Here is a 56,013-nt window from a genome sequence, read left to right as displayed (position 1 = left end):
TCTACAACGTCGCCGACCATAAAGACGCCTATGTCGAAACCGACAGCCAGGGCATTTCCTATACCGCTGGCGTACCGCCGGTCGCGGCGGCGCTGCTGGTGGCGTGTGGTGATTGGGATGTGTCGCGCATGGCCAACGTTGAAGAGTTGCCGGCCGAGCCGTTCCTCAAGCTGCTGGACGTGATGGGCCTGCCGACCCGGATCAAGGACGCCAACGGTGACCGTCCCTGGGATCAAGCCCTCTGATTGGCTGCGCGTCGGCGATACGGCGTTAAAAAACGGCGGGAAATGCTCATGTACAAAAGTACACTCCGCTTTCCCGCCGTTTTTTGCCTTGTCTCGCTCTAGCTCGCTCAATCAGACCGTAGGATGGGGTGAGCGAAGCGATACCCATCAGCGGTAAAGGCTCTATCCAAACAAAACGCCCGCCATCTCTGCGGGCGTTTTGCTTTCTGGCCCGTGGGTGTGGCTTTAGCTGCGGCGCGATGCAGGTACGCGCCGCGCTTCCCGCCCGTGGCATTTCACGCGACAATCAACCCTTATCGACACGCGCCCCAATGTCGGGTGTGTGCTACGGCGACTCCGTGAGGACACCAGCATGAGCAGCAACGACCGCGTCATTATTTTCGATACCACCCTGCGTGACGGCGAGCAGAGCCCCGGCGCGTCGATGACCGGTGAAGAAAAGCTGCGCATCGCCAAGGCTCTGGAGCGTTTGCGCGTCGACGTGATCGAGGCCGGCTTTGCCATCGCCAGCCCAGGCGACTTCGCTGCGGTCAAGGCGATTGCCGATACCATCAAGGACAGCACTGTGTGCAGTCTGTCGCGAGCGCTGGATGCTGATATCGACCGCGCCGCCGAAGCGCTGAAAGGTGCCAACTCCGGGCGTATCCACACCTTTATCGCCACCAGCCCGATCCATATGCAGCACAAGTTGCGCATGCAGCCCGATCAGGTGGTTGAGCAGGCGGTGCACGCGGTCAAGCGCGCGCGCAATCTGTGCAGCGATGTCGAGTTTTCCTGCGAGGACGCCGGGCGTTCCGAAATCGATTTCCTTTGCCGCATCATCGAAGCGGCAATTGATGCTGGCGCGCGCACCATCAATATCCCCGATACGGTCGGCTACGCGATTCCGCACCAGTACGCAGAGACCATCCGCCAACTACTGAACCGCGTGCCTAATGCCGACAAGGCAGTGTTCTCCGTGCATTGCCATAACGACCTGGGCCTGGCGGTTGCCAATTCCCTGGCCGCTGTGGTCGCTGGGGCGCGTCAGGTCGAATGCACGATCAACGGCCTTGGCGAGCGCGCCGGTAATGCCGCGCTGGAGGAGATCGTCATGGCGATCAAGACCCGCGAAGACCTGCTCGGCGTGCGTACCCGCATTGACACCCCGCACATTCTCAGCACCTCGCGCATGGTTTCCGGGATCACCGGTTTCCCGGTGCAGCCGAACAAGGCGATCGTCGGCGCCAATGCTTTCGCCCATGAGTCCGGCATCCACCAGGACGGCGTGCTCAAGCACCGCGAAACCTACGAAATCATGTCCGCCCAGTCAGTGGGCTGGCACACCAACAAGCTGTCGCTGGGCAAACTGTCCGGGCGCAACGCCTTCCGTTCGCGCCTGGAAGAATTGGGCATCCAGTTGGCCGGTGAGAGCGAGCTGAACGCCGCCTTCGCCCGCTTCAAGGACCTAGCCGACAAGAAGCACGAAATTTTCGACGAGGACCTGCAAGCGCTGGTCTCCGATACGTTGGCGGAAAAAGCCCCGGAACACTTCAAGCTGGTGACCCTGGAGGTGGCGAGCAAGACCGGCGAAGTGCCTGAGGCCAAGCTGGTGATTAGCGTCGACGGTAACGAGCAGGCCGCTAGCGCCCAAGGCTCCGGCCCTGTGGATGCGACCTTCAAGGCCATCGAGTCGATTGCCGTATCCGAGGCCACGCTGCAGCTGTACTCGGTTAACGCCATTACCAAGGGCACCGACTCCCAAGGCGAGGTTACGGTACGCCTGGAGAAGGGCGGCCGCATCGTCAACGGCAACGGCGCCGACACCGATATCCTGGTGGCCTCGGCCAAGGCTTACATCAATGCCCTCAACCTGATGCAGGCCGGGCAGAAAGCTCATCCACAGGTAGCTGACGTTTGATCGAAGAGCTGCGCCGCCGTGCTTATCTGAGTGCCATGCAGGTAGCCAGCTGGCTGCCGCGTGTGGAGCTGCCCTTTGCTGCGCCATCGCGGCCTGAGCTGCTGCAACCGCTGGTCGATTCAGAGCCCGAGGTTGTGGCTAACCAGCCACAGGCCGTGGCTGAAGCGGCGCCTGCCTATGAACCACCGCTTGCGGAAACGCCCGTTGTCGTGCCCGCCTCTCGGCCCAAGATCGAAGTTCCACGGCCAGCGCCTCAGGGGCGCATGGCCAAGGTTGAACCGGTTAGTGTCGACGCCGAAGCGCAGGTTACGTCCCAGCCAACGCCTGCCGCGCCGCCACGCTTTGCCCTGCAATTGCTGCGTGCCGGTGCCTGTGCGGTGCTGGTTGAATTGCCTACCGGCGAGCCGCTCCAAGGCCGCGACCCGGCCTATCTGCTGCTCAAGGACCTGCTGCGCGCCGCCGGCTTGCCGGACAGTCCGCAATTGATCGGTGAGCCGGTGCGCTGGCCGCTGCTGGTGCGTGGGCAGATCGATCAGGGCCCGCAAGCGGCGCTGGAATATGTGCAGAGCTTTGTTGGCGCGCGGCTGGAAGAGCAGGAACCCTGCAGCTGCCTGTGGTTGGTGGGTTTGCCCGCCATTCGCTTTGCCGGAGAGGCCACGGCCGATGCCTATAACCGTGAGCTGCAAGTTGAGGGGCTGGGCGCTGCCTGGGCGCTGCCGGGCCTGGAGTTGCTGATGGATGAGCCCGAACGCAAGCGCGAACTGTGGCAGGCCATGCGCCGCGTACGTCAGCGCTGGTTGACCGACAATTGAACACATTTTTCCCGGCCACTTGGTCGTGGTTTCTACTGCTTGCTGAGTCAACCTGAATGAGTGATGCAATCAGCTTCCGTCCGATGACTGCGACGGATATCGATGCGGTGCTGAAAATCGAATACGCCGCATTCAGCCATCCCTGGACGCGCGGCATCTTTACCGACAGCCTGACCTCCTACAACTGCTGGGTGATGTTCGAGGGCGAGCAGCAGGTCGGCCACGGTGTTATCCAGATCATCATGGATGAGGCGCACCTGCTCAATATCACCGTCAAAGCGGAAAGCCAGGGCCGAGGCCTGGGCCTCAAGCTGCTCGAGCACCTGATGCAGCAGGCCCAGCAGCAGGGCGCCAATGACTGTTTTCTGGAAGTGCGTGCGAGCAACCAGGTGGCATACCGCTTGTACGAGCGCTACGGCTTTAACGAAGTCGGCAGGCGCCGCGACTACTACCCGGCCGTCGGCGGCCGCGAAGATGCTCTGGTGATGGTCTGCCCGCTGTTTGACTAGACCCTTGTTTGGCCGCGCACTGACCCGATTGGCTACCGCGTGCGGCGCTATTCGCCGCTGACCTGACGCAGGGCTTGTCGCATACTGGCGCGCGCTGCCTCAGCTGCAGCGGTATTCGGCCCATTGCCCTAAGGATTTGTCATGCGCCTGTCTGCTTCGTTGCTCGCGGTGTTTTGCCTATTCACCGCCGCTCAGGCCTTCAGTGCCGAACGCAGCTTTACCATCCTGCACACCAACGACTGGCAATCACGCCTGCTCGGCTTTGGTCCGAACAACGAATATTCCCCCGCCACCACCGGCGATGACGACACCGTCGGCGGAGTCGCACGTCTGGCTACCTTGCTTGAACAGCGCCGCGCCGCTGCCGGTGAGCAACCAGTGCTGCTGCTCGATGGTGGCGACTTCAGCATGGGTACGCTGTTCCATACCGTGACCCGCGAAACCGGCGGCGAACTGCGCCTGATGACCGAGTTGGGTTACGACGCCGCGACTCTGGGCAACCACGAATTTGATTTTCGTCCGGCCGGCTTGGCCGCGATGATCAGCTCGGCGCACAAGATCAAGGGCGATGCGCTGATGCCGCTGCTGTCGAGCAATCTTGGCTTCGATCCCGAGCGTAAGGAAGACGACAGCCTGCAGGCGCACTACGAGGCCGGGCGCATTGCGCCATACAAGCTGATCGACAAGGGCGGTATCCGCTTTGGTCTGTTCGGCCTGCTCGGCAACAACGCTGTGGCAGTCAGTCCGATGATCAAGCCGGCAGTGTTTGCCGACCCGGTCGCGACCGCCCAAGCCATGGTCACCAAGTTGCGCGATGAGGGTGCTGAGGTAGTGATTCTGCTTTCGCATATGGGCGTTGTGCAGCAGGAGGATGGTAGCTGGCGCGGTGAGGAGGTCGAGCTGGTTGAGCAGGTGCCGGGTATCGATATCGTCGTCGGCGGCCACTCGCACACCGCGCTGGCGCAACCACTACTGGTGGGCGGTCGCACGCCAGTGGTGCAGGCCGGCTCGGAGATTCAGCACCTGGGCGAACTGCGTATGCGTCTACCTGCGGACGGCAAGCCGCAGGTTGTCGATTACCAGCTGCACCCGATCAACGATCAGATTGCCGGCAGTGCCGCGATCACTGCCCAGGTCGAGGACTTCAAGCAGGTGGTCAGTGCGCAGATGCTGGCGCCCAAGGGCTATACCTTCGATCAGCCGCTGGCCAAGGTCGACAAGACCCTGAGCCGCGCCCATGACGACCCCATTCTTGGCAATCTAGTTACCGACGCCCTGCGCCAGGCCACAGGCAGCGATGTGTCGTTTACCGGTAATGGCACCATTCGCGACAACATGATCATGGGCCGCTATGGCGTGCAGACGGTGTCCGACTTGTTTCGCATCGCCCCGCTGGGGGTTGGTGAGCTGGATGATGCGCCGGGTTACCCGCTGATCAAGGTGTATGTCAGTGGGCAGGAGCTTAAGAACCTGCTCGAAGTCCTGCTGCTGGCGTATCAGGTGCGTGAAAGCAAAAGCTATTACCCGCGCGTGTCGGGCCTGCGTTTCAGCTACAACCCCTGGCGCGTGCCGTTCGATCGGGTTAGTCAGATTGAGCTGGGCGATCCGATTAAGGGCTACACGCCGCTCGACCTGGCCGATCAGCGGCTCTACAGCATCGGCGCCACCAGTTATGTCGGTAGCTTTACCTGGCTGGTCAGCGACCTGACCAAGGGCCTGCTCAGCGTGCAGCCCAAGGATGCGCAGGGCCGGCCGCTGGCGGCGATCAAGGACGCGATCGTCGATGTCGATCCGCAGCAGCCTGGCGTGCAGGAATATAAAGAGTGGCAGGGCCTGCTCGACCATATTCGCAGCTTGCCGGACCTGGACGGCGACGGCCTGGCCGATATCCCGACCCAGGGCGCGGCTGCCGAGCAGCGTATGCTGCGTGCGCCCAGCCTGCAGCCGGCCGAGCTGTACCGCTATGCGGGGCCGTTGCAGTGGGGTGTAAGCCTGGTGCTGTTGGCGGGCCTGCTGCTGATTCTCTGGTTGTTGCGTCGCCGCCGCGCTTGAACTGACTGCTGTTATTGCGTGCCGCGTGTGCTTGTCAAAAGTTCGTGGCGCTCCTATGGTGCGCATCGACGAATCTAGGAGCGACGCATGAGCGATCTACAACATCTCTTCGACAACAACGCGCGTTGGGCCGAAGCGATCAAGGAAGAAGATCCCGAGTTCTTCGCCAAACTGGCCAAGCAGCAGGTGCCCGAATACCTGTGGATCGGTTGCTCCGATGCACGCGTGCCGGCCAACGAGATTGTCGGCCTGCTGCCGGGCGATCTGTTCGTGCATCGTAATGTCGCCAACGTGGTGCTGCACACTGACCTCAACTGCCTTTCGGTGATCCAGTACGCGGTCGATGTGCTCAAGGTCAAACATATCTTGGTCACCGGCCACTATGGCTGCGGCGGTGTGCGCGCATCCATGCAGGACACCCAGTTCGGCCTGATTGACGGCTGGCTTCGCAGCATTCGCGACCTGTACTACGAGCACCGCGAACACCTGGCGCAGTTGCCCAGCGAGGAAGAGCAGGTTGACCGCCTCTGCGAACTCAACGTGATCCAGCAGGTGGCCAACGTCAGCCACACCACCATCGTGCAGAACGCCTGGCATCGCGGTCAGCCGCTGGCGGTGCATGGCTGCATCTATGGCATCAAGGACGGCCGCTGGAAGAATCTCAACGTCACCGTCAGCGGCATGGAGCAACTGCCGCCGCAATACCGCCTGCGTCCGCTCGGGCAGAGCTAGGCATGCAATCTTCGGTGCGTGTCGCATTGGCCGGTCTACTGCTGGCGACGCTGTGCTGGTCGGGCAATGCACTGGTGGCCAGGGCGTTCGCTGGCGAGATCCCGCCGTTCGCCCTGTCATTCTGGCGCTGGAGTTTGGCCCTAGTTCTGCTGTTGCCTTTTGTGGTCAAACCACTGTGGCAACACCGCGCGGCATTGCGTGTGGCTGGCTGGCGCTTGCTGGTGCTCGCGGGCCTCGGCATCGCCGGCTACAACAGCCTGCTCTACGCCGCCGCGCAAACCACGGCCGCGATTAACATCACCCTGGTCAACACCTGCCTGCCGCTGATGACCTTTATCGGTGCCGGCCTGCTGCTTGGCGAATGGCCGCAGCGCCGCGCCTGGTGTGGCATGGCAGTGGCCGCAGGCGGACTGCTGGTGCTGATCAGCAAAGGCAGTTGGGCCAGCCTCAGCGGCCTGGCATTCAATCAGGGCGACCTGATTATGCTGCTGGCGGTGGCCGACTGGGCGCTCTACTCATTGCTGCTAAGACGCTGGGCCAGTTACTTGCTGCCGATACCACCGCTGGCGTTGCTCGGCGTGCTGATGCTGCTGGGCGTACCGCTGATTCTGCCGTTCTATCTTTACGAGTTGGCCCAGGGCGCACACTTCAACCTGACGGCAGAGAATTTGGCCGCCATCAGCTACACCGCGATCTTTGCCTCATTGCTCGCCTATCTGGCGTGGAACCATGCCATCCGCGTACTTGGTGCCGCCAAGGCGGCGCTCTCCAATTACCTGATGCCGGTGTTTACCGCTGTATTAGGTTGGCTGCTATTGGGGGAGGGTTTGCAGAGTTACCACTGGCTCGGTGCAGCGCTGATCTTTACGGGCTTGCTGCTGAGTACGCAGGGTGCGCGAAGCCGTTGAATAGCGAAGAAGGGCATATGCAGACGCGTGAGAGCCACGCTTTCTGTTGTTATCACTGTGGGGTGGCTTGTATTACATCGAGTGAGTTCATATTCAGTACAACAGCTGAGCATTCGTCCAAAACCTAAGCAAACAAAAAAGGGCTTACCTTTCGGTAAACCCTTGTTTTGTTTGGTGGCTACGCAGGGACTTGAACCCCGGACCCCAGCATTATGAATGCTATGCTCTAACCAGCTGAGCTACGTAGCCGAGTGGCGCGCATTATTCGCGTCTTGTGGTTGGGTGTCAACCCTGTTGGGCGAAAATTTATGCGCGCGATCAATCGCTTACACGTTAAAGCGGAAATGCATGACGTCGCCGTCTTTAACGATGTAGTCCTTGCCTTCCAGGCGCCATTTACCGGCTTCCTTGGTCCCAGCTTCACCCTTGTATTGGATGAAGTCGTTGTAGGCGATGACTTCGGCGCGGATAAAGCCTTTTTCGAAGTCGGTATGAATCACGCCGGCGGCCTGTGGGGCAGTGGCGCCAACTTTGACGGTCCAGGCGCGGACTTCTTCGACGCCGGCGGTAAAGTAGGTTTGCAGGTTGAGTAGTTCGTAGCCTGCACGTATTACGCGGTTAAGGCCGGGTTCTTCAAGACCCAGGGCTTCAAGGAACATGTCCTTTTCTTCGCCGTCATCCAGCTCGGCGATTTCTGCTTCGATTTTGTTGCATACCGGTACGACAGGAGCGCCTTCCTCGTCGGCAATGGCCTGGACGATGTCGAGCAGTGGATTGTTCTCAAAGCCGTCTTCGGCGACATTGGCGATGTACATCACCGGCTTGCTGGTGAGCAGGTGGAAGCCACGTACCAGTTGCTTCTCGTCGTCACCCAGGGTTTTCATCAGGGTGCGCGCTGGCTTGCCTTCGCTGAAGTGGGGGATGAGCTTTTCCAGCAGGGCTTTCTGCGCAACGGCTTCTTTGTCGCCGCCCTTGGCGTTGCGGGTGGTCTTCTGCAGTTGCTTTTCGCAGCTGTCGAGGTCGGCGAAGATCAGTTCGAGGTCGATGATCTCGATATCGCGCTTGGGGTCGACGCTGTTGGCAACGTGAATCACGTTGTCGTCTTCGAAGCAGCGCACCACGTGGGCGATCGCGTCTGTTTCGCGAATGTTGGCGAGGAACTTGTTGCCTAGACCTTCACCTTTTGATGCGCCTTCTACCAGGCCGGCGATGTCGACGAATTCCATGGTGGTCGGCAGGATGCGTTTGGGGTTAACGATGGCTGCCAGCGCCGCGAGGCGTGGATCGGGCATTGGCACGATGCCGCTGTTTGGCTCAATGGTGCAGAACGGAAAATTCTCAGCCGCAATACCGGATTTGGTGAGGGCGTTGAACAGGGTGGACTTGCCGACGTTGGGCAGGCCGACGATGCCGCAGTTGAATCCCATGGTGTTGTCCCTCGCACGAATGGCGGTAAAGAGTTAGGAGGTGGCTTTCTGGCTGTGCAGTTTGTGCATGGCCTTGCTCCAGTCGCCTGCGAGTATTTCCGGCAGGGTGCCTAGGGCAAAGTCGATGCTGGTATCCAGCAGTTCCTGTTCGCTGCGTGGGGCGCGGCCGAGGACGAAGTTGGAGACCATGCTGCTGTGCCCGGGATGGCCGATGCCAAGCCGCAGGCGGTAAAAGTTATTCTGATTACCGAGCTGGGCGATGATGTCGCGCAGTCCGTTATGCCCGCCGTGCCCGCCACCCTGTTTGAGTTTGGCGACGCCGGGGGGCATGTCGAGTTCGTCGTGGGCCACCAGAATAGCTTCCGCGGGTATGCGGAAGAAATTCGCCAAAGCCGCTACGGCCTGGCCGCTACGGTTCATAAAAGTGGTGGGGATCAGCAGGCGAACATCGCGGCCTTGATGGCTGAGTTTGCCAACCAGGCCAAAATATTTTTTGTCGAGGCTCAGATTGATGCGCTGGCTGTCTGCCAGGCGCTCAACGAAAAGGGCCCCTGCATTATGCCGGGTCTGGTCGTATTCAGGGCCGGGGTTACCCAGGCCAACGATCAGTTGTACGGCAGTCATGTCAGGAGCCCTTTTGTGGAAATAGCTCGGCAGAATCGCATGCCGAGCTGGTTTCCGACGCTGCGAGGTTTACTCAGCAGCGCCTTCTTCTGCGTCTTTAGCAACGCGGGAGGCGTGGATGTTAGCCACGGCCAGGTCGTTACCGTGAGCCAATGCAACCAGCTCAACACCTTTAGGCAGTTTCAGGTCAGCCAAGTGAACGATCTGACCAACTTCAACGGCAGCCATGTCGACTTCGATGAATTCCGGCAGGTCTTTCGGCAGGCAGGAAACTTCTACTTCCGACAGGACGTGGGAGACTTCGCCGCCTTGCTGCTTAACGCCAACCGAGGTTTCCTGGTTGATGAAGTGCAGGGGAACGATAGCGGTCAGTTTCTGACCAGCGACTACGCGAATGAAGTCAGCATGCAGCACAAAGCCCTTGGCTGGGTGACGCTGCAGGGCTTTGATGATCACGCTTTCGTTGCTGCCGGCTACGTTCAGGCTCAGCACGTGGCTGTAGGCTGCTTCGTTTTCCAGCAGTTTGGCCAGTTCTTTGGCCAGCAGGCTGATCGATTGTGGAGCTTTTTCGCCACCGTAAATTACGGCAGGAACCATGGCAACGTTACGACGCAGGCGGCGGCTCGCACCTTTCCCCAGGTCGGAACGCACTTCGGCATTCAGGGCAAATTCAGTCATTTCACTTCTCCAAAATAACCAAACCGTCCGTTACGCTTGCGACCAGCGACGGGACGGTTGGTTGAAAAGCCTTGCCGTCAGGGCAGGGCGTTTGCGCTCAGGGCGTATTCCGAATTAACGGAACATCGCGCTGATCGATTCTTCATTGCTGATGCGGCGTACCGCTTCAGCGACTACCGGGGCGATGTCCAGTTGGCGAATACGCGAACAGGATTGCGCGGCGGCGGACAGCGGGATGGTGTTAGTCACCACCAGCTCGTCGAGTACAGACTTTTCAATGTTTTCGATGGCGCGGCCAGACAGTACGGCGTGTGTGGCGTAGGCGAAAACTTTCGAGGCGCCATGTTCTTTCAGCGCTTTGGCGGCGTGGCACAGGGTGCCCGCGGTATCCACCATGTCGTCGACCAGGATGCAGGTACGGCCTTCAACATCACCGATGATGTGCATCACTTCGGAGTGGTTGGCTTTCTCGCGGCGCTTGTCGATGATCGCCAGGTCAACACCCAGGGACTTGGCCACGGCGCGTGCACGCACTACGCCGCCAATGTCTGGGGAGACGATCATCAGGTTTTCAAAGCGCTGGTCTTCGATATCGTCCACCAGTACTGGCGAACCGTAGATGTTATCTACCGGTATATCGAAGAAGCCCTGGATCTGATCCGCGTGCAGGTCGACGGTCAAAACCCGGTCGATACCTACAACGGTGAGCATGTCAGCCACAACCTTGGCGCTGATTGCTACGCGAGCGGAGCGCGGGCGGCGATCCTGGCGGGCATAGCCAAAGTAGGGGATAACTGCAGTAATTCGGGTCGCTGAGGAGCGGCGGAAGGCATCGGCCATCACTACCAGTTCCATCAGGTTGTCGTTGGTTGGCGCGCACGTCGGTTGAATCAGGAAGACGTCTTTACCGCGGACGTTTTCGTTGATTTCAATCATGATCTCGCCGTCGGAAAACTTACCGACAGAAGCATCACCGAGGGGAATGTGCAGCTGACGTACGATACGTCGCGCCAGATCGGGGTTAGCGTTCCCCGTAAAAACCATCATCTTGGACACGCGCAGTACCTGCCGGCTGGGGGTATACCTGGATGAGTACAGAAATGGCAGGGGCGGCTGGATTCGAACCAACGCATGCCAGGATCAAAACCTGGTGCCTTACCGCTTGGCGACGCCCCTACTACCGTACAACTCTGTGTGCTTATTGCTAAGCACTTGCATTCACTTCCTGACCAAGGTTTCGAGCTTGCGGTGCAACATCGAAATGTTACGGCCTTGGGCAATAAAACTTGGCAAAGTGGCTGGAAGTTGGCGGGCGACTTTATCAGCATCGTCCTGGTTTGGGAAGCTCCCAAACACACAAGCTCCAGTGCCGGTTAATCGAGCTGAAACAAATTTGTTCAACAAGATCAAAGCGTTACGAACTTCTGGATAACGCTTCGTGACCACCGGCTGGCAGTCATTACGACCACCCCCCTCAAGAAGGCTGCGAACTTTAATGGGCGGCGTATCCCGTGTCAACTCGGGGTCGGAGAAAATTTCCGCTGTGCTGACAAGTACTTGCGGGATCGCGACAAGAAACCAGGGTTCGCTCAGGGTCACCGGTTGCAGCTTTTCCCCCACACCTTCGGCGAAGGCCGCGTGGCCGCGTACGAATACCGGCACGTCTGCTCCGAGGCTCAGGCCCAGAGTAGCCAGTTGATCTTCGCTGTAATTCAGCTGCCACAGATGGTTGAGGCCGAGCAGGGTGGTCGCGGCATCCGAGCTGCCGCCGCCTATGCCGCCGCCCATGGGCAGGCGCTTATCCAGCCAGATGTCTGCACCCAGGGTGCAGTTTGCGTGCTGTTGCAGCAGGCGCGCGGCACGTACGATCAGATTGCTATCGTGGGGTACGCCGTCGATGGGCGTATGCAGATGAATTTCACCGTCGGAGCGCAAGGCAAAGCCCAGCTCATCGCCGAAGTCGAGAAACTGAAACAGGGTCTGCAGCTCGTGGTAGCCGTCGGCGCGTCGGCCGAGGATATGCAACATAAGGTTGAGCTTGGCCGGTGCCGGCAGAATTAGTTCGGCACCGGCGGGTATTGCCGGGGCGCTCATTGACCGAGCTGGCGCGGTTGCCAGTCCTTGATCACCAGGGTGACTTGCAGATCGAAGCCGCTGAGCTTGATGCGCTCGGGCAGCCAGAAACCATTTTGCTCGGCATAACTCAGGTATTCGACGTGCCAGCCGTCCTGGCTCAGTTGCGCCAGGTGGCTTTGGCTGTCGAGGTTCAGGCGGCTTTTGCTATCGGGTGACGGCAGGCCGCGAATCCACCAGAGCAGGTGCGAGACAGGCAGGTTCAGGCCTAGCTGGTTTTGCAGCAGCTGTTCCGGCGACTCGGCCTGGTAGCGGCCCTGATTGGCCACTTCCAGCTGGATTGCGCCGGGGCGGCCGGTCAGGCGTGCCGCGCCACGACCCAGTGGGCCGGACAGGCGAATGTCGTAATAGTCCTGGCGTTGTAGCCAGAACAGCGTGCCGCTGCCGGAGTCTTTCGGTGCGCGGATGCCGACCTTGCCGTTGATCTGCCAGGCATCCAGGCTGCTGATTCGTTGTTTATGGGCTTGCCAGCTTTGCGCGTCGCCCTGGCCTTCGAGGGCTTCGCGGGAGGTCAGGCCGGCGCAGCCCGCTAATAATGTGATCAGGCTGAAAACTATCAGATGGCGCGCAAGCATCAGAGTGTCTCTGCTCCGGTCAGGCGCAGCAGGGTGCTGCGCAGGATTGTGCTGTCTGGTTGCTGTTTAAGGGCCTCGCGCCAAAGTTTGCGCGCTTCATTCTGCTTGCCCTGCGCCCACAGCACTTCGCCCAGGTGAGCGGCAACTTCGTGGTCGGGAAATTCTTGCATGGCTTGGCGCAGCAGGCGCTCGGCCTCATCCAGGTTGCCTAGGCGGTAATTGACCCAGCCGAGGCTGTCGAGAATCGCTGGGTCTTCCGGGTTGAGCTGGTGCGCTTGCTCGATCAGCTGTTTCGCTTCGGCGTAGCGCGTGGTGCGGTCGGCCAGGGTGTAGCCCAGGGCGTTGAGGGCCATAGCGTTGTCCGGTTCGCGCTCGAGAATAAAGCGCAGGTCCTGCTCCAGCAGGGTCAGGTTGTCGCGTTTTTCTGCAAGCATGGCGCGTGTGTAGAGCAGGTTGAGGTCTTCTGGGAACTGCTCCAGGGCTTTCTGGATCAGCTTCCAGGCGCGCTCGGTGTCCTGCTGCTTGGACCAGGCCTCGGCTTCAATCAGGTACAGCTGAATGGCGTAGTCAGGCTGGCTTTCGCGAGCCTGGCGCAGACGCTCGGCGGCTTCTTCGGCGCGTTGCTCGTTGAATAGCAAGTCGCTTTGACGGGCCTGCGCGGGCAAGTAGTCATTGCCGGGGCCGACCAGGGCGTATTCGATCAGGGCGCTGGAAGTGTCGCCGAGTTCTTCATAGGCGCGGGCCAGGTTGTAGTGCGCGGCGTCGCTATGGCTACCGCGCTCGACCAGTTCTTCCAGGTAGACGATTGCTTCTTTCCATGCCTTGGCTTCCAGGCAGACCAAGGCCAGGGAAAAGCGCAGGTCATCATCGTTGGGGTATTGCTGGAGCAGCGAGGCGAACTCGCCTCTGGCGTCATCCAGGCGGTTCTCGGCAACCAGTAAGCGGGCGTAGGTCAGGCGCAGGCGTTTGTCGTCCGGGTACTGCTCGATGCCTTTTTCCAGCAGCGGCAGAGCGTCGTCGTTGCGCTCAAGGCTTTGCAGCAGGCGCGCATGCAGCAGGATCGATGCGATGGGGCGGTCTTTGCTGGGCTGTTGCTCCAGCAGTTCCAGGGCTTCCTGCGGTCGGCCATCCTGTTGCAGCAACAGGGCTTTGCCAAATTGCAGCTGGCTGTTGTCCGGGTATTTGGTTTGCAGGCGATCAAAGCTTTGCAGCAGGCCTGCGCGGGTGTCCGGGTCGGTTTCAGCGGCGGACAGGGCGAGGAAATCGAAATGCGTATCGCCCTGACGTTGCAGAACCCGCGCCATAAAACTCATGGATTCGTCGTAGCGGCCGGCGCGGGCCAGCTGCACGGCGGCTGCGCGTTGGGCGTCGATACTCTCTGGTGCGGCCTTAGCCCACAGCAGACTGGTTTCCAGGGCCGGCTGCTCGGCACCCAAGTACTCGGCTATACGAAAACCGCGCTCGGCTACACCAGCGTCCTGGGTGGCATTGGCCTGTTCTACGTAGTTTTCCAGGGCAATATCGAAGCGGTTGCGTTGGCCGGCTAATTCCGCGACCAGTAGCGATAGCAGGGTTTCCTGGCTGAAGTCGCGATAAACCTGCGACTGCGCTTGTGTGGCGACTACAGAGGGTTCTTCCACCGGCGGCGCGCCATCCGGGGCAGAGGGGGCAAAGGTCTGGCAGCCACTTAATAAGGCAGCGGCAGTCAGCAAGGCGAAAGATTTATTCATAGGAAGAGTATGTGGCCAACCTGCGGTCTGGGCATCATGACACAAGCATTAGGGCAAGCCCATGGGCTGCCATGATCCTGTTTATGGAGATAACTTGCCTACTTGGGACAATAGGCCGCAGTGGTTGTTCTCGCTTTGCCGAAGTAGGACAATTGCCGGCTTCCACTCCCTGTCAGCGACGTGCATGGCCTTTATTGCCCTCGGTATCAACCACAAGACCGCCTCGGTGGACGTCCGCGAGCGCGTGGCTTTCACTCCTGAGCAGTTGGTTGAGGCATTGCAGCAGCTGTGTCAGCGCACCAGCAGTCGGGAGGCAGCGATTCTCTCGACCTGTAATCGCAGTGAGTTGTACCTCGAGCAGGATGAGTTGAGCGCTGATGAAGTGCTGGTCTGGCTGGCCAGTTACCATCGTCTGAGCCTCGAAGAGTTGCGCGCCTGCGCGTATATCCATGCCGATGACGAGGCCGTGCGCCATATGATGCGCGTGGCCTCGGGTCTCGACTCTATGGTGTTGGGCGAGCCGCAGATTCTCGGTCAGATGAAATCGGCGTTTGCCGTAGCGCGCGAGGCCGGTACTCTCGGGCCGCTGCTAGGACGGCTGTTTCAAGCCACTTTCAGCACCGCCAAGACTGTGCGCACCGATACGGCGATTGGCGAAAACCCGGTGTCCGTGGCCTTTGCCGCCGTCAGCCTGGCCAAGCAGATTTTCGCTGATTTGCACCGTAGCCAGGCGCTGCTGATCGGTGCAGGCGAGACCATCAGCTTGGTGGCTCGCCATCTGCACGATCAGGGCATCAAGCGCATCGTGGTGGCCAACCGCACGCTGGAGCGTGCTAGCAGCCTGGCCGAACAATTTGGCGCACATGCCGTGCTGCTCTCGGAAATCCCCGATGAGCTGGTTAACAGCGATATTGTGATCAGCTCCACGGCGAGTCAGCTGCCGATTCTTGGCAAGGGCGCGGTGGAGCGTGCATTGAAGCAGCGTAAGCACAAGCCGATCTTTATGGTCGATATCGCCGTGCCGCGTGATATCGAGCCGGAAGTCGGCGAGCTGGACGACGTCTACCTGTATACCGTGGATGACCTGCACGAGGTGATCGCGGAAAACCTCAAAAGTCGTCAGGGCGCGGCCCAGGCGGCGGAAGAGTTGGTCAGTTCTGGTGCCCAGGACTTTATGCTGCGTCTGCGGGAACTGGCTGCGGTGGATGTGCTCAGGGCCTATCGCCAGCAGGCCGAGCGCCTGCGCGACGAGGAGCTGAATAAGGCCCTGCGCCTGCTCAACAATGGCAGTTCGGCCGAGGATGTGCTGGCTCTGCTGGCCCGTGGCCTGACCAACAAACTGCTGCATGCGCCCAGTGTACAGCTGAAAAAATTCTCTGCTGACGGCCGCGTCGATGCGCTGGGCGTGGCTCAAGAACTGTTTGCCCTGGATGAGGGCGCGCCACCTGCTTCCATTCATAGCAGCTCGGCTAATAAATAAAGGTCCGCAATGAAAGCGTCACTGATCAATAAACTCGACCTGTTGCAGGATCGTTTCGAAGAGCTGACCGCGCTGCTCGGCGATGCCGAGGTGATAAGCAACCAGCCGCAGTTTCGCGCCTATTCCAAGGAATACGCCGAGCTTGAGCCGGTGTACCAAGCGTTCAGTGCCTTCCGTAAAGTCCAGTCTGACCTCGAAGGTGCTCAGGCGCTGCTTAAAGACAGCGACCCGGATATGCGCGAAATGGCCGAAGAAGAAGTCGCCGAAGCCAAGGAACAGCTGATCGAACTGGAAGCCAGCCTGCAGCGCATGCTGCTGCCCAAAGACCCGAATGATGGCCGCAACGTGTTCCTCGAAGTGCGCGCCGGTACCGGTGGCGACGAGGCGGCGATCTTCTCCGGCGACCTGTTCCGCATGTATTCGCGCTATGCCGAGAAGCAGGGCTGGCGCGTGGAAGTGCTGTCGGCCAGCGAAGGTGAGCATGGCGGCTATAAGGAAGTGATTGCCCGGGTCGAGGGCGATAACGTCTACGGCAAGCTCAAGTTCGAGTCTGGCGCGCACCGCGTGCAGCGTGTGCCGGAGACCGAATCCCAGGGGCGCATCCACACCTCGGCCTGTACCGTCGCCGTGTTGCCCGAGCCTGATGAGCAGATGGCCATCGATATCAACCCGGCCGACTTGCGTGTGGACACCTACCGCAGCTCCGGTGCCGGTGGTCAGCACGTCAACACCACGGATTCTGCAATTCGTATCACCCATATCCCCACCGGTACCGTGGTCGAATGTCAGGAAGAACGTTCGCAGCACAAGAACCGCGCCAAGGCCATGGCCTGGCTCGCGGCGAAATTGAAGGACCAGCAGGAAGCTGCCGCGCATAAGGAAATTTCCGACTCGCGCAAATTGCTGGTGGGGTCCGGTGATCGATCCGAGCGCATTCGTACCTACAACTTCCCGCAAGGTCGGGTCACCGATCACCGCATCAACCTGACCCTGTATTCACTCAATGAAGTGATTGCTGGTGGCGTCGAGGCAATCATTGAGCCGCTGCTGGTCGAGTATCAGGCCGATCAGTTAGCCGCTTTGGGCGATTGATCGCCCGATCTACGGCTGTCGCCGAGAATGTAGGGTGGATGATGCTGTTTTCATCCACCACCAGCGGTGGAAAACGCTGCGCGGTTTTCCACCCTACGAAGAGATCGTCATCGCATGACCACCATCGACCAACTGCTCGCCAGCGCCGAACTACCCGACTCGCCGACCCCGCGTCTGGACGCCGAGCTACTGCTCGCCCATGCCCTGGGCAAGTCGCGCAGCTATCTGCACACCTGGCCGGAGCGCGAGCTTGAGGCCGAGCACCTTGAGCATTATCAGGCGGCGCTGGCGCGGCGTCAGGCTGGCGAGCCGGTGGCCTATATTCTTGGCCAGCAGGGCTTCTGGAATCTGGATCTGGAGGTCGCGGCGCACACCCTGATTCCGCGTCCGGATACCGAGTTGCTGGTGGAAACCGTTCTGGCGCTGCTGCCGGCTACGCCTGCTGCACTGCTGGATTTGGGCACTGGAACCGGTGCGATTGCCCTGGCCCTGGCCAGCGAGCGTCCGGCCTGGCGGCTAACCGGTGTGGATCGCGTACCCGATGCGGTGGCCCTGGCCGAACGCAATCGCGCGCGGCTTAAACTAAGCAATGCCAGCTTTGTTGCAAGCTACTGGTTTAGCGCCCTGGCGGGTCGGCGTTATCAGGTGATCGTCAGCAACCCGCCCTATATTGCCGCCGATGATCGCCACCTGGTCGAAGGCGATGTGCGTTTCGAACCGAGCAGCGCACTGGTGGCAGGCGCGGATGGCCTGGACGATATTCGCCTGATCATCCAGCAGGCACCGGACTATCTTGAAGCGAGCGGCTGGTTGCTGCTGGAGCATGGCTTCGATCAGGCGTCGGCAGTGCGCGAGCTGCTTAGTGCGCGCGGTTTTAGCGTGGTGGAAAGCCGGCGTGACCTAGGCGGCCACGAGCGCATCAGTCTGGGACGCTTTGATAATGAGTGACGCCATGAGCCCGCACGACATGCTGAATGACGACGAGCTGCTGCGCTATAGCCGGCAGATCCTCCTGCAACAGATCGATATCGCTGGCCAGCTGCGCCTGAAAAACAGTCGCGCGCTGATCATCGGCCTCGGCGGTTTGGGTTCGCCGGTGGCGCTGTATCTGGCGGCTGCGGGCGTCGGCGAATTGCATCTGGCGGATTTTGATACGGTCGATTTGACTAACCTGCAGCGGCAGATCGCTCACGATACTTCCAGCATCGGCCAGAGCAAGGTCGACTCGGCAAGCAAGCGCCTGCTGGCGATCAATCCGCAGCTGCGCTTGCAGGCTCACCGACAGGGCCTGGACAGCGATTCCTTGGCCGTAGCCGTGGCGGCCGTGGACTTGGTGTTGGATTGCTCGGATAACTTCAGCACCCGCGAGGCGGTGAATGCAGCTTGCGTGGCGGCCAAGGTGCCACTGGTTAGCGGCGCGGCGATTCGCCTGGAAGGGCAGCTGTCGGTGTTCGATCCACGGCGCGATGACAGCCCTTGTTATCACTGTATCTACGGTCATGGCAGCGAGGCCGAATTGACCTGCAGCGAAGCCGGTGTGGTCGGCCCGCTGGTGGGCCTGGTCGGCAGCCTGCAGGCACTGGAAGCCTTGAAATTATTGGCACAGTTTGGCGAGCCGTTGGTTGGCCGCTTGCTGTTGATCGATGCCCTGGGTAGCCGTTTCCGTGAGCTGCGGGTCAAGCGTGATCCGGGCTGCAGCGTGTGTGGCGCCCATGGCCAGTAACGTCTCAAGAGACGCGCCGGTTGGCGTATTCGACTCCGGCGTCGGCGGCCTGTCGGTGCTGGGCGAAATCCGCACGCTGCTGCCGAATGAGTCGCTGCTCTATATAGCCGACAGCGGCCATGTGCCCTATGGCGAAAAGAGCCCGGAATTTATCCGCGAGCGCTGCCGGGTGTTGGCTACGTTTCTTCTGACCCAAGGGGCCAAGGCGCTGGTGCTGGCCTGCAATACCGCCACAGTGGCGGGTGTGGCCGAGCTGCGTGAGTTGTACCCGCAGCTGCCGATTATCGGTATGGAGCCTGCGGTAAAGCCCGCCGCCGCCGCGACCAAGGTCGGTGTGGTTGGCGTGCTGGCGACAACCGGAACCTTGAAAAGCGCCAAGTTCGCCGCCTTGCTCGACCGTTTTGCCAGCGATGTGCGGGTAATTACCCAGCCCTGTCCAGGTCTGGTGGAGCGTATCGAAGCCGGCGATCTGAGTAGCGAACAAACCCGCACGCTGTTACAGGGATTTGTAGCGCCGCTGCTGGAGCAGGGTTGCGACACCTTGATCCTCGGTTGCACCCATTACCCCTTTATCAAACCCCTGCTGCAAACCCTAGTGCCGCCCTCGGTCAGCCTGATTGACACAGGCGCAGCGGTGGCGCGTCAGCTGCAACGGCTACTTGATGAGCAGAGGCTATTGGCCCGTGGTCCCGCGCGCCCGGCGCAGTTCTGGTCTAGCGGCAACGTCACGCAGCTAGAAAATTTATTGACCCTTTTATGGGGTGAACGGTCATTAATACAGTCGTTTGACAATATTGAGTCAGACTGCTGGTATAAATCGGGTTTCTAAGTACAGGCATCGCGCGACGCTTAGCTGACCCACAGGGGTTGTCTCGTCAAAAAAAGGATATTCCGATGAAGAAACTGATCACCTTGGCTGCATGCACAGCCATCTCCATGGCAGGAATTGGCGCTGCGCAAGCGGCCGATGTGACCTTCGCCATTGGCCAGAGCAGCGAGTCCACCATGGTGTATCGCCTGGGAACGCAATTCGATTTCAATCGAAGCTGGTGGCAAAGCGACGTGGGTCGACTGACGGGTTATTGGGACGCGGGCTACACCTACTGGGATGGCGACGAAACGTCGAGCAACCACAGCGTCTCGATCACACCGGTGTTCGTCTACGAGTTTGCCGGGCAGAACGTGCGGCCTTATATCGAAGCCGGTATCGGTATCGCCGCATTCGCCAATACCGAACTTGAAGACCGCGATCTGGGGTCATCCTTCCAGTTTGAAGACCGCATCGGTGTGGGCATGCGGTTCGCCGGCCAAGAAGTAGGCCTACGGGCAATTCACTATTCCAATGCCGGTCTTAAGCAGCCTAATGACGGTGTCGAGGCCTATACCTTGCATTACCGCATGAGTTTCTAACCGTTTGCACTGTTAAAAAGCCGGATTGCCATCCGGCTTTTTATTGGTCTGCCATTTCAGCCTAGGTGCTTATTGGGGGCTTTCAGTCCGAAGGCTAACTTGCACTAGTGCTGGGGCTAAGCTTTCGCAGTGGATACGCACCGGCATAAAGGCTTCGATTACCTGGATATTGCTATCCAGGTGCGCGGTGCGCCGCGGCGTGGTGAAGCTGCCACCGCCGGCCAAGGCCATCGGCAGCAACAACTGATCGGCCAGGTGCTCGGCTACCGCAGTCTCGCCGCCTAGCCAGTCGCGGGCTTGCTTCGCCACCTGGTCGGCAACGTTCTCGGCTCGTACCCGCGGCTGACCGAAGGCGGCGAACACTTCGGTGAGCTGTTCGCAACGCACTTCCAGTAGCAACACGTTCCCCGGCCCATGCTCTTGCGGCAGATGGACGAAATGCAGCGCCTCTTCCGGCAACTTCAGGCGATTGGCCAGCCGCTCCAGCTCCCTTGCACCGACATGACCGGGTACACCGGCCAACAGGCAGCGCGCCTGCTGGTCGAGCACGGCGCCGCGTTCCTGCAGATACAGCGGTTGCAGTTGGCCCGGCTGTATATGCAGCTCCAGTTGGCCGCCGCCGGCCGGTGCGAAACCATGGCGCAGCAGGGTCAATTCCAGCTGCGCGCCCATGCGCCGCAATAGCGGCAGCCAGGCATGCTGGAGAAAGTCGCTCGGCGGCGCGGCCGGGTTATGGGTGCCGCCGCTGATCAGCAGGCGGCTGTTATCGGGCGCGCGTAGCAAGGCCGGCAGCAGCGTCTGCAACACCAGGGTGCAGCTGCCGGCGGTGCCGATACTGAAGCTGTAGTCGCCGGCCTTGATTGCACCAGGGCGAAAGCTCAGGCTCATCGAGCCCAGCTGCGCCCCTTCGACCTCTGCGCCACAGACCTCGGCCGCAGCCAGCACCGCGGTCAGGTGCTGGCGCAACAAACCCGGTCGGCTGCGCTGGGCGCGGATATTGACGATCCGAAACGGCCGCCCGCTGACCATCGACAGGCTTAGCGCGCTGCGCAATACCTGGCCGCCGCCGATGGCACCGTCCAGTTCTAAAAATTCCTTTTGCATAATTCTGATCCAAATTAGACGGGCCGGGCGCTCGCGCGCCCGGATTACGAATAGCGCAGCACCGTCTCGCACAGATAACGGTCGAGATCGGCCGTATCGCCGCCCGCCTTGGGCAGGGCCGGCTGCGCTTCGGCCTGCTGCAAGGCCTGCTCGATAAAGGCGTGTATCACTTCACGGCGCGGGCCATAGGCCGACTCCACCACCTGGCGCTTGAGCGTCAGCAGGGCATCGATTTCCGCCAACAGGGCGGGATCTTGCACGGTGGCGTCGAGTAGTGCGGCGAAGGTCATGGGCGGTCGGCCCAGTCCTGCGTCGATCCAGCGTACGGCCAGTAACGGGCGCAGCACATAGAGGTACTTTTTGAAGCGCACCTGCTCGTCCTGCAAATAACCACGAAAGTTCTTCTTGGCCATCGACAGGTAGTGATGCCGCGCAGCGGTCGGGCAGTAGAACTGCTCTGCCAGATCGCGCAACTCCTCGGCGGCGCCCGGCTCGCTGCGGTAAACCAGTGGCGAATCTAGCCACTCCAGCAGCGTGGGATTGGATTTGCGCAACAGTTGCAGGGTTTTGCGCAGCTCCCAGCCGCCTATATCCAACTCATCGCTCAGCGGCCGCTCGATTACATCGCGCGGCGCATCCACGCGCAGATACCAGGGCTGGCGCGGCACGTAGACGAAGCGCACGTCATAGTCGCTATCCGGCGAGGCGAAGCCCCAGGCGCGGCTGCCCGACTCGCAGGCGTAGAGCACGGTGACCTCATGCTGCGCTTCTATTGCTTTCAGCTCGCGCAGCACCCACTCGCGCATTTCTGACGAGAGCGGGTGGCGTTGTTGATGCAGGTCCATCTGTTGTTACCTTCTGTTCAGTCGGGGTGCTGGCACCCCTTATCCTTTAACGCACACCACCTGACGCAGGGTGTGTACCACTTCCACCAGCTCGCGCTGGGCGTGCATGACTTTTTCGATGTCCTTGTAGGCCATGGGGATCTCGTCGATCACGTCGGCATCCTTGCGGCATTCCACATGGGCGGTAGCGCGGATCTGGTCGTCCAGGCTGAATTGCTTCTTCGCCTGGGTACGGCTCATCACTCGGCCAGCGCCGTGGCTGCAGGAGCTGAACGCCTCTTCGTTACCCAGGCCGCGAACGATAAAGCTCTTCGCGCCCATGGAGCCGGGGATGATGCCCAGTTCGCCCTTCTGCGCCGAGACCGCGCCCTTGCGGGTGATCAAGACGTCTTCGCCGAAATGCCGCTCCTTCTGCACATAGTTGTGATGGCAGTTGACCGCCTGCAGGTTGGCCTCGAAAGGCTTGCCGATTACCTGGCGCGCTGCGGCTATCACCGCTTGCATCATCAGTTCGCGGTTCTGCCGGGCGAAATCCTGGGCCCAACCCACGGCTTCCACGTAGTCCTGATAGTGCTGGCTGCCTTCTTCGAAGTAGGCCAGGTCCTTGTCCGGCAGGTTGGCGATGTGCTGGCGCATATCGGCCTTGGCCAGTTCGATATACAGGCTGCCGATGGCGTTACCCACGCCGCGCGAACCGCTGTGCAGCATGAACCAGACGCGCTGGGCTTCGTCCAGGCAGACCTCGATAAAGTGGTTGCCGGTACCCAGGGTTCCCAGGTGTTTGCGGTTGTTGGTCTTCTCCAGTCGCGGTTGTTTATCGGTAATCAGCTTGAAGCGCCCGGCCAGGTTCGCCCAGGCCTGGTCGGTGGCGTCGGGCACGTTCTCCCAGGCGCCTTTATCACGGCCGCTGCGGGTGCTGGTACGGCCATGAGGTACGGCGCGCTCGATGGCATCGCGCAGCCCGCTCAGGTTGTCCGGCAGGTCGCTGGCGGTCAGCGAGGTGCGCGCGGCCATCATCCCGCAGCCGATATCCACACCCACCGCGGCGGGGATCACCGCACCGAGGGTGGGGATCACGCTGCCGATGGTCGAACCCTTACCCAGGTGCACGTCCGGCATCACGGCCAGGTGCTTGAAGATAAACGGCAGCTTGGCGGTGTTGATCAGCTGTTGCTGCGCCTCGGCCTCGACCGGCACGCCCTGGGTCCAGAGCTTGATCGGTTTGCCGTTGGCGACTTCCAGCAGTTGGTAGCTTGTGTCTTTCATGGTCTTGTCTCTGTATTCAATAAGCGCCGGCCATAGAGCCGTGCGCATCTAAATTGTTGGCTAGGTGCGACCAGCCAGGTGGCGGATCAGGCGGCAGGGGCGGCAGCGCACCGCGTGGGCGTATACCGAGCCTTGTACCACTTCGTACCACCACCGTTGCTGCGCGGCAGCCCAGACTTCGTCTTTACCGCAGTCGACGCAACGAAACGGCTGGTCCTGGTACCAGCCGCGGGCGAGAAATAAAGGCTCGCCGTAGCTGTTGTAGGACGCCAGCAGCGTTGGGTTGACCGTGATCGCCTCGGTTGGCCTGAAGCCCAGCGGCAGGTACTGATCCAATGCTCGCTGCGCCTTGGTGGCCCGCAACCGGCGAGCCGTTTTGATTTCCCTGCGGCGTTGTTTTCCGCTTTTCATGATGCTGCCTTTTTATTCAGGCCGCCTACCTCCACGGCAGGCGGCGCTGTTATTTCGGGACCAGGGTTACCAGGCCGTTAAGCACTTGATCCAATCCGCCGAACACGGAAATCCGGTCGATGCGCTCGGCCACCCGCTCCAGGGTTTCCAGTTCCTTCAGGCGCAGTGCCGTCGGGTTGTCTTCCATCACCTTGGCGGTGTTGAGCAGCGAGCGCGTGGCCGAGGTTTCCTCGCGGCGGCGGATCACGTTGGCCTGAGCCGCTTTCTCCGCCGCCACCACCTGGGCCAGCAAGGATTTCATCTCGCCGGGCAGGATGATGTCGCGCACGCCCAGGCTTCTGACTTCCAGGCCACAACCCGGCAGCTTGGCGGCGAGGTGGCTGCTCACCGCCTCGTCGATCAACTGCTTGTTCTCCAGCAGCTCGTCCAGGGTGTGGGTGCCCACCGCTGCACGCAGGCCGAATTGCAGCTCGCGGTACAGGTGCTCCTGGGGTTTGGCCAGGCGCGAATGAGCCAGCAACACGTCGCTGTAGTGCCAGTTGGCTGCCAGGTTCAGGCGCAGGCTGATCTTGTCGCGGGTGAGGATTTCCTGGCCGCTGACTTCCAGTGCCTGAATCCGCATATCCACCAATTCGACGCTGATCTGCCGGTTGAAACGCCAGAAACCGTAGTGGCCGGCCGGCAACAGTTCGATCACCTCGCCATTGACCTTGAGCACGCCGACCTGGAATGCCGGCACCTGGGTCAGCAACACCGCGTCCAGGCCCAGTAGGGCTTGGCTGCGCAGGCCGGGCTGGGTGAGCAGGGCGACCAGTGCGGCGTCCAGACGGTATTGCTGGCTCAGATCGATGCGCTCCAGGCGCTGTTCGTTCTGGCCCTTCCAGTACAGGTGACGGCTGCCAGGCGGCAAGATTTCCACCAGCATGCCGTCTTCATAGCGCAGGCCTGCCTCGTGCTCGGCGGTATCGAAACGCTCGAAGCAGCGCTCGACCAATGCCGGCTGCTCTTTACGCAGGTAGCCGGCCAAGCGGTGCTCGAAGCGCGGGCAGTTCAGGCTGAAAACTTCAACGCTCAGGCGGTTGCGTGGATCGAAGCGGCGGTACAGGCCGGGCTCCAGGACGGCCTGGAAATCGCCTTCGGCGTACAGCAGGGCGCGTTCGTTCTTTTTCACCACAAAGCGTTTGAGCATGTTCATCGGTAGTTCCTTTTTCTCTTTTTCTTCTCGGTATGGGTGTCGGCGTTCGCCGATCCGTCGGGCATCCGTGTTGGGGACGCGGGGTGAGCGTGCGTCGCGACCGTCCTGGTCGTGTGGCCTGCCTTGGCCCGACGTTGACTCTGCCCGCCGCTCGAGCACGTGGCCGGGCGGATCGGCGGCGGCAGCGGAACTGCTCTGCCACGCCAACGGGGTATTGCTGGGTTGTCGCTTAACTGCCGTTAAAGGGCATTTTTCGAGCGGGAATCGAACCCGCGACAGGTCTTCCGAAGAAAACTGCTCTACCAGTTGAGCTATCGAATGGCTTGGGCAGGACTCGAACCTGCGGCGCATCTTTCAAGAAAGACTGCTCTACCAACTGAGCTACCGAGCCAGTGACCGAGCGTTGCGGTGGCGGCATACGGGGCACCCGAACCCGAAGGTGGATCCCCGCACCGGCGGGATATGACTCCCGACCCGTTGGCCTGCCTGGCGCTGTGGTCGAGAGATATATTGCGAGGGGCGTGCCAGAATATTCAGGCTGTCGGGATGTTTTTATAAGTTATTAATTTATAAGGTAAATATTTTTATTTCTAAGCGGGCGGTAAAATCTGTTCAGGCTCGTTTACTTGAATTGCTATATTTTGGTATCATAATTTATCTTTTGGTATAAGCATGTTTGCTAAGAAAACCGTCGCCATCGGCTTTGTCGGCGCCACCCTGGATAGGGTCGGCAAGGGTGCCAACCGCTGGAGCAAATGGAGGCCCAGCGTCGGCCTGTGTCAGCAGCAGGATTTGCTGATCGACCGCCTCGAACTGATCCACAGCCCCCGCGACGCCGGTCTGGCCGGGCGCATACGTGACGATATCGCCGCGGTCTCGCCGGAAACCGAGGTGTGTTTGCATGCCATGGCCTTGCGCGACCCCTGGGATTTTCAGGAGGTCTACGGCGCCCTGCACGAGTTCGTCAGCGCCTATGCCTTCGATACCGAGCGCGAGGATTACCTGGTGCATATCACCACCGGCACCCACGTCGCGCAGATCTGCTGGTTTCTGCTGACCGAGGCGCGCTACCTGCCGGCGCGCCTGGCACAGACTTCGCCGGGGCGGCGCGCTGAGGAAACCACCCACAGCGGCACCTGCACCCTGATCGACCTCGACTTGTCGCGCTACGACGGCATCGCCACGCGCTTTCGCCGCGAGCAGCAGGAAACCCTGGCGTTCCTCAAGTCCGGCATCGCCACGCGCAATCCAGCGTTCAACCGCAGCATCGAGCAGATCGAGCGGGTCGCGGTGCGTTCGCGGGCGCCGATGCTGTTGGTCGGGCCTACGGGCTCGGGCAAGTCGTTTCTGGCCCGGCGCATCTATGAACTCAAGCGCGCCCGGCATCTGTTGCAGGGGCGTTTCGTCGAGGTCAACTGCGCCACCCTGCGCGGCGACGGCGCCATGTCCGCGTTGTTCGGCCATAGCAAAGGCGCCTTTACCGGCGCGCAGACGGCGCGCGAAGGGCTGTTGCGCGCGGCCGATGGCGGCATGCTGTTTCTCGACGAGATCGGCGAGCTGGGGCCGGATGAGCAGGCCATGCTGCTCAAGGCCATCGAGGAGAAACGCTTCTTCCCCCTGGGCAGTGACAAGGAGGTGGAGAGCGACTTTCTGCTGATCGCCGGCACCCACCGCGACCTACGCGAGCGGGTGCAGCAGGGCCTGTTTCGCGAGGATTTGTTCGCCCGCATCAACCTCTGGACCTTCGAATTGCCGGGCCTGGCCGGGCGCCGCGAGGATATCGAACCGAACCTGGAGTTCGAGCTGGAACGCCATGCCCGCGAACAGGGCCGCCAGGTGCGCTTCAACCTGCAGGCGCGCCAACGTTACCTGGCCTTCGCCAGCAGCCGCGAGGCGGCCTGGAGTGGCAACTTCCGTGAGCTGTCGGCCTCGATCACGCGGATGGCCACCCTGGCCGACAGTGGGCGGATCGACGAGGCCCAGGTGGAGGAGGAAATCCTCCGCCTGCAACGTACCTGGAGTGGCAAGGGGCTGGCCAAGACAGGTATCCAGCAGGAGCTGGAGCACCTGCTGGGCGAACGCTGGCAGGCGCTGGACCTGTTCGATCAGCTGCAATTGCCGGGCGTGGTGGCGCTGTGTCGTGAGGCTGCCAGCCTATCGGATGCAGGCCGCCAGCTATTCGCCCAATCGCGCCAGGGCAAAAGCCAGCCCAACGATGCGGATCGGTTGCGTAAGTACCTGGCGCGTTTTGGGCTGGATTGGCAGATGGTGCGGGGGTTGTAGAGGGGAGGTTACTAGCGTTGTGACACAGATCGGCCTGCGGTTAAACGGACCCCGTAGGGTGGGTTAGCGGCGCTGAGTGCTAAGCGATCAGACACCACCGGCGTGGCGCGCCGCGTAACCCACCAGGCGGCTTGCCTTGAAACTGGGCCGAGTTGCGCCGATGGTGGGTTACGGCGCGGCGGATTTTGTTGAGCCATCGCTATTGGCGGTATGCGCCTAACCCACCCTACGGTGATTCGGCTGGCCGCTAGCGGTAGATGCTGGTCATGCCCTTGCGCTCGTCCAGGCATTCGGGAGAGGCGGTTTCGAACTCGCGGCAGATCAGCGGGCGCACCTCGTAGATGGTGCAGCGCATGCTGTCGCGATCCAGCGCCGCACACCAGCCGTCGTCCAGGCGCAGCATGACTTCGCCGCCCCAGGCGTCGGTATCGATATAGCGCTGCGGCACGCCGGTGTCGGTAATCAGCATGACTTCCAGCTGGCAGCAGCAGGCGGCGCAATTGCTGCAGCTGACGGCTTCTTCGAGGGGTAACTGGAGATGGGGGATGCTTTCGCTCATGCCGCGCAGTGTACGCCATCACTGCTTTGGCGACGCTCACTGCCGACGTAGGGTGGATGGCATTTTACCCATCCACTCTCGTGAGGAGGCGCCGCGCTGATCGAAACCGCTCCGCAATTTTCAACGGGGTGGCTAGCTACCTACCCTACGTGGACTGGCGAGTACGCAGCTTTTGCTCGTATTGCGCGCGATAGAGTTTGGCGAAGCCATGTAGCACAGGCATGACCAGAGCCCAGATCGCGCCAATCAGCAGCAGGCTTGGCCAGGTGCCGTAGGGCAGGCCGACGCCGGCGATCTGTGCGCCGGCGTAATAGGACAGCGGTGCAGCGATGGCACCGAGTAGGCTGCCGCGCCACCAGGGTTGTGCGGTCCAGGCCAGGCAGTGATTGAGTGTGGTAGCCATCAGCAGCCACAGGCAGGCTAGCCATAGCGGGATCAGCGTGCGTGGCTCGCCGAAGTCGAACACGCCGAGGTTGAGTAGAAAACTGTCCAGCGCGCTGCCGGCCAGGAAAACACTGATCAGCAGTTTGCCTTCCGCCGCCCAGCTGCTGGTCCACAGCAGATGCACCGCCAGCACCGCTGCGACAATCAGCAGCCACAGGCTGTCGCCGCCGAACACGCAGGCGAACCAGCCGAGCTGAAATAGCAGGGTGTTGACGATTAATCTAGGCATTGAAATTTCCCAGTAACGGAGCAGGACGTGCCGCCGGTTTCGCCAGCAGCAATTGCGCGGTGCCGATGGTGCGCTCGATAAAGCCGCCCTCGCAATAGCACAGGTAGAACTCCCACAGGCGAAAGAAGTAGTGGTCGTAGCCCTGCTGCTCCAGCTTGTGCCGCGCCTGGCGCAGGTTGTCGTGCCAGATGCGCAGGGTGCGCGCGTAGTGCAGGCCGAAGTCTTCCATGTGGTGCAGGTTCATGTCGGTCTTGGCAGTGATGATGTCCAGCATCTTGTTCACCGAAGGCAGGGCGCCGCCAGGGAAGATATAGCGCTGGATAAAGTCCACGGCGTTTTTCGCCTGCTCATAGCGCTGGTCGCGGATTGTGATGGCTTGCAGCAGCATTAGGCCGTCGGGTTTGAGCAGGCTGGCGCACTGTTCGAAATAGGTCGGTAGGAAACGATGACCCACTGCTTCAACCATTTCGATCGACACCAGTTTGTCGTACTGCCCAGCTAGGTCGCGATAGTCCTCCAGCAGCAGGGTAATCTGCCCTTGCAGGCCCAGTTCGGCAATGCGTTGCTGGGTATAGGCGAACTGCTCGCGCGACAGGGTGGTAGTGGTGACCTTGCAGCCATAGTGGGTGGCGGCATAGATCGCCATGCTGCCCCAGCCAGTGCCGATTTCCAGCAGGTGGTCGCTGGGTTTCAGCGCGAGCTTCTGGCAGATGCGTTCGAGCTTGTTCAGTTGCGCCTGCTCCAGGCTGTCGTCGGCGCTTTGGAACATCGCTGCCGAGTACATCATGGTCGGGTCGAGAAACTGCTCGAACAGCCCGTTACCGAGGTCGTAATGCGCCGATATGTTTTTGCGCGAGCCTTTACGCGTATTGCGGTTTAGCCAGTGCAAGCCCTGGATCAGCGGACGGCCGAGCTGCGCCAGGCCACTTTCCATGGCATCGAGTACGTCGAGGTTGCTGACGAATACGCGGATTACTGCCGTCAGGTCCGGGGTGGTCCAGTAGCCATGGATATAAGCCTCGCCCGAACCGATTGAGCCGTTGCCTGCCACCAGCCCCCAGACCGCACCATCTTGCACCTGAATCTCGGCGCAGAGGCTGGAGTGGGCATCGCCGAACTCCATGCGTTCATCCCCTTCAACGATCACCAGCAGACCATGGCGCAGTTGTTTCAGCTGGCGCATTACTGCACGGCGCAACAGGCTGGCACCGATGCCGCTGCCGGCGCGCACGGTGTGTTTTGCAGAAGCCAAGCTAGAGCTTTTCATGGGGGACTTCCTTTGGTACGGGGCGGGCGACGCGTAAAGCACCCTCGGCGGCCCGATGGGTGAACAGGGGAATACGTTTGAGCAGCAGGCGCAGGGCCTGCCAGTAGATGGCGGCAAGGGTTTTGCCGGTCATCCAGGGAAAATCCAGCAGGTAGCGGTGCAGACTGGCGCGGTTCAGGTCTGTGCGCTGCAGACTGAGGCTGGCGTCGAAGAGCTTTTCCTCGCCTTGCCAGTCAGCCATATGGATGCCTAAGCGTTCGCCGACCGGGCTGAAGCTCATGCGGTATTCCAGATCGCGCGGCAGAAACGGCGAGACGTGAAATGCCTTGGCCACGGCGACGTGCTGATGGCCCGTACCCTCGGCCGGCAAAACGTAGTGGTAGCGCTCGCGGAAAGGCGTGTTGCTGACTTCGCAGAGAATCGCCGCCAATTGGCCATCGGCTTCATGGCAGTAGAAAAAGCTCGCCGGGTTGAAGGCCAGGCCCCAGCTACGCGGCTGAGTCAGCAGGCAGATATGTCCCAGCGGTGTGCGCCCTAGGGCTTCGGTGACGCGCTGACGCACGGCGTCGATCAGGCGCATGCCGGCTCCGGTGAACTGCGGCAGGTAATCGCTCTCGCGAAAGGCAAAGGGCGCAAAGCGGCCACTGCCAGCCAGGGGCGACAGCGCCAGTACCGCTTCCTGCTCACTCAGGTCGAGGTAGAGCAGGCCCATGCGATAGCGAAAGTTATGCAGACGCGGCGCAAAGCGCCGGTGCTGCACCCAGCCGCTATACAGGGCGCTATTCATTGTCATTGGGCTGTTCACTACAGCGCCTCACCGAATTCGCGGGCCACGCGCAGCGCGCTGACCACGCCGTCTTCGTGAAAACCGTTGGCCCAATAGGCGCCGCAGAAATAGCTGTGGTTGGCGCCGAGAAGTTCTTCCCAGCGCGCCTGCGCCGCAACGGCTTCGAGGCTGTACTGCGGATGGGCGTAGGTGTAGCGGGCGAGGATCTTGTCCGGGTCGATGGCATCGCTCTGGTTGAGGCTGACGCAGAATGTCGTCTCGCTTTGAATACCTTGCAGAATGTTCATGTCATAGGTAACCGCAGCAGGCTGGCTCGCCGGCCCACCCAGGCGATAGTTCCAGCTGGCCCAGGCCAGTGGCCGTTTTGGCAGCAGGCGGGTGTCGGTGTGCAGCACCACATCGTTGTCGGCATAGGGCAGCGCGCCGAGGATTTCCTTCTCGATGCGTGTGGGCTCGGCCAGTAGCGCCAGGGCCTGGTCGCTGTGGCAGGCGAAGATCACCTTGTCGAAGCGCTCGCTGCCGGCGGCGCTGTGCAGGGTAACGCCCAGGGCATCACGCTCGACCCGGGTCACCGCGCAGTTGAGGCGGATATGCTGCTTGAAGGATTCTGTCAGCGGTGCGACATAGCTGCTGGAACCGCCCTCGACCACACACCACTGCGGGCGGTCACTGACCGACAGCAGGCCGTGGTTCTTGAAGAAGCGCACAAAGAACTGCAGCGGAAAACCAAGCATGTCATTCAGCGACATCGACCAGATTGCCGCACCCATCGGCACAATGTAATGCTGAATAAAACGCTCGCTGTAGTCATTGGCCTTGAGGTAATCACCCAGGGTCATATCGCTGGCGATGCGCTGCTGGTTAAGGTCGTTCAGCGCCTCACGATTGAAGCGCAGGATGTCGCGCACCATGCCCCAGAACTTCGGTGAAAGCAGGTTACTGCGCTGGGCGAACAGGCTGTTGAGGCTGTGCCCGTTGTACTCCACGCCACTGACTGGGTCGCTTACCGAGAAGCTCATCTCGGTGGCCTTAAAGCCGACGCCGAGCTGGCTGAGCAGGCGGATAAAGTTCGGGTAAGTCCAGTCGTTGAATACGATAAAACCGGTGTCGACCGCATAGCGCTTACCTGCCACCTCGACTTGCACGGTATGGGTATGCCCACCAATCCAGTCGCCGGCTTCGAAGACCGTGATGTCGTGGCTGCGGTTAAGCAGGTAGGCGCTGGTCAAACCGGCGATACCGCTGCCGATAATGGCGATCTTCATGAGTGGTCCTTGGTGGTGGCTGCAGAGCGGGCCATACGGGCGCCGATGGCCACCTGCAAACGCTTGGGCAGATGGCCGAGCAGCTTGAGCATGGCGATAAAGGGGCCGGGAAAGCTTATTTCAAAGGGTTGCTGGTGCAGGCGTTCGGCGATATGGCGGGCGGCTTTGTCCACCGGCCAGCGCATGGGCATGGGGAAGTCGTTCTTCTGCGTCAGTGGGGTGTCGACGAAACCGGGGCTGACCAGGGTGACGGCAATGTTTTCGGCGTGCAGATCGATGCGCAGGGCTTCCATCAGGTAGCGCATGGCGGCCTTGGAAGCGCCATAGGCTTCGGCACGTGGCAGCGGCATAAAGGTCACCGAGCTGCCGACGCCCACCAGATGCGCGCGGTTGCCCAGGCGCAGCAAGGGCAGGGCGGCTTCTATGCAGTAGCTTGCCGAGAGCAGGTTGGCGCGCATCACACGCTCAACCATCGCCGCCTCGAAAGCGCTGACCTCGACATACTCACAAGTGCCGGCGTTGAGGATGACGCAATCCAGCGCGCCCCAGACCTGTGCGATATGTTCGCCAATCGCGCGTACCTGCTCGATGTCGCTGAGATCACCGGCAACCACCAGCACGTGTTCAGGGAAGCGTTTGGCCAGCGCCTGCAACGGCTCAACCGTGCGTGCGCTGAGGGCCAGGCGATGACCCTGTTCGAGCAACTGTTCGGCCAGGGCGGCGCCAATACCACTGCTGGCGCCTGTGAGCCAGATACGCCGTTCGTTCAGGTTCATGCCAACCTCCGTTTCAGCCAGCGGATAGCCGAGCCGAGTAAGGGCAGGTGCTCGTAGAGCAGGCTGCCGGCGTCGAAATAGTCGCGGTGGCGATAAACCTTGTCCTGCCACAGCAAGTGCGAGCAGCCTTCCACGCGAATCAACTGGCCACCGGCCAGGCGCGGGTGGCGGTAGCTCATGGTCCAGCGCAGGTAGCCTTCACCGTCGCGTACTTGATCAAAGCCATAGAAGTCGAAGCGCAGCTCGCTGACGTTGGCGTACAGCTCGGCAAAATAACGCTGCATATTGGTCAGCCCGCGCACCTCATGCAGGGGGTCGCAAAACAGTGCGTCGTCGCTGTATAGCTGGCCCAGGCGGTCGAGGTTGTCCTTGTTCAGCCCGGCAAAGTCCTGGGCGAACTGGCGCAGAAAGTCGCTCACAGCAGCTCCTCGCCGGCAAGGTGCGGCAGGCTTTTGAACGCCGCCAATGCACGCGCGCGGCTCTTGCTCAGGTCGACGATTGGCGTGGGGTAATCGGCAATGCCGAACAGCCCACCGATGGCCGACGGGTTATGGATATTGGTCTTGTTCAGGCCAACCAGCTCGGGCACCCACTGGCGGATAAAACGGCCGTCCGGGTCGAATTTCTGCGACTGGCTCAGTGGGTTGAAGATGCGAAAGTAGGGTGCCGAATCGGTGCCGGTGGAGGAGCTCCACTGCCAGCCGCCGTTGTTCGCCGCCAGGTCACCGTCGATCAGGTGGCGCATAAAGAAGCGCTCGCCTTCGCGCCAGTTGATCAGCAGGTTCTTGGTCAGAAACATCGCCACGATCATGCGCAAGCGGTTGTGCATCCAGCCGGTGGCCAGTAGCTGGCGCATGGCTGCATCGATGATCGGGAAGCCGGTGCGGCCGTCCTGCCAGGCTTTCAGTTCCTGCGGCGCGTCGCGCCAGGCCACCGCCTCGGTTTCCGCGCGGAATGCACGGTGCATCGAAACGCGCGGGTAGCCGACCAGGATGTGCTTGTAAAACTCGCGCCAGAGCAGCTCGTTGATCCAGGTGATGACCCCGACGTTACCGCTGTCGAACTCGCCCTGGTTAGCCTGCAAGGCTGCATGCAGGCACTGGCGCGGCGAGATCACCCCGGCGGCCAGATAGGCAGACAGTTGGCTGGTGCCGGGCTGCGCGGGGAAGTCGCGGGCGCTCTGGTAGAAGTCGATCTGCTGCGCGGCAAAGTCGTCCAGACGCCGCGCAGCCTCAGCTTCACCAGCTGGCCACAGCTCACGCAGTTCGGCAGCGGGGAGGGCGAAGCCTGCAACTTGTTCAGCAATGGCATCGCTCTGGATCGCAAGCGCGGGCTGCGCTTTAGGTGTGGCGATCAGGGCCGGCAGGGCGGTGTGCAGGCGCTGATAACAGACCTTGCGAAACTGGCTGTAGACCTGAAAGTAACCGCCGGATTTGGTCAGCACGCTGCCGGGCTTAAAAAACAGCTGATCCAGATGGCTGCGAAAATTCACCCCCAGGCCATCCAGCGTACCGGCTACGGCCTGGTCGCGACGGCTTTCATGTACGCCGTACTCTTCGTTGACCTGCACACTGTCAATCTGCAGCTGCTGGCATAGCTCGCCGATCACCTGCGGCGCCGCGCTCCAGTTATCGGCTTCACGTACCAGCAGCGGTACGTTGAGTTTGCCCAGCTCAGCGGCCAGCTCTTGGAGATTACGCAGCCAGAAGTCGACCTTGCTCGGCGCGTCATCGTGGGCCAACCACTGGCCGGGGCTAAGCAGGTACAGCGCCACGGTCGGGCCGCTGCTCATGGCGGTGGCCAGGGCGGTGTTGTCCTGCACGCGCAGGTCGGTACGAAACCAGATCAGTTGCAGCATGTTCAATTCCGTTAGCTCTGCAGCAAATTAAGGTCGGTAAGGCTGTGCAGCGCGGCCAGCGGGTCGGCGGCCAGGCTCAGTTCGGCGTTTTGCGCGGTGATGTTCTGCAGTTCTTCGGCGTGGATCTGCACCGCTTGCCCGACCAGCAGGCTGGGGCACTCATAGCCGCCGAGCAGGCGCTGCAGGTGCGTGTTGTTCAGCGCCTGGCTGGAATACAGCAGCACCGCCCGTGGCTGAATATGCTCGACTGCCAGGGCCAGCTCGGTCGGCGGCAGCGGCCAATCGAAGACCTCCACCGGGCAACCGGCGCTGCTCGCCAGCCAGGCGGTGAGCCACAGGCCGGGGGCCATCGGCAGATCGGAAACGTTGATCAGCAGTAGCGGCGCGCCGTTGCACTGGCGGTTGTTGTGGTACAGCCGTGCGCCGAGTTTGCTGCGCAGCCAGGAGTAGAAAAACACCCGCTCGGCCTGGGCGCCGAACTGGTTGCGCCAGCGCAGTTCGAGCTCTTCGAGCAGCGGCAGTATCAGCTGTTGGCACAGGGTATGTGGCGGGTAGAGCGCCAGTTCGCTATTGAAGCAGTCATCCAGGCGCCGCTCGTTGAGGTTACAAATGGCTTCCTGCAACTTCTGGCGCTTGGCTTCCCACTGCGAGCTGGCTTCGGCAAATGCCGGCTGGTTGGAGCGCAGCAGGCCCTTGACCTGGCTGACGGACACACCGCGATCAAGCCAGGTGAGAATCGCCTGGATGCGCGCGACATGTTCCTCCGAATACAGGCGATGCCCCTTGGGCGTGCGGTGCGGCACGATCAGGCCGTAGCGCCGCTCCCAGGCGCGCAGGGTTACCGCGTTGACCCCGGTGATGCGCGCCACATCGCGGATCGGCATAAAGCCACTGGCAATGGCTGTCTGGTAATCATCAGCTGCCGCGACCGCGGTATTCGGCTCAATACTCATAGGGCATTACGCAGGCTGAGGTTTTCCGGGTGCGGCTGCAGATAGACCTGCTGTGCGATGTAGTGGTCTGGATGACGGCGGAAGTGGTGCTTGAGCAGGGTCATAGGCACCACCAGTGGCACCACACCATGGCGGTACTGGCCGATCAGCTGCTGCATTTCCTGCTTTTCTTCACCACTCAGCGATTGCTTGAGGTAACCGCTGAGGTGCTGCAGCACGTTGCTGTGGGTGCGGCGGGTGGCGCAGCTTTTCAGCGCACTCATCAGCTCGCTGAAATACCGCGGCGCCAGCTCATTGAGGTCTTGCTGGCCGAGGCTGCCGACCATGCGCCCGAGCAGCTTGTACTGCGCGGGGTGAGTGGCCATCAGCAGGTATTTGTAGCGCGAGTGGAAGTCGATCAGGCTTTTGCGGGTCAGGCCGTCGCGCAGCAACTGTTGCCACTCGGAGTAGGCGAATACGCGGGTGATGAAGTTCTCGCGCAGGATCGGATCGTTGAGGCGGCCGTCTTCTTCTACCGGCAAGTTGGGGTGCCGCGCGCAGAAGGCCTGGGCAAAAATTCCACGGCCGGGTTCGCTGGGGCGGCCGTTGTCTTGGTAGACCTTGACCCGGTGCAGGCCGCAGGACGGCGACTGTTGCATAAAGATATAGCCGCAGATATCGGTCAGCTCGCCGGCCATGCGCTCGCCATAAGCGGCTAGCGGCGCGGTGACTTCCACGTCACGGTTGACCGTACCCACGGCGCGCGGCGCTAGTGGATCGCCAACCAGACGGATCGGCTCACGCGGGATACCCATGCCGATGGCCACTTCGGGGCACAGCGGGGCAAAGTCGAAATATTCGCTGAGGGTGCGGCTGCACAAGCGCGATTCCTTGTGGCCGCCGTTGTAGCGAACCTCGGAACCCAACAGGCAGGCGCTGATACCCAGTTTGGGTTTGCCAGTGGTGATCTCGGATGGGCTCATGGGCAACCTCTGATGTGCGACTTGTACAGATCCTGGCGGATGTACAACTTACGTTCATCATAGGTTTATAATTGTACAAGTCAATATTTTTGTACAAGTACTGTAGGGCTTTGCAAGTGGCCGCTTACGTCCAGCCCATGCGCCAGTGTTCGGGGTTTTCCAGCGCGCGCCAGTCCATACGTTGGCAACGCTGGTTAAGCACGGCCTGCAATTCGATCTGCAGCACCGTGCCGTCTTCGTCGCAGAACAGTTCGGTGACGAGAAAATGCTTCTCGCGGTTTTGCGGCTGCGCTGCTGTCCATTTCGACAGCAGCAGCTTGCGCGGGTTAAGCCGATGCTTGGCGTTAGCCTTCATTGCAGGTGTTCGAGCAAGCGCCGCGCCGCTTCCTGACCGCTAAGCCAGGCGCCTTCGACACGGCCGGACAGGCACCAGTCACCGCAGGCATAGATGCCCAGGTCAGCATCGGCCAGTACGCCCCACTGGTGTGCACTGGCCGGGCGGGCATAGAGCCAGCGGTGCGCCAGGCTGAAGGCCGGAGCGGGCACAGCGCAGCCGATCAGCTCGGCGAAGGCACCGAGCAAGTGTTCGATCACCGCCTCCTTGGGCAGGTCCAGGTGTTGTTTGGTCCACTGGCTGGTGGCGTGCAGCACCCAGGTGTCGAGGCTGGTATCGCGGCCGGGTTTGCTGCGGTTGCGCGCCAGCCAATCCAGCGGACCCTCCTGCACAAAGCAACCTTCGACGCTGGTTTCCAGCGGGTTAGTAAAGGCCAGAGCCACGGCCCAAGTCGCGTCCATAGCTACGCTTGCCGCTGCACCAGCCAGTTTCGGTACGCTGGATAACAGTGTTGTGGCCTGCGGCGCCGGGGTGGCGACGATCACATGGCTGAACGGGCCGTGGCTGTTGCCCTCGGCATCCTGCAGGTGCCAGTGTTGCTCACCGCGAAAGACTTCGGTGATGCGACAGGAGAAGACCACCGGCAATGCGCCGAGCATGGCGCGGCTGATCGCACTCATGCGCGGGCTGCCGACCCAACGAATTTGCTCGTCTGGCGAGGCACTGAGCTGGCCGTTACTAAAGTTGTAAAGGCTGGGGGTCCATTCGGCGACCCAGCCGCGCGCCTGCCATTGCTGCACCACCTCGACAAAGCGCCGGTCGCGGGCGGTGAAGTACTGCGCGCCAAGGTCCAGCGCGCCGGCATCGCTGCGTTTACTGGCCATGCGGCCGCCACTGCCGCGGCTCTTGTCGAACAGTTGCACCGGGTGCCCGGCGCCGTGCAGCGCCTGTGCGGCAGACAGTCCGGCAATGCCGGTGCCGATGATGGCGATGGGGTGAAGAGCGGTCATGGTTTACCTCGTGTTTTCAAGCGTTAGGCTACGCTTTAGACAAAAGCTATACAATATGGTTTTTATGTATAGGATGTGCCGGAGTCGATCCTACCTTCCTATAGTTAAGACAACCTGCGGCCGGATTGAAGCCACAAACGCGATTAATCCGTCGGTTGTTACTAACGATGCAGAGCTATGCAAAGGCCATGCGAGGACAGCGTGATGCACATTCTTCTGACAGGCGGAACCGGTTTGATTGGGCGAGCGCTGTGCCGCCACTGGTTGCAACAGGGTCATCAATTAACCGTATGGAGCCGCCGTCCCGAGCAGGTCGCCACCCTATGTGGTGAGGCAGTGCGCGGCATTGGCCGGCTCGATGAGCTGGCTGAAGAGCCGCTGGATGCTGTGGTCAACCTGGCCGGCGCGCCGATTGCCGACCGGCCCTGGACGCGCAAGCGCAAGGCGTTGCTGTGGGCCAGCCGGATCGGCTTGACCGAACAACTGCTGGCCTGGTTGGAGAGCCGCGCGCACAAGCCGCAGGTGTTGTTATCCGGTTCGGCAGTGGGATGGTATGGCGATGGCGGCGAGCGTGAACTGCATGAGGATTCACCGCCGGTGAGCGAGGATTTTGCCGCGCAGTTGTGTGGCGCCTGGGAAGAAACTGCCCAGCGCGCGGAGGAGTTGGGTATTCGTGTGGTACTGCTGCGCACCGGGTTAGTGCTGGCCCCTGACGGCGGGCTGCTCAAGCGCTTGCTGCTGCCGTTCAAGCTGGGTGTGGGCGGCCCACTGGGCAATGGCCGGCAATGGATGCCGTGGATTCATCTCAGCGATCAAATCGCGCTGATTGATTTTCTCCTGCAGCAGGAGCAGGCCAGCGGTCCTTATAATGCCTGCGCGCCGACGCCTGAGCGTAACCGCGCCTTCAGCCAGGCCCTGGGCCGCGAGCTGCACCGCCCGGCGTTTATGCCGGCCCCGGCATTTGCCCTGCGTGCGTTGCTGGGGGAGCTGTCGGTGCTGCTGCTCGGGGGCCAGCGCGCGCTGCCGACGCGCTTGCAGGAGGCTGGCTTCAGTTTTCGTTTTACTCATTTGGATGTGGCTCTGGCGGACTTGCTTGGCCAACCTGATAGGGTCTGTTGACGTTTCGCTGCGGCCGTGCCGGAGCCCGTTTTTACGCGAGGCAAGGCACGAGTCACGAAGTTTGGTTGTTCCAAATGAGTGACGAGAAACGCAGCATCGCGTAAAAACAGGCCCGGCCCTTCGGGTTGCGCGGCAAATTGTGCCAGGCGGCGTTGCGGGGCTTGGCAAGGGAACACCATTGTCGGCGCCCCGCGCCTTGCCTGGCGCAATTTGGCGCAGCAACGCGGCTCGCAGCGAAACGTTAACAGACCCTAGGACTTTGCATGACCGATCACGCCTTGCTGTTGGTAAACCTGGGCTCGCCGGCCTCCACTTCCGTGGCTGATGTGCGCCGTTACCTCAACCAGTTTCTGATGGACCCCTATGTCGTCGATCTGCCCTGGCCGCTGCGGCGTCTGCTGGTTTCGCTTATTCTGATCAAGCGCCCGGCGGCCTCGGCGCATGCCTATGCCTCGATCTGGTGGGATGAAGGCTCGCCGCTGGTGGTGCTGAGCAAACGTCTGCACGAGGCAATGAAAGCTTCTTGGACCCACGGCCCCGTAGAGCTGGCCATGCGCTATGGCGAGCCGTCGCTGCAAACCGTACTGACCCGTCTGGCCGCCCAGGGCATCAAGCAGGTCACCCTGGCGCCGCTGTACCCGCAATTTGCCGACAGCACCACTACCACGGTGATCGAAGAAGCGCGGCGGGTGGTGCGTGAACAGCAGCTGCCCATCCGCTTTTCCATACTGCCGCCGTTTTACGACCAGCCGGAATACCTGGACGCCCTGGTCGACAGCGCCAAGCCTTATCTGGAGCAGGATTTCGATCATCTGCTGCTGAGCTTTCACGGCCTGCCGGAACGTCACCTGCACAAGCTCGACCCGAGTAATCACTGCCTGAAAGGCGCTGATTGCTGTCGCACGGCCGCGCCCGAAGTGCTCGCCAGCTGTTACCGCGCCCAGTGTCTGCGCAGCGCCGAACTGTTTGCCCAGCGCATGGGGCTTAAGCCCGAGCAGTGGTCGGTGTCGTTCCAGTCGCGTCTGGGCCGCGCCAAGTGGATCGAGCCCTACACCGAAGCGCGTCTCGACGAGCTGGCCAAACAGGGCGTGAAGAAGTTGCTGGTGATGTGCCCGGCATTTGTCGCCGATTGCATCGAAACCCTGGAGGAAATCGGCGACCGTGGCCGTGAGCAGTTTGTTGAAGCCGGCGGCGAGAGCCTGCAGCTGGTGCCGTGTCTGAACGATCATCCAAGCTGGGTGGCGGCTTTGAAGACGCTGAGCGAGCGAGCCCCGCTGATGCTGTAACCGAATACGGCGCGGCTGTCATTCGCCCGAAGGGATGCCGCGCATTCGCCTCGCTGATAACACCTAAGGGCGATACTCATCGCCCTGGATATCGGCCTAAGCTGGCAGTTCTTTTAACCGTCGTGCACCGCACCAGCGGTGCCGAGGAGACTGCCAGTGCCCAACAACAATAACGGCTATCCCTCTGCTACCCGCGCCTGGGTAACGGTCGCCATCCTGATGGTGGCGTACGTGCTGTCGTTTATCGATCGGCAGATCCTCAACCTGCTGGTTGGCCCGATCCGCCGTGATCTGATGATCAGTGACACGCAGATGAGCCTGCTGATGGGCCTGTCATTTGCGCTGTTCTACACCGTCTGCGGCATACCCCTGGGCCGTCTGGCCGATACCAAGAGCCGGCGTGGGCTGATTGCTATCGGCGTGCTGTTCTGGAGTGCCGCCACCGCGGCTTGCGGCATGGCCAAGCTGTACTGGCATTTTCTGCTGTGCCGCATTGGTGTCGGCGTTGGCGAGGCGGCGCTGTCGCCGGCAGCCTACTCGCTGATTGCCGACAGCTTTCCGGCCGAGCGCCGTGCCACGGCGATTAGTGTGTATTCCATGGGCGTCTATCTCGGCTCCGGCATCGCTTTTTTGCTCGGTGGGCTGGTGATTCAGTTTGCCTCGGCTCAGGGTGATGTGATGCTGCCGGTGTTTGGCGAAGTGCGGCCATGGCAGTTGATCTTTCTGATTCTCGGCGCCGCCGGCGTGTTGTTCACCCTGCTGATGTTGGCGGTCAAGGAACCAGCGCGGCGCGGTGTGGGGGCCGGGGTGGCGGTGCCGCTAGTCGATGTTGGCCGTTATATCCGCGCCAACCGGCGCACTGTGCTGTGCCATAACTTCGGTTTTGCTGGTCTGGCGTTTGCCGGTTATGGCAGTGCGGCGTGGATTCCGACCTTCTTTATTCGTACCTACGGCTGGGACGCCGGTCAGGTCGGCATCGTCTACGGCAGCATCGTGGCGGTGTTCGGCTGCCTGGGTATCGTCTTCGGCGGCCGCCTGGCCGACTGGATGGCCAAGCGCGGCAGTAGCGACGCGAATATGCGCGTCGGTCTGTATGCGGCCATTGGCGCGGTGCCTTTCGTGCTGGCCTTCCCGCTGATGGAAACTGCGCTCTGGGCCGCGATTCTCACCGCGCCGGCGGTGTTTTTCCTGAGCATGCCGTTTGGCGTGGCGCCGGCGGCGATCCAGGAAATCATGCCCAACTCGATGCGCGGGCAGGCCTCGGCGATCTATCTGTTTGTTATCACCCTGATCGGCCTGGGCATCGGCCCGACGGCGGTGGCCCTGGTCACCGACTATGTGTTCGCCGATGACATGGCGCTGCGCTACTCGCTGCTGATCGTCACCAGCATTGCCGTATTCAGCTCCATTGTGCTGCTGAGCATGGGCCTTAAGCCCTATCGCGAGAGTGTGGTGCGGTTGCAGGGGTGGTCGGCCAACGCTGCCTGAGTTTAACCAGCAATAAAAAAGCCCCGCAGTGCGGGGCTTTTTACTGGGCGCGGTTTACAGGTCAGGCTCTTCCAGCACGGTCTTGTCGCGCCAGCCGTGGCCGCCCGGCAGGACCAGGTTGAGTACCAGGGCGCAGATGGCGCATAGGGAAATGCCGGAGAGGGCGAAATCACTGTTGCCGATCACCATGCCGCCGATGCCGAACACCAGGGTTACCGACACGATGATCAGGTTGCGCGCCTCGGACAGGTCGACCTGATGGCGGATCAGGGTGTTCAGGCCCACCACCGCGATGGAGCCGAACAGCAGACAGAGAATGCCGCCCATCACCGGTACCGGAATGCTCTGTAGCGCGGTGCCGAACTTGCCGACAAAGGCCAGGCCGATGGCGAAGCAGGCCGCCCAGGTCATGATCTTCGGGTTGTAGTTCTTGGTCAGCATCACCGCGCCGGTGACTTCCGCATAGGTGGTGTTGGGCGGGCCGCCGAACAGGCCGGCAGCTGAGGTGGCCAGGCCGTCGCCGAGCAGGGTGCGGTGCAGGCCGGGCTTCTTGATAAAGTTTTTGCCGGTCACGCTGCCGATCGCTACCACGCCACCGATATGCTCAATAGCCGGCGCCAAAGCGACCGGAACGATGTAGAGGATTGCGCCCCAGTGCAGCTCAGGCGTTACGAAGGCCGGAATCGCCAGCCAAGGAGCAGCCGCGACATTACTGGTGTCGATCACCCCGCAGAACGCGGCAACGATGCAGCCGACGATAATCCCCGCAAGGATTGGCACCAGGCGCAGCAGGCCACGGCCCATGGCCGCGACCAGAACGGTAGTGATCAGTGCCGACATGGAAATCAGCATCGCGGTTTCATACGGCACCAGCTGCGCGCTGCCATCACCGGCTTTGCCCATGGCCATGTTCACCGCCACGGGCGAGAGTGCCAGGCCGATGGAAATGATCACCGGCGCAATCACTACCGGCGGCAGCAGGCGGTCGATAAAACCGGCGCCTTTAACCCTTACCACCGCGCTGAGCAGGATATATACCAGCCCGGAAGCAATGATGCCGCCGAGTACAGCCGGCAGGCCGAACTCACCCTTGGCGGCGAGAATCGGTGCGATAAAGGCGAAGCTGGAGGCGAGAAAAACCGGTACCTGGCGACCGGTCACCAGTTGGAACAGCAAGGTGCCGATACCAGCGGTGAACAGTGCAACGTTGGGGTCCATGCCGGTGATCAGCGGCATCAGCACCAGGGCGCCGAACGCTACAAACAGCATCTGCGCGCCGGAAATGCCCTGACGCCAGAGTGGGTCGTTGTATTCGTCCTGCATGCTTAGGCGTCCTTCTGTTTGGTGCCGAAGATCTTGTCGCCGGCATCACCGAGGCCGGGAATGATGTAGCCATGTTCGTTCAGGCGCTGATCGATGGAGGCGGTGTAAATGGTCACGTCCGGGTGTGCGTCGTTGACCACCTTGATCCCTTCCGGCGCGGCAACCAGAACCATGGCGCGGATTTCCTTGCAGCCGGCTTTCTTCAGCAGGTCGATGGTGGCGACCATCGAGCCTCCGGTAGCCAGCATCGGGTCGATGATCATCGCCAGGCGCTCGTCGATTTCCGGCACCAGTTTTTCCAGGTAGGTGTGCGCTTGCAGCGTTTCCTCGTTGCGCGCCACGCCCACGGCGCTGACCTTGGCGCCCGGGATCAGACTGAGTACGCCTTCAAGCATGCCGATGCCGGCACGCAGGATCGGCACCACGGTGATCTTCTTGCCGGAGATCTTTTCCACCTGCACGGTGCCGCACCAGCCTTCGATCTCATAGTTTTCCAGTGGCAGATCCTTGGTTGCCTCGTAGGTCAGCAGTGCGCCGACTTCCTGGGCCAGCTCGCGAAAGTTCTTCGTACTGATATCGGCGCGGCGCATCAGGCCGAGTTTGTGGCGGATCAGCGGGTGGCGGATCTCAAGGATGGGCATAGCGGGGTCTCCGGCTGGACGGGCGTAAAATTGCGTTAGATTAAAGCATTGGCTATGCCAATAGCTGCGTCATCCATGGGTGTTAGCGGTAATTGGCCGGTAAATGTCGTCGATTACGTGCAATTGTCGCAATTGGTCTGCTGGGGCTTGCTCTGTCAGGGGCGGATGCGTACCTTTGCCGGCTTTTATTTTGACGTCTTGATCAGCTTTCTGCTCTGGCCGTCCCAGCCCCAAGAGGAAACAGCATGTCCGTCGATCTCGCGCACATCCGCCAAGTTATGGCCGAAGCCGATTGCCTGCACAGCAATGCCGAGGTCGAAGTGGCCATTGAGGCCATGGCCGCCGCCATCAACAACGAGATGGCTGACAGCAACCCTGTGGTGTTTTGCGTGATGAATGGCGGGTTGATCTTCTCCGGCAAGCTGCTGCCCAAGCTCAACTTCCCGCTGGAGTTGTCCTACCTGCACGCCACCCGCTACCGCAATGAAACCAGCGGCGGCGAGCTGTTCTGGAAGGCCAAGCCGGAAATTTCCTTTATCGACCGCGACGTGCTGATCATCGACGACATCCTCGATGAAGGGCACACCCTCGGTGCAATCATCGATTTTTGCCGGCATGCCGGTGCCAAGAACGTGCGCATCGCCGTGCTGGTAGACAAGACTCACGACCGCAAAGCGCGTCCTGACCTCAAGGCTGATTACGTCGGCATGTCCTGCGTTGATCGCTATGTGTTTGGCTACGGCATGGACTACAAGGGCTACTGGCGTAATGCGCCGGGTATCTACGCGGTTAAAGGGTTGTAAGCACCGCCTTTGTGGGGTGGAAAACCTCGAAGTGTGTTTCCACCAATAAGGTCCATGGTGGATAAGCTGCGCGTTATCCACCCTACCTTGCTAGCCTGATGATTCCTCATCGGCCTTTGGCGCCAGCCAGCGCAGGGCCTTTTCCCTGGCCTGGGCGAGATCACGCACATAGGCCAGTTGCCCTTCAACGCGCACGATCCCGGCGCGGCGCAATTGCAGGCGCACCTGTGGCGTTGGTCCGCTGAGTACCAGGGCGACGTGTTGCTCGCGGTAGTCGCGCAGCACATTGTCCAGTGCGGCAATGGCGGTCATATCCAACAGCGGTACAGCGCTGATATCGACGATCACCACCTTCACTCCTGGAGTAAAACGACGCAGCACGCTCAGGGCTTTTTCTGCTGCGCCGAAGAACAGCGGCCCGCGAATGGCGTAGGCCAGCACGTGTTCGGGCAGGTCATTAAGCGCCTGGTGAAAGTGCTTGGGCAGCGCTTCGGTATCGGTCAGGTCGCTCATGCGCTTGATAAACAGCCCGGCGGCCAGCAGCAGGCCGACGCCCACGGCCAGCACCATATCGAACAGCACGGTAAGAATCAGGCAGGTCAGCAGTACCAGCACGTCACTGCGTGGGGCGATGCGCAAGGTATGCCGTACATGCCGCGGCTCGCTCATGTTCCACGCCACTATCAGCAGCAAGGCTGCCAGCGCCGCCATTGGCAGGTAGCTGAACAGGGGCGCGAGAAACAGAATGGCGATCAGCACCACGCCGGCGTGGGCGATGGCGGCCATCGGCGAGTAAGCCCCGGCACGTACATTGGCGGCGCTGCGGGCAATCGCGGCGGTAGCGGTGATGCCACCGAACAGTGGCGCAACCAGATTGCCGATGCCCTGACCGATCAGCTCGCCATTGGGGTCGTGCTTGCTGCCGGTCATGCCATCGGCGACTACCGCGCACAGCAGCGATTCAATCGCCCCGAGCATAGCGATGGCAAAGGCCGGGGCGAGCAGTTGGCGGAACAGCTCGAAGCTCACCACCAGCGGTTGGCCATTAGCACCCGGTAACTGCCAGGGCCAGATAAAGCTCGGCAGAAACGGCGGAATACCCGGGTGTTCGATGCCATTCAGGCTGTAGCTGAAGCGCTCGCCAATGGTTGCCACGGGTATCTGCAGGCTTTCCAGCAGCAGCCCGAGCAGCGCGCCGACCGTCAGCGCCACCAGATGCCCGGGGATCTTCGGTACCCAGCGTGGCCATAAGAGCAGTGTCGCCAGGCACACCAGCGCCACCAGACAGTCACCCAGTTGCAGGCTGGGCAGGGCCTGCAGCAGGCCGTTGAGTTGTTCGATGTAATTATGCGGCGCGCTGGTCAGGCGCAGGCCGAGCAGGTCCTTGATCTGCAAGGTTGCGATAACAATGCCGATGCCGGCAGTAAAACCCAGTGTGACCGGGTAGGGGATAAATTCGATCAAGCGTCCGGCGCGCATCAGTCCGAGGGCAATCAGGATCAGTCCGGCCATCAGGGTGCAGAGCAGCAGTCCACCGAGGCCAAATTGCTGGGTGACTGGCAGCAGAATCACTACAAAGGCGGCGGTCGGCCCGGATACGTTAAAGCGTGAGCCGCCAAACAGGGCGATCAGCGTACCGGCAACTAGCACCGTATAGAGACCGTGCTGCGGCGCCACGCCGACGGCAATCGCTAGGGCCATGGCCAGCGGAATGGCGATAATGCCCACCGTAACGCCGGCGCTCAGGTCGCTGCGCAGGTTTTTCCAGCCGTAGCCGGCGCGCAGGGTCTGGCGCCAGGCGGAGAACAGCGGCGGTAAGGGCAGCGACATAATGACTCCCGGGTGTCTGGGCGCAGTATAAGGGCGGGGCGCGGTGGTCGGTGTTGACCTAAGTCGGCTGTTACCCATACGTGGCTCGTGTTAGAAAAGTCGGCTGAACTGCTTCCGTTGAGCCATTGCCCACCCCGGAGGTACACTGCCGGCCCCGTGTGGCCTGGTTAGCTGGAGTGAACGATGCGTAAAGACAAGAAACAGGTGATTGGCGAAGAGATTGGTGACGAGCCGATCAAGCTGTTCCTCAGCGTGGAACCGGCCGATGCCACGCCGCCGTCGCTGCATAAGCTGGTCAAGGCCTACCGTGGCCTGCGTATCGATGATTTCGAGCGCTTTGTCGGCTTCTTTGTTGAGGCCGGTTACGACCTGAACGCCAAGGATGCTCAGGGCAATGACTTTATCGCGCTGATCCAGGATCAACGCTTTGCTGAACCCTATATAGACGTGATCAAAGCCGCTCGCGGCTAAACGCCGAGTCAGCGCGTGCCGCGCTGATTAAGGCTCACGCCTGCCCACAAAGCCGCGACCTGTTCGCGGCTTTGTCGTTTCTAAAACCCGCTCTGCTTCTTACCTATAATCACGCAAATCAATAGTGCTGGGCGAGGCGAGACGACCGGTCATATTCTTGTCGGCATGAACTCCAGCATTCGACTCGACAAGCGTGACCTGATCCTCGCCAAAGGCGCCGAGGTGATGACCCGTCGTGGTTATCACGGTGCCGGCGTGCAGGAAATCGTGCAGGCGGCGGGGGTGCCGAAAGGCTCCTTCTACCACTACTTCGCCAGCAAGGAAGACTTTGCCCTGCAGGCCCTGCAGCAGGTCTATCAGCCACGTCTGGCGCGTTATGCCGAAGCCCTGAGCAATCCGGCGCTCAGCCCACGCGAACGTATCCTCGGTTACTACGCCGAGCTGGTGGAGCACTTCGCTCGCCAGGAACGCCTGGAATACCACTGCTTTATCGGTAGCCTGAGCTTCGAGATGGCCGAGCTGTCGCCGACCCTGGGCGCGCAGGTCGATGCGATTCTGCAGTCCTCGGCGGACACCCTGCAGGCTTGCCTGGAACAGGCACAAACCGCCGGTGAACTGGCCGCTGATGAGGATTGCCGCAACCTGGCGAGCTTTATCGCCAACGCCTGGCAAGGTGCATTGACCCGGCTCAAGGTGGCGAACAACACCCGCGCTCTGACTGACTTTATCCATCGCCTGCAGCTGTTGCTGCAGGCCTGATAGCAACCCCTATTAACCAGTAGCGGCGCTTTGGCCGCCCCGAGGAATGATGATGACCGATCCCGTTAAAGCGCTGTTCCAACCTTTTAGCCTGGGCAATCTGGAGCTGCCGACCCGTGTGGTTATGGCGCCAATGACCCGATCCTTTTCCCCGGGCGGCGTACCGAACAGCAAGGTTATCGAGTACTACCGTCGCCGCGCGGCTGCCGGCGTTGGCTTGATCGTTACCGAAGGCACCACCGTTGGTCACAAGGCCTCCAACGGTTACCCGAATGTGCCGCGTTTCTACGGTGAAGATGCCCTGGCCGGCTGGAAGAAAGTGGTCGAGGCCGTGCATGCCGAAGGCGGCAAGATCGTTCCGCAACTTTGGCACGTGGGCAATGTGCGCAAGCTGGGCACCGAGCCGGACGCCAGCGTCCCAGGCTACGGCCCGAGCGAGAAAATCAAAGAAGGCAACGTGGTTGTGCATGGCATGACCCAGAACGACATCAAGGAAGTGATCGCGGCCTTCGCTCAAGCCGCCAAAGATGCCAAGGCCATCGGCATGGACGGCGTGGAAATCCACGGTGCCCACGGCTATCTGGTCGACCAGTTCTTCTGGGCCGGCAGCAACCAGCGCACCGACGAATACGGTGGTGACCTGGCGCAGCGTTCACGCTTTGCCATCGAGCTGATCCAGGCTGTGCGCGCCGCAGTCGGCCCTGAGTTCCCGATCATCTTCCGCTTCTCGCAGTGGAAGCAGCAGGACTACAGCGCCCGTCTGGTGGAAACCCCGGAAGCCCTGGAAGCCTTCCTCAAACCATTGGCTGACGCCGGCGTGGATATCTTCCATTGCTCGACGCGCCGCTTCTGGGAGCCAGAGTTCGACGGCTCGGAACTGAACCTGGCTGGCTGGACGCGCAAGCTCACCGGCAAACCAACCATCACCGTTGGCAGCGTCGGCCTGGATGGCGAGTTCCTCCAGTTTATGGTCAACACCGACAAGGTGGCCCAGCCGGCCAGCCTGGAAAACCTGCTGGAGCGTCTGAACAAGCAGGAATTTGACCTGGTGGCTGTAGGCCGCGCACTGCTGGTCGACCCGGATTGGGCGGTAAAAGTACGCGATGGCCGCGAGCAGGACATTCTGCCGTTTAGTCGTGATGCATTGACCAGCCTGGTTTAACAACCTACTCGGATCTGCGGCGTCGCGAGATCCGCAACAGGCTCTAAATACCCGTTTTATCGTGTGCGTCGCAAAACGGCGCAACACTCCTCAAGCCCCGGCACATCGGGGCTTTTTTTCGTCTGCATATCGGAAGAGCGGGGGGCGCCTAGTTCCATGGCCGCGAAGCCCTTATCGCGGCCATGGGCCGCTCCTACAACCGGTTGGTACACAACGGTCACAGGCAAGCTGCGAGTCGTTGACTAGTATTGCCAGTGCCTCGTCATCAGGTACCGACTATGAAACGTGTTGTGCAGATATCCGTATCCCTTCTCCTGTTGCTGCTGATCAGCCTTGCCGCAGCGGTTGCCTGGAACTGGGCCCCGGATCGTTCCCTGGCGGAACTCAAGTCGCGCTGGGCCATGCCGCCATCCGAGTTTCTGGCCATTGATGGCATGCTCGTGCACCTGCGTGATCAAGGCCCACGGGATGACCCCGTGCCTATCGTATTGCTGCACGGCACCTCGGCCAGCCTGCACACCTGGGAAGGCTGGGTCGCTGCGTTGCAAAGCAAACGTCGGGTGATCAGCCTCGATCTGCCGGGCTTCGGCTTGACCGGGCCATTCCCCGATGGCGATTACCGCATGGCCCACTACAGCGCCTTCCTCAGTCATGTGCTGGATCAGTTGCAAGTGCCGCGCGCGGTGGTGGCGGGTAACAGTTTTGGCGGGCAACTGGCCTGGCAGTTTGCCCTTGACCATCCGCAGCGCGTCGAGCGGCTGGTGCTGGTGGATGCGGCCGGTTACCCGCGCAATGCCACCTCCATTCCCATCGGCTTTCGCCTGGCGCAGATCCCTGCGTTGGCGCCGCTGATGGCCAATCTGCTGCCGCGCTCGATGATCGAGGCAAGCCTGCGCAACGTCTATGGCGACCCGGATAAGGTCAGCGATGAATTGATTGATCGCTACTACGAGCTGACCCTGCGCGCGGGTAACCGCGAAGCCTTGCGCCAGCGTTTTATTCAGGCCGAAGCGGGGCAGAGCTACACGCGTATTGCTGAGCTCAAGGTGCCGACGCTGATTATCTGGGGAGGCCGCGATGAGTTGATTCCGCCGGTCAATGGCGAGCGCTTCAAGCGCGATATCAAGGGCAGCCGACTGGTGCTGTTCGACGACTTGGGCCATGTGCCCCAAGAAGAGGACCACGCGCGCACCGTGGCGGTGCTGATGGGCTTTCTAGAGGGCTAGCCGGGCGTTACAGCAGTTTTTTGTACCGCACTAAGCTGCTGATATTTCGAGAGAGATTACCTGCGCAAAAGAGCTGGCGTGCTTTGTGCTACCTCAGCTTGCGCTGATTGGCTTTGGCCAATCTTGGTCTAGGCTCTCGGAATAACAATTATTCGGCAGGTGCAGTATGCCCAAGGCCATCAGGCTGTTTGTGCACGCAGTGGAGGCGCTCAACCGCGTTGTCGGGCGCTTCGCCATGTACCTGATCTTCGCCATTCTCGGCGTGCTGCTCTATTCCTCAATCACTAAAACCTTCTTTATGCCGGCCGCCTGGACGCTGGAATCGGCGCAGTTTCTGATGGTCGCCTACTTCCTGCTTGGCGGCGCCTATTCGATGCAGCTTGATGCCCATGTGCGCATGGATTTGTTCTACAGCCGCTGGTCGCCACGGGCCCGCGCGATCATCGATGCGATCACCATCGGCTTTCTGATTTTCTATCTGGTACTGCTGCTCTACGGGGGTATTTCCTCGACCCAATACGCCCTTGAATACAGCGAAACCAGCTACTCGGCCTGGTCGCCCCCCATGGCGCCGATCAAGATCATCATGTGCATCGGCATCGCGCTGATGCTGCTGCAGGCACTCGCTACCCTGTTCAAGGACATCGCCGCCGCGCGGGGGGAACCGCTGTAATGGATTACGAGCTGATAGCCCTGCTGATGTTCTCCTCGATGATGTTGCTGCTGCTTACTGGCAAGCGGGTATTTGGCGCGATTGGTTTTGTCGCGGTGGCGGCGGCGCTGATGCTGTGGGGCGATGGCGGTTCGGAGATGGCCTTCAGCGCCGCCATGAAGCTGATGAAGTGGTACCCGTTGCTGACCCTGCCGCTGTTCGTATTCATGGGTTACATGCTCTCCGAGTCGGGGCTGGCGGAAGACCTCTACAAAATGTTCCACGTCTGGATGGGGCCGCTCCATGGCGGCCTAGCCATCGGCACCATCGGCCTGATGGTGGCGATCTCGGCGATGAATGGCCTAAGCGTGGCCGGCATGGCCATCGGTGCGAGCATCGCCTTGCCGGAATTGCTGCGCCGTGGCTACGACAAGATCATGGTCACCGGGGTGATTCAGGCCGGCAGCTCCCTGGGCATTCTGATTCCGCCAAGCGTGGTGCTGGTGCTGTACGGCATGATTGCTCGCCAGCCTGTCGGCCAGCTGTGGCTGGCTGGGGTGTTGCCGGGTTTGCTGATGGCCGGGCTGTTTGTTCTCTACATCACTATTCGTTGCCGCTTGCAGCCTGAGTTGGGGCCGGCGCTGTCCGAGGAGGAGCGCGGGCAGATCAGCCGCAAGGAAAAGCTGCTGCTACTCAAGGCCGGCATCGCGCCGCTGTTTATCTTCTTCTGCATGACCGGGCTGTTTCTCATGGGCATCACCAGCCTGGTGGAAAGCTCGGCGGTGGGCGCCGCGGCGGCCACCCTGATGGCGTTGGTTAAAGGCCGCTTGACCCGCAGCGTGATGGAAGAAACCCTGCGCAAGACCCTCGGCATCAGCTGCATGTTTATGTGGATCATCCTCGCCGCCCTGTGCTTCGGCGCTGTATTCGACGGCCTAGGCGCGGTCAAGGCGATTGAGGCTTTCTTCCTCGACAGCCTCGGCCTGGGGCCCTGGCAGGTGCTGATCCTGATGCAGCTGTCGTTCATCATCATGGGTATGTTCCTCGATGACACCGCGATGCTGGTGATCGTCGCCCCGCTCTATATTCCGTTAGTCGGCGCTCTGGGCTTCGACCTGGTCTGGTATGGCGTGCTCTACACCATCACTTGCCAGATCGCCTATATGACCCCGCCATTCGGCTACAACCTGTTCCTGATGCGCGCCATGGCTCCGCCAGAAGTCTCACTGCGTGACATCTACGTCTCGGTTACCCCATTCGTGCTGATCATGGTGCTGGCGCTGGTGCTGGTCATGGTCTTCCCGCAGATCGCCCTGTGGTTGCCACAGTGGCATTACGGCGGATGAGCACATGAATTTCAGCTGTAGGCCAGCGCAGTTGTACCTATAGAAGCCAGTGAGGATTGCTGCGGCGTGTGGCGCTTATGCCGTACGCAATCCTCAAGGGCTTTGTCGCAATCAGGTACAGCTTGCCCCTCTGAAAACCCTGCCGCGCCCCGTGGGTCAGGCAGTGCGGTTGTATGCCATCTGAATCGTCACGATCTGAATCGACACGTCTGGAGATAACAGCATGAGTACGAGACGCAGTTTTCTGAAAACCGCCGCGGTCGCTACCGGGGCAGCAGGGGCAACGGCATTGGGGCCGGCGCATATCTACGCCGCCGAACCAAAGAAAATCGTTTGGCGCCTGCAGACCTATGCCGGCGCGGCATTGGGCGAGCATGTGATCAAACCATCCATCGACGCCTTCAACAAGGCCGCCAACGGCGAGATGGAAATCCAGCTGTATTACGCCGACCAGCTGGTACCGACTGGCGAGTTGTTCCGCGCCATGCAGAAGGGCACCATCGATGCGGTGCAGAGCGATGACGACTCCATCGCCGCGCCCGTGGATATTTCGGTGTTCGGCGGCTACTTCCCGTTTGCCACCCGTTACAGCCTGGATGTACCGGTGCTGTTCGAAAAGTATGGCCTCAACGAAATCTGGGCCGAGGCCTATGGCGAAGTCAAAGGCGTGACCTGGCTCGGCGCCGGTGCTTGGGACCCCTGCCACTTCGCCACGGTGGAGCCGATTACCAAGCTCGAACACCTCAAGGGCAAGCGCATCTTTACCTTCCCCACTGCCGGTAAATTTCTCTCCCGCTTTGGGGTGATCCCGGTAACCCTGCCTTGGGAAGACGTTGAAGTAGCCATGCAGACCGGCGAGCTGGACGGCATTGCCTGGTCCGGCATCACCGAGGACTACACCGTCGGCTGGGCCAACGTGACCAAATACTTCCTCACCAACAACATTTCCGGTGCTTGGTGCGGCTCTTACTTCGCCAACTCGGACCGTTGGGCCGAGGTGCCTGAGCATCTGAAAACCCTGTTCAAGCTGTGCATGGACAGCTCTAACTACTACCGCCAACACTGGTACTGGGGAGGGGAGGCGCAACTGCGGGTCGAAGGCGGCAAGCTACAGCTGACCTCCATCCCGGCCGAAGAATGGGCCACGGTGGAAGCCGAGGCGCTGAAGTTCTGGGACGAAATCGCCAAAACCAGCCCACGCTGCGCCCGCGTGGTGGAGATCTTCAAAAAGTACAACGCGCTGATGGCCAAGGCGGGCGCGCCGTATCGTTGATCGCGTTAAGCCGCCTGCAAAACCACGCCCGCGCCATCAAGCGCGGGCGTTTTGCTGTGTGCGGCGCGGCAGCTGTGGCAAACAGCAGATATTTCCCGGATCAGCCAGCCAACTTCCCAATCCTGTACCACACTGAACAGGCTTTTTGCCGGGTGTTCTAACAGGCGTTGGGTGGTAGTCAGAGCGCGTTATGTGGGTGTTGTGGGGATGCGCTTGAGACTCTGTTGTTGCCCCCGGATGTCGGCCATAACGACAGTCATAACAACAAGAGACAGGTGCATTTATGCTCAATCCGCGAGACGTGAAAACCGTTCAGGATGCCAAGCGCATTGTCGAAGAACGGGGCCTTAGTCATATCAAGGTCGGGGTGTTTGATAACGATGGGGTGATGCGCGGCAAATACCTCAGCCGCAGCAAGTTTTTCTCTGCCCTCGACAGCGGCTTTGCCTTCTGCGATGTGGTGCTCGGCTGGGACGTGAAGGACCAGCTCTACGACAACGCCCAGTACACCGGTTGGCACACCGGCTACCCCGATGCGCCGGTGCGGGTGTTGCCGCACACCTGCCGCGACTTGCCGTTCGAAAACGGCATGCTGCTGTTTATCTGTGAGTTTGCCGAGGCGGCGGAAAAGGTCTGTCCGCGCGGCACCCTGCGCCGTGTGGTGGAGCGCTGCAAGTCCATGGGCTTCGATGCCTTTGCCGCGCTGGAATATGAGTTCTTTATGTTCGATGAAACCCCAGAGTCGGCTCGCGAGAAGGGTTTTCGCAACCTCAAGCCCTTTACTCCGGACTGGTTCGGCTATTCGATGATCCGCAACTCGGTGCACGCCGAGCTGTACCACGAGATTCTCGAAATGGCCGAGCGCATGGACTTTCCCATCGAAGGCCTGCACACCGAAACCGGCCCTGGCGTGCTGGAGGCGGCGATTGCCTATGACCGCGCCGAAGATGCCGCGGACAAGGGCGCGCTGTTCAAGACTTTTATGAAGGTGCTGGCCCAGCGCAACGGTCTGATGGCCACCTTTATGGCCAAGTGGTCGGGCAAGTATCCGGGGCAAAGCGGGCATATCCATGTTTCGCTGCGTGATCTGGCCAGCGGCAAGTCGGCGTTCTACGACCCCAGTCAGGCGCACAATATGAGCACGATTCAGCGCCATTTTCTCGCCGGACAGCAGCGCCTGATGCCGGAGTTCCTGTGCATGGTCGCGCCTACGCTGAATAGTTATCGGCGAATGATCCCCGGCTTTTGGGCACCCACCGATGCCACCTGGGGCGTGGAAAACCGCACCGCTGCGTTGCGGGTGATTCCTGGCAGCGACAAATCTCAGCGCCAGGAATATCGCCTGGGCGCGGCCGATGGCAATCCGTTCCTTGCACTGTCGGTAGCGCTTGGCTCCGGCCTGTACGGGGTGATGCAGCAGTGGGAGCCCACCGAGCCGGTGGTGGGTAACGCCTACGCCATGAAACACCCGGAAGAACTGGCTCTGCCGCGAACCCTGTGGGACGCCGCGCAACGGCTGAAGGCCTCGACGGCTGCGCGGGAGCTGTTTGGTGATGAGTTCGTTGAGCACTTCGCCGCCAGTCGCGAGTGGGAAGAGCGCGAATACCGCCGTCATGTCAGCGACTGGGAGCTGGATCGCTACTTCGAAATCATCTGATGCCCTGTCTCGCAGCAGGCGCACTAGACACAGGGGCTAGAGGTGCTGGGTAGGGTGGATGACGCTGTTTTCATCCACCAGCGTATTGGTGGATGGGTAAAGCGTCATCCACCCTACGAAATCCAGGCTTGTAGAGTCACAGCAGACTTACCTGTTGTTCGCGACAAAATTCTAAGGTGCAAGCAATGAGCAAACTGCAATGCATTTCCCCCATCGACGGCTCGGTGTATGTCGAGCGCCATCTGGCTTCCAATCCCGAGATTCAAGCCGCGCTGGTCAAGGCCGAGCTGGCGCAGCAGGCCTGGAAGAAAACCCCGTTGGCCGAGCGTATCGCCATCGCTCGCAAGGCGATTAGCGCCTTCGCCGTCAAGGAAACCCTGCTGGCCGAAGAGCTTTGCTGGATGATGGGCCGGCCGATCCGCTATGCCGCAGGCGAGGTGCGCGGTTTTGTCGAGCGTGCCAGTTATATGGCGGATATCGCCGAACAGGCCCTAGCGGATATCCAGGTGCCAGAAAAGCCCGGTTTTATTCGCTTTATCCGCCGCGAACCGTTGGGTGTGGCCCTGGTTATCGCGCCGTGGAACTACCCCTACCTGACTGCCGTAAACGCGGTGATGCCGGCGCTGTTGGCGGGCAATGCGGTGCTGCTCAAACACTCGGCGCAAACCCCGCTGTGCGCGGAGCGCATGGTGGAAGCCTTCAGCGAAGCTGGCTTGCCGGACGGGGTGTTCCAGTATTTGCACCTGAGCCACGGCGAAACCGAGGCGCTGATTCAGGCGCCGACTATCGCTCATGTGGCCTTCACCGGCTCGGTGCCGGGCGGCACCATGGTCGAGCGGGTAGCGGTGGGGCGCTTTCTCAGCATCGGTTTAGAGCTGGGCGGCAAGGACCCGGCCTATGTACGGGCTGATGCCGATCTGACCCATGGGGTGGAAACCACGATTGATGGAGCATTCTTCAACTCCGGGCAATCCTGCTGCGGCATCGAGCGCATCTATGTGCATGAATCGCTGTATGACGCCTTTGTCGAGCAGGCGGTGGCGCTGGTCAAACAGTACAAGCTGGGCCGCTCCGATGATCCGGATACCACCCTTGGTCCGTTGGTGCGCGCCGAAGCAGCAGATTTTGTGCGTGGGCAGATTCACGATGCTATCGAACAGGGTGCCACCGCGCACCTGGTGCCGGCCGACTTTGCCCTGGACCATCCCGGTTCGCAGTACCTGGCGCCGCAGGTGCTGACCAATGTGCATCACGGCATGCGCGTGATGACCGAGGAATCCTTTGGCCCAGTGGTAGGCATCCAGAAGGTCAAGGATGACGAAGAAGCCCTGGCGCTAATGAATGACAGCGAGTTCGGCCTGACGGCCGCGATCTTTAGCCGTGACGTCGACGCCGCCAT

General features: G+C 61.1%; 54 protein-coding genes and 3 tRNA genes (2 of these 57 only partly in view). 27 read left to right on the top strand and 30 right to left on the bottom strand.

Annotated features, from left to right (window positions below; genetic code table 11):
* From AACY25_RS18995 to AACY25_RS18965, 7 genes are all read left to right on the top strand, one after another.
* On the top strand, nucleotides 1–245 hold the end of the coding sequence (locus tag AACY25_RS18995) for a saccharopine dehydrogenase family protein (protein ID WP_339526712.1). 1,000 nt of this gene lie to the left of the window's left edge; 245 of the gene's 1,245 nt are visible here — the last part of the coding sequence; its start codon lies off the left edge, out of view; it ends in the stop codon at nucleotides 243–245.
* A gap of 352 nt (nucleotides 246–597) precedes the next feature.
* Nucleotides 598–2,145: a 2-isopropylmalate synthase gene (locus AACY25_RS18990; RefSeq protein WP_339526711.1), complete on the top strand. Its 1,548-nt coding sequence runs from the start codon at nucleotides 598–600 to the stop codon at nucleotides 2,143–2,145.
* A complete protein-coding gene (locus AACY25_RS18985; protein WP_339526710.1) occupies nucleotides 2,142–2,957 on the top strand; it encodes an energy transducer TonB in 816 nt (271 codons plus the stop codon). The genes AACY25_RS18990 and AACY25_RS18985 overlap by 4 nt, the downstream gene beginning before the upstream one ends.
* A gap of 56 nt (nucleotides 2,958–3,013) precedes the next feature.
* Entirely contained in the window at nucleotides 3,014–3,466 is a 453-nt protein-coding gene (gene rimI / locus AACY25_RS18980; protein WP_304866532.1) for a ribosomal protein S18-alanine N-acetyltransferase, read from the top strand.
* A gap of 141 nt (nucleotides 3,467–3,607) precedes the next feature.
* The gene (locus tag AACY25_RS18975) at nucleotides 3,608–5,518 is read left to right on the top strand and encodes a bifunctional metallophosphatase/5'-nucleotidase (protein ID WP_339526708.1); all 1,911 of its coding nucleotides are present in this window, start codon (nucleotides 3,608–3,610) and stop codon (nucleotides 5,516–5,518) included.
* Between the two features lie 87 nt (nucleotides 5,519–5,605).
* Nucleotides 5,606–6,250, top strand: a complete 645-nt coding sequence (gene can / locus AACY25_RS18970; RefSeq protein WP_339526707.1) for a carbonate dehydratase — start codon at nucleotides 5,606–5,608, stop codon at nucleotides 6,248–6,250.
* Nucleotides 6,251–6,252: 2 nt separating this feature from the next.
* On the top strand, nucleotides 6,253–7,158 hold the full coding sequence (locus AACY25_RS18965; protein WP_339526706.1) for a DMT family transporter: 906 nt from the start codon (nucleotides 6,253–6,255) through the stop codon (nucleotides 7,156–7,158).
* A 172-nt stretch (nucleotides 7,159–7,330) separates the two neighbouring features.
* Here AACY25_RS18965 and AACY25_RS18960 read toward each other — a convergent pair.
* The 9 genes from AACY25_RS18960 to AACY25_RS18920 form a co-directional block, all read right to left on the bottom strand.
* Nucleotides 7,331–7,407: transfer RNA gene (locus AACY25_RS18960), tRNA-Met, on the bottom strand.
* Nucleotides 7,408–7,484: 77 nt separating this feature from the next.
* Nucleotides 7,485–8,585 (bottom strand): redox-regulated ATPase YchF, encoded by a 1,101-nt coding sequence (ychF, locus tag AACY25_RS18955; RefSeq protein ID WP_339526704.1) that lies wholly within the window; start codon nucleotides 8,583–8,585, stop codon nucleotides 7,485–7,487.
* Nucleotides 8,586–8,618: 33 nt separating this feature from the next.
* Nucleotides 8,619–9,209, bottom strand: coding sequence for an aminoacyl-tRNA hydrolase (gene pth, locus AACY25_RS18950; RefSeq protein ID WP_339526702.1), 591 nt, complete (start codon nucleotides 9,207–9,209; stop codon nucleotides 8,619–8,621).
* A 69-nt stretch (nucleotides 9,210–9,278) separates the two neighbouring features.
* Entirely contained in the window at nucleotides 9,279–9,887 is a 609-nt protein-coding gene (locus AACY25_RS18945; RefSeq protein WP_339526700.1) for a 50S ribosomal protein L25/general stress protein Ctc, read from the bottom strand.
* A gap of 114 nt (nucleotides 9,888–10,001) precedes the next feature.
* Nucleotides 10,002–10,943 carry a ribose-phosphate pyrophosphokinase gene (locus tag AACY25_RS18940; protein ID WP_090251437.1) on the bottom strand — a complete coding sequence of 314 codons (942 nt, stop codon included), beginning with the start codon at nucleotides 10,941–10,943 and terminating at the stop codon, nucleotides 10,002–10,004.
* Between the two features lie 45 nt (nucleotides 10,944–10,988).
* Nucleotides 10,989–11,063 (bottom strand) — tRNA-Gln (locus AACY25_RS18935).
* Nucleotides 11,064–11,105: 42 nt separating this feature from the next.
* Nucleotides 11,106–11,981, bottom strand: a complete 876-nt coding sequence (gene ispE / locus AACY25_RS18930) for a 4-(cytidine 5'-diphospho)-2-C-methyl-D-erythritol kinase (protein ID WP_339526698.1) — start codon at nucleotides 11,979–11,981, stop codon at nucleotides 11,106–11,108.
* Nucleotides 11,978–12,595 (bottom strand): lipoprotein insertase outer membrane protein LolB, encoded by a 618-nt coding sequence (gene lolB / locus AACY25_RS18925; protein WP_339414201.1) that lies wholly within the window; start codon nucleotides 12,593–12,595, stop codon nucleotides 11,978–11,980. The genes ispE and lolB overlap by 4 nt, the downstream gene beginning before the upstream one ends.
* On the bottom strand, nucleotides 12,595–14,325 hold the full coding sequence (locus AACY25_RS18920) for a tetratricopeptide repeat protein (protein ID WP_339526696.1): 1,731 nt from the start codon (nucleotides 14,323–14,325) through the stop codon (nucleotides 12,595–12,597). The genes lolB and AACY25_RS18920 overlap by 1 nt, the downstream gene beginning before the upstream one ends.
* A 184-nt stretch (nucleotides 14,326–14,509) precedes the next feature.
* On the opposite strand from AACY25_RS18920, the gene hemA reads away from it, so the two are divergent.
* The 6 genes from hemA (at nucleotide 14,510) to AACY25_RS18890 (ending at nucleotide 20,030) form a co-directional block, all read left to right on the top strand.
* Nucleotides 14,510–15,805: a glutamyl-tRNA reductase gene (gene hemA, locus AACY25_RS18915; protein WP_339526693.1), complete on the top strand. Its 1,296-nt coding sequence runs from the start codon at nucleotides 14,510–14,512 to the stop codon at nucleotides 15,803–15,805.
* Nucleotides 15,806–15,814: 9 nt separating this feature from the next.
* A complete protein-coding gene (gene prfA / locus AACY25_RS18910; RefSeq protein WP_339526692.1) occupies nucleotides 15,815–16,897 on the top strand; it encodes a peptide chain release factor 1 in 1,083 nt (360 codons plus the stop codon).
* 114 nt (nucleotides 16,898–17,011) lie between these two features.
* The gene (gene prmC / locus AACY25_RS18905; RefSeq protein ID WP_339526691.1) at nucleotides 17,012–17,845 is read left to right on the top strand and encodes a peptide chain release factor N(5)-glutamine methyltransferase; all 834 of its coding nucleotides are present in this window, start codon (nucleotides 17,012–17,014) and stop codon (nucleotides 17,843–17,845) included.
* Nucleotides 17,846–17,864: 19 nt separating this feature from the next.
* Complete coding sequence (locus AACY25_RS18900; RefSeq protein WP_339526743.1) at nucleotides 17,865–18,620, top strand: molybdopterin-synthase adenylyltransferase MoeB; 756 nt, start codon at nucleotides 17,865–17,867, stop codon at nucleotides 18,618–18,620.
* Complete coding sequence (gene murI, locus AACY25_RS18895) at nucleotides 18,610–19,449, top strand: glutamate racemase (RefSeq protein WP_339526690.1); 840 nt, start codon at nucleotides 18,610–18,612, stop codon at nucleotides 19,447–19,449. The genes AACY25_RS18900 and murI overlap by 11 nt, the downstream gene beginning before the upstream one ends.
* 65 nt (nucleotides 19,450–19,514) lie before the next feature.
* The gene (locus tag AACY25_RS18890) at nucleotides 19,515–20,030 is read left to right on the top strand and encodes an acyloxyacyl hydrolase (protein WP_339526689.1); all 516 of its coding nucleotides are present in this window, start codon (nucleotides 19,515–19,517) and stop codon (nucleotides 20,028–20,030) included.
* A 69-nt stretch (nucleotides 20,031–20,099) separates the two neighbouring features.
* Here AACY25_RS18890 and rtcA read toward each other — a convergent pair whose 3' ends face one another.
* The 6 genes from rtcA to AACY25_RS18860 form a co-directional block, all read right to left on the bottom strand.
* Entirely contained in the window at nucleotides 20,100–21,134 is a 1,035-nt protein-coding gene (gene rtcA, locus AACY25_RS18885) for an RNA 3'-terminal phosphate cyclase (RefSeq protein ID WP_339526687.1), read from the bottom strand.
* A 44-nt stretch (nucleotides 21,135–21,178) separates the two neighbouring features.
* The gene (locus AACY25_RS18880) at nucleotides 21,179–21,979 is read right to left on the bottom strand and encodes a nucleotidyltransferase domain-containing protein (protein ID WP_339526686.1); all 801 of its coding nucleotides are present in this window, start codon (nucleotides 21,977–21,979) and stop codon (nucleotides 21,179–21,181) included.
* Between the two features lie 39 nt (nucleotides 21,980–22,018).
* Nucleotides 22,019–23,245 (bottom strand): RtcB family protein, encoded by a 1,227-nt coding sequence (locus AACY25_RS18875; RefSeq protein WP_339526684.1) that lies wholly within the window; start codon nucleotides 23,243–23,245, stop codon nucleotides 22,019–22,021.
* 60 nt (nucleotides 23,246–23,305) lie between these two features.
* Nucleotides 23,306–23,656, bottom strand: a complete 351-nt coding sequence (locus AACY25_RS18870; RefSeq protein WP_339526683.1) for a zinc-ribbon domain containing protein — start codon at nucleotides 23,654–23,656, stop codon at nucleotides 23,306–23,308.
* 49 nt (nucleotides 23,657–23,705) lie between these two features.
* Entirely contained in the window at nucleotides 23,706–24,851 is a 1,146-nt protein-coding gene (locus AACY25_RS18865) for a slipin family protein (RefSeq protein WP_339526681.1), read from the bottom strand.
* Nucleotides 24,852–25,170: 319 nt separating this feature from the next.
* A tRNA-Lys gene (locus AACY25_RS18860) sits at nucleotides 25,171–25,242 on the bottom strand.
* Between the two features lie 281 nt (nucleotides 25,243–25,523).
* Here AACY25_RS18860 and rtcR point away from each other — a divergent pair.
* Nucleotides 25,524–27,134 carry an RNA repair transcriptional activator RtcR gene (gene rtcR, locus AACY25_RS18855; protein ID WP_339526680.1) on the top strand — a complete coding sequence of 537 codons (1,611 nt, stop codon included), beginning with the start codon at nucleotides 25,524–25,526 and terminating at the stop codon, nucleotides 27,132–27,134.
* Nucleotides 27,135–27,381: 247 nt separating this feature from the next.
* Here rtcR and AACY25_RS18850 read toward each other — a convergent pair whose 3' ends face one another.
* The 12 genes from AACY25_RS18850 to AACY25_RS18795 form a co-directional block, all read right to left on the bottom strand.
* Nucleotides 27,382–27,693, bottom strand: coding sequence for a YkgJ family cysteine cluster protein (locus AACY25_RS18850; RefSeq protein ID WP_339526678.1), 312 nt, complete (start codon nucleotides 27,691–27,693; stop codon nucleotides 27,382–27,384).
* Nucleotides 27,694–27,838: 145 nt separating this feature from the next.
* On the bottom strand, nucleotides 27,839–28,366 hold the full coding sequence (locus tag AACY25_RS18845) for a DUF2878 domain-containing protein (protein ID WP_339526676.1): 528 nt from the start codon (nucleotides 28,364–28,366) through the stop codon (nucleotides 27,839–27,841).
* On the bottom strand, nucleotides 28,359–29,633 hold the full coding sequence (locus AACY25_RS18840) for a cyclopropane-fatty-acyl-phospholipid synthase family protein (RefSeq protein ID WP_339526674.1): 1,275 nt from the start codon (nucleotides 29,631–29,633) through the stop codon (nucleotides 28,359–28,361). The genes AACY25_RS18845 and AACY25_RS18840 overlap by 8 nt, the downstream gene beginning before the upstream one ends.
* On the bottom strand, nucleotides 29,620–30,420 hold the full coding sequence (locus tag AACY25_RS18835; RefSeq protein WP_339526741.1) for a DUF1365 domain-containing protein: 801 nt from the start codon (nucleotides 30,418–30,420) through the stop codon (nucleotides 29,620–29,622). The genes AACY25_RS18840 and AACY25_RS18835 overlap by 14 nt, the downstream gene beginning before the upstream one ends.
* Before the next feature lie 17 nt (nucleotides 30,421–30,437).
* On the bottom strand, nucleotides 30,438–31,685 hold the full coding sequence (locus AACY25_RS18830; RefSeq protein ID WP_339526672.1) for an NAD(P)/FAD-dependent oxidoreductase: 1,248 nt from the start codon (nucleotides 31,683–31,685) through the stop codon (nucleotides 30,438–30,440).
* The gene (locus AACY25_RS18825) at nucleotides 31,682–32,461 is read right to left on the bottom strand and encodes an SDR family NAD(P)-dependent oxidoreductase (RefSeq protein ID WP_339526671.1); all 780 of its coding nucleotides are present in this window, start codon (nucleotides 32,459–32,461) and stop codon (nucleotides 31,682–31,684) included. Before AACY25_RS18825 ends, AACY25_RS18830 begins: the two co-directional genes overlap by 4 nt.
* Nucleotides 32,458–32,880 (bottom strand): nuclear transport factor 2 family protein, encoded by a 423-nt coding sequence (locus AACY25_RS18820; protein ID WP_339526670.1) that lies wholly within the window; start codon nucleotides 32,878–32,880, stop codon nucleotides 32,458–32,460. Before AACY25_RS18820 ends, AACY25_RS18825 begins: the two co-directional genes overlap by 4 nt.
* Nucleotides 32,877–34,316, bottom strand: coding sequence for a deoxyribodipyrimidine photo-lyase (gene phrB, locus AACY25_RS18815; RefSeq protein ID WP_339526739.1), 1,440 nt, complete (start codon nucleotides 34,314–34,316; stop codon nucleotides 32,877–32,879). The genes AACY25_RS18820 and phrB overlap by 4 nt, the downstream gene beginning before the upstream one ends.
* 14 nt (nucleotides 34,317–34,330) lie before the next feature.
* Nucleotides 34,331–35,272, bottom strand: coding sequence for a MerR family transcriptional regulator (locus AACY25_RS18810; protein WP_445262167.1), 942 nt, complete (start codon nucleotides 35,270–35,272; stop codon nucleotides 34,331–34,333).
* Entirely contained in the window at nucleotides 35,269–36,234 is a 966-nt protein-coding gene (locus AACY25_RS18805) for a YbgA family protein (RefSeq protein ID WP_339526668.1), read from the bottom strand. Before AACY25_RS18805 ends, AACY25_RS18810 begins: the two co-directional genes overlap by 4 nt.
* A 124-nt stretch (nucleotides 36,235–36,358) precedes the next feature.
* Nucleotides 36,359–36,589, bottom strand: coding sequence for a TIGR02450 family Trp-rich protein (locus AACY25_RS18800; RefSeq protein WP_339526666.1), 231 nt, complete (start codon nucleotides 36,587–36,589; stop codon nucleotides 36,359–36,361).
* Nucleotides 36,586–37,578, bottom strand: a complete 993-nt coding sequence (locus AACY25_RS18795) for an NAD(P)/FAD-dependent oxidoreductase (protein ID WP_339526665.1) — start codon at nucleotides 37,576–37,578, stop codon at nucleotides 36,586–36,588. Before AACY25_RS18795 ends, AACY25_RS18800 begins: the two co-directional genes overlap by 4 nt.
* Before the next feature lie 204 nt (nucleotides 37,579–37,782).
* Here AACY25_RS18795 and AACY25_RS18790 point away from each other — a divergent pair, with 204 nt between their 5' ends.
* The 3 genes from AACY25_RS18790 (at nucleotide 37,783) to AACY25_RS18780 (ending at nucleotide 41,471) form a co-directional block, all read left to right on the top strand.
* Entirely contained in the window at nucleotides 37,783–38,697 is a 915-nt protein-coding gene (locus AACY25_RS18790) for a TIGR01777 family oxidoreductase (RefSeq protein ID WP_339526663.1), read from the top strand.
* Between the two features lie 263 nt (nucleotides 38,698–38,960).
* Nucleotides 38,961–39,983 carry a ferrochelatase gene (hemH, locus tag AACY25_RS18785; protein ID WP_339526661.1) on the top strand — a complete coding sequence of 341 codons (1,023 nt, stop codon included), beginning with the start codon at nucleotides 38,961–38,963 and terminating at the stop codon, nucleotides 39,981–39,983.
* 156 nt (nucleotides 39,984–40,139) lie between these two features.
* Nucleotides 40,140–41,471: a spinster family MFS transporter gene (locus tag AACY25_RS18780; protein ID WP_339526659.1), complete on the top strand. Its 1,332-nt coding sequence runs from the start codon at nucleotides 40,140–40,142 to the stop codon at nucleotides 41,469–41,471.
* Between the two features lie 54 nt (nucleotides 41,472–41,525).
* Here AACY25_RS18780 and AACY25_RS18775 read toward each other — a convergent pair whose 3' ends face one another.
* Nucleotides 41,526–42,794: a uracil-xanthine permease family protein gene (locus AACY25_RS18775; RefSeq protein WP_339526657.1), complete on the bottom strand. Its 1,269-nt coding sequence runs from the start codon at nucleotides 42,792–42,794 to the stop codon at nucleotides 41,526–41,528.
* A 2-nt stretch (nucleotides 42,795–42,796) separates the two neighbouring features.
* The gene (gene upp / locus AACY25_RS18770) at nucleotides 42,797–43,435 is read right to left on the bottom strand and encodes a uracil phosphoribosyltransferase (RefSeq protein ID WP_108487097.1); all 639 of its coding nucleotides are present in this window, start codon (nucleotides 43,433–43,435) and stop codon (nucleotides 42,797–42,799) included.
* A gap of 245 nt (nucleotides 43,436–43,680) precedes the next feature.
* On the opposite strand from upp, the gene AACY25_RS18765 reads away from it, so the two are divergent.
* The gene (locus tag AACY25_RS18765) at nucleotides 43,681–44,238 is read left to right on the top strand and encodes a hypoxanthine-guanine phosphoribosyltransferase (protein WP_339526655.1); all 558 of its coding nucleotides are present in this window, start codon (nucleotides 43,681–43,683) and stop codon (nucleotides 44,236–44,238) included.
* A 90-nt stretch (nucleotides 44,239–44,328) separates the two neighbouring features.
* Here AACY25_RS18765 and dauA read toward each other — a convergent pair whose 3' ends face one another.
* The gene (gene dauA / locus AACY25_RS18760) at nucleotides 44,329–46,068 is read right to left on the bottom strand and encodes a C4-dicarboxylic acid transporter DauA (protein ID WP_339526654.1); all 1,740 of its coding nucleotides are present in this window, start codon (nucleotides 46,066–46,068) and stop codon (nucleotides 44,329–44,331) included.
* Between the two features lie 183 nt (nucleotides 46,069–46,251).
* Between dauA and AACY25_RS18755 the strand changes: the two genes are divergently transcribed.
* The 9 genes from AACY25_RS18755 to AACY25_RS18715 form a co-directional block, all read left to right on the top strand.
* Nucleotides 46,252–46,539 (top strand): PA4642 family protein, encoded by a 288-nt coding sequence (locus AACY25_RS18755; RefSeq protein WP_339526652.1) that lies wholly within the window; start codon nucleotides 46,252–46,254, stop codon nucleotides 46,537–46,539.
* A gap of 165 nt (nucleotides 46,540–46,704) precedes the next feature.
* Complete coding sequence (locus tag AACY25_RS18750; RefSeq protein ID WP_339526650.1) at nucleotides 46,705–47,298, top strand: TetR/AcrR family transcriptional regulator; 594 nt, start codon at nucleotides 46,705–46,707, stop codon at nucleotides 47,296–47,298.
* 52 nt (nucleotides 47,299–47,350) lie between these two features.
* Nucleotides 47,351–48,460 (top strand): NADH:flavin oxidoreductase, encoded by a 1,110-nt coding sequence (locus AACY25_RS18745; protein ID WP_339526649.1) that lies wholly within the window; start codon nucleotides 47,351–47,353, stop codon nucleotides 48,458–48,460.
* 278 nt (nucleotides 48,461–48,738) lie between these two features.
* Entirely contained in the window at nucleotides 48,739–49,686 is a 948-nt protein-coding gene (locus AACY25_RS18740) for an alpha/beta fold hydrolase (protein WP_339526648.1), read from the top strand.
* A gap of 166 nt (nucleotides 49,687–49,852) precedes the next feature.
* On the top strand, nucleotides 49,853–50,359 hold the full coding sequence (locus tag AACY25_RS18735) for a TRAP transporter small permease subunit (RefSeq protein WP_339526646.1): 507 nt from the start codon (nucleotides 49,853–49,855) through the stop codon (nucleotides 50,357–50,359).
* Complete coding sequence (locus tag AACY25_RS18730; protein ID WP_339526644.1) at nucleotides 50,359–51,684, top strand: TRAP transporter large permease; 1,326 nt, start codon at nucleotides 50,359–50,361, stop codon at nucleotides 51,682–51,684. Before AACY25_RS18735 ends, AACY25_RS18730 begins: the two co-directional genes overlap by 1 nt.
* A gap of 223 nt (nucleotides 51,685–51,907) precedes the next feature.
* On the top strand, nucleotides 51,908–52,957 hold the full coding sequence (locus tag AACY25_RS18725; RefSeq protein WP_339412533.1) for a TRAP transporter substrate-binding protein: 1,050 nt from the start codon (nucleotides 51,908–51,910) through the stop codon (nucleotides 52,955–52,957).
* A gap of 283 nt (nucleotides 52,958–53,240) precedes the next feature.
* On the top strand, nucleotides 53,241–54,614 hold the full coding sequence (locus tag AACY25_RS18720; protein WP_339526642.1) for a glutamine synthetase family protein: 1,374 nt from the start codon (nucleotides 53,241–53,243) through the stop codon (nucleotides 54,612–54,614).
* A gap of 185 nt (nucleotides 54,615–54,799) precedes the next feature.
* Nucleotides 54,800–56,013, top strand: partial view of an aldehyde dehydrogenase family protein gene (locus tag AACY25_RS18715; RefSeq protein WP_339526640.1) — the 5' portion only. 175 nt of this gene lie beyond the right edge of the window; 1,214 of the gene's 1,389 nt are visible here — the first part of the coding sequence; its start codon is at nucleotides 54,800–54,802; its stop codon lies off the right edge, out of view.

This window comes from Pseudomonas sp. EA_35y_Pfl2_R111 (genome assembly GCF_963970955.1).
GTDB lineage: Bacteria > Pseudomonadota > Gammaproteobacteria > Pseudomonadales > Pseudomonadaceae > Aquipseudomonas.
The sequence above is the reverse complement of the archived record's forward strand: the minus strand, read 5'-3'. Positions and strand labels throughout refer to the sequence as shown.

Coding starts and splice junctions, on each gene's coding strand:
- AACY25_RS18835 (WP_339526741.1), bottom strand. CDS start 30,420: ATGAATAGCGCCCTGTATAGCGGCTGGGTGCAGCACCGGCGCTTTGCG.
- prfA (WP_339526692.1), top strand. CDS start 15,815: ATGAAAGCGTCACTGATCAATAAACTCGACCTGTTGCAGGATCGTTTC.
- AACY25_RS18845 (WP_339526676.1), bottom strand. CDS start 28,366: ATGCCTAGATTAATCGTCAACACCCTGCTATTTCAGCTCGGCTGGTTC.
- AACY25_RS18890 (WP_339526689.1), top strand. CDS start 19,515: ATGAAGAAACTGATCACCTTGGCTGCATGCACAGCCATCTCCATGGCA.
- AACY25_RS18740 (WP_339526648.1), top strand. CDS start 48,739: ATGAAACGTGTTGTGCAGATATCCGTATCCCTTCTCCTGTTGCTGCTG.
- AACY25_RS18800 (WP_339526666.1), bottom strand. CDS start 36,589: ATGAAGGCTAACGCCAAGCATCGGCTTAACCCGCGCAAGCTGCTGCTG.
- lolB (WP_339414201.1), bottom strand. CDS start 12,595: ATGCTTGCGCGCCATCTGATAGTTTTCAGCCTGATCACATTATTAGCG.
- hemH (WP_339526661.1), top strand. CDS start 38,961: ATGACCGATCACGCCTTGCTGTTGGTAAACCTGGGCTCGCCGGCCTCC.
- AACY25_RS18805 (WP_339526668.1), bottom strand. CDS start 36,234: ATGAGCCCATCCGAGATCACCACTGGCAAACCCAAACTGGGTATCAGC.
- murI (WP_339526690.1), top strand. CDS start 18,610: ATGGCCAGTAACGTCTCAAGAGACGCGCCGGTTGGCGTATTCGACTCC.
- AACY25_RS18725 (WP_339412533.1), top strand. CDS start 51,908: ATGAGTACGAGACGCAGTTTTCTGAAAACCGCCGCGGTCGCTACCGGG.
- AACY25_RS18990 (WP_339526711.1), top strand. CDS start 598: ATGAGCAGCAACGACCGCGTCATTATTTTCGATACCACCCTGCGTGAC.
- rtcR (WP_339526680.1), top strand. CDS start 25,524: ATGTTTGCTAAGAAAACCGTCGCCATCGGCTTTGTCGGCGCCACCCTG.
- AACY25_RS18870 (WP_339526683.1), bottom strand. CDS start 23,656: ATGAAAAGCGGAAAACAACGCCGCAGGGAAATCAAAACGGCTCGCCGG.
- AACY25_RS18745 (WP_339526649.1), top strand. CDS start 47,351: ATGACCGATCCCGTTAAAGCGCTGTTCCAACCTTTTAGCCTGGGCAAT.
- prmC (WP_339526691.1), top strand. CDS start 17,012: ATGACCACCATCGACCAACTGCTCGCCAGCGCCGAACTACCCGACTCG.
- rtcA (WP_339526687.1), bottom strand. CDS start 21,134: ATGCAAAAGGAATTTTTAGAACTGGACGGTGCCATCGGCGGCGGCCAG.
- AACY25_RS18750 (WP_339526650.1), top strand. CDS start 46,705: ATGAACTCCAGCATTCGACTCGACAAGCGTGACCTGATCCTCGCCAAA.
- AACY25_RS18880 (WP_339526686.1), bottom strand. CDS start 21,979: ATGGACCTGCATCAACAACGCCACCCGCTCTCGTCAGAAATGCGCGAG.
- AACY25_RS18795 (WP_339526665.1), bottom strand. CDS start 37,578: ATGACCGCTCTTCACCCCATCGCCATCATCGGCACCGGCATTGCCGGA.
- AACY25_RS18765 (WP_339526655.1), top strand. CDS start 43,681: ATGTCCGTCGATCTCGCGCACATCCGCCAAGTTATGGCCGAAGCCGAT.
- upp (WP_108487097.1), bottom strand. CDS start 43,435: ATGCCCATCCTTGAGATCCGCCACCCGCTGATCCGCCACAAACTCGGC.
- AACY25_RS18920 (WP_339526696.1), bottom strand. CDS start 14,325: ATGAATAAATCTTTCGCCTTGCTGACTGCCGCTGCCTTATTAAGTGGC.
- can (WP_339526707.1), top strand. CDS start 5,606: ATGAGCGATCTACAACATCTCTTCGACAACAACGCGCGTTGGGCCGAA.
- AACY25_RS18720 (WP_339526642.1), top strand. CDS start 53,241: ATGCTCAATCCGCGAGACGTGAAAACCGTTCAGGATGCCAAGCGCATT.
- AACY25_RS18830 (WP_339526672.1), bottom strand. CDS start 31,685: ATGAAGATCGCCATTATCGGCAGCGGTATCGCCGGTTTGACCAGCGCC.
- AACY25_RS18790 (WP_339526663.1), top strand. CDS start 37,783: ATGCACATTCTTCTGACAGGCGGAACCGGTTTGATTGGGCGAGCGCTG.
- ispE (WP_339526698.1), bottom strand. CDS start 11,981: ATGAGCGCCCCGGCAATACCCGCCGGTGCCGAACTAATTCTGCCGGCA.
- AACY25_RS18965 (WP_339526706.1), top strand. CDS start 6,253: ATGCAATCTTCGGTGCGTGTCGCATTGGCCGGTCTACTGCTGGCGACG.
- AACY25_RS18865 (WP_339526681.1), bottom strand. CDS start 24,851: ATGAACATGCTCAAACGCTTTGTGGTGAAAAAGAACGAACGCGCCCTG.
- dauA (WP_339526654.1), bottom strand. CDS start 46,068: ATGTCGCTGCCCTTACCGCCGCTGTTCTCCGCCTGGCGCCAGACCCTG.
- AACY25_RS18825 (WP_339526671.1), bottom strand. CDS start 32,461: ATGAACCTGAACGAACGGCGTATCTGGCTCACAGGCGCCAGCAGTGGT.
- rimI (WP_304866532.1), top strand. CDS start 3,014: ATGAGTGATGCAATCAGCTTCCGTCCGATGACTGCGACGGATATCGAT.
- ychF (WP_339526704.1), bottom strand. CDS start 8,585: ATGGGATTCAACTGCGGCATCGTCGGCCTGCCCAACGTCGGCAAGTCC.
- AACY25_RS18840 (WP_339526674.1), bottom strand. CDS start 29,633: ATGAAAAGCTCTAGCTTGGCTTCTGCAAAACACACCGTGCGCGCCGGC.
- AACY25_RS18975 (WP_339526708.1), top strand. CDS start 3,608: ATGCGCCTGTCTGCTTCGTTGCTCGCGGTGTTTTGCCTATTCACCGCC.
- AACY25_RS18945 (WP_339526700.1), bottom strand. CDS start 9,887: ATGACTGAATTTGCCCTGAATGCCGAAGTGCGTTCCGACCTGGGGAAA.
- AACY25_RS18730 (WP_339526644.1), top strand. CDS start 50,359: ATGGATTACGAGCTGATAGCCCTGCTGATGTTCTCCTCGATGATGTTG.
- hemA (WP_339526693.1), top strand. CDS start 14,510: ATGGCCTTTATTGCCCTCGGTATCAACCACAAGACCGCCTCGGTGGAC.
- AACY25_RS18755 (WP_339526652.1), top strand. CDS start 46,252: ATGCGTAAAGACAAGAAACAGGTGATTGGCGAAGAGATTGGTGACGAG.
- AACY25_RS18775 (WP_339526657.1), bottom strand. CDS start 42,794: ATGCAGGACGAATACAACGACCCACTCTGGCGTCAGGGCATTTCCGGC.
- pth (WP_339526702.1), bottom strand. CDS start 9,209: ATGACTGCCGTACAACTGATCGTTGGCCTGGGTAACCCCGGCCCTGAA.
- AACY25_RS18850 (WP_339526678.1), bottom strand. CDS start 27,693: ATGAGCGAAAGCATCCCCCATCTCCAGTTACCCCTCGAAGAAGCCGTC.
- AACY25_RS18810 (WP_445262167.1), bottom strand. CDS start 35,272: ATGAGTATTGAGCCGAATACCGCGGTCGCGGCAGCTGATGATTACCAG.
- AACY25_RS18875 (WP_339526684.1), bottom strand. CDS start 23,245: ATGAAAGACACAAGCTACCAACTGCTGGAAGTCGCCAACGGCAAACCG.
- AACY25_RS18900 (WP_339526743.1), top strand. CDS start 17,865: ATGCTGAATGACGACGAGCTGCTGCGCTATAGCCGGCAGATCCTCCTG.
- AACY25_RS18735 (WP_339526646.1), top strand. CDS start 49,853: ATGCCCAAGGCCATCAGGCTGTTTGTGCACGCAGTGGAGGCGCTCAAC.